The organism is Lentzea sp. NPDC037011, from assembly GCF_055607425.1.
The window spans coordinates 1-55476 of sequence record NZ_JBVJRT010000014.1 but is presented as its reverse complement, the minus strand read 5'-3'; the positions used below and the strand labels follow the sequence as shown (position 1 = coordinate 55476).

Sequence of the window (55476 nt, the reverse complement as noted above, 5' to 3'; positions counted from 1 at the left end):
CAGCAGGGGGAGCCTTCCGCGGTTCGGGAAGGCTCCCCCTGCTCGGTTCTGGTGTCAGCAGCTCGAACAGCAGCCGCAGCCGGGCCCCGTGCACCCGGAACAGCATCCACACGTACCCATCAGGGCCTCCCGTTTTCACGCCGGACCAGCGGGACCTCCGCGCGTTCCACGGTCCGCCCCGCCACCGGCCCTGGGAAGCCCCCTCACCCGAACGCGGCCGCACCACCACCGGTGCGGTCGCAGCCGGTGACCGCGCTACGCGCCCAGGTCCTCCAGCGCCTTCTGCGCTGCCTCCAGTTCGGCGCGCAGCTGCTCCACGCGGGCGAGCTGCTGGGCACGCGCCGCGTTCAGCACGCCCTCGACGATCTCGGCGACCTCGGGCGTGAGCAGCTTCGCGGCCTGCGCGACGGAGGCCGGCGAGACCGCCATCGGCCGCACGGACTTGCGCGCGCCCTGCATGACCTCGACGGTCCACTCGCCCTCACCGGCGCTCACCAGGGTGATGGTGACCTCCGGCGCCGCCTTCGCACCGCCCTGCTTGCGGGCGGGCTTCGGCGGCGGGGACGCCTCGACTGCGGGAGCGGGTTTCGGCTTGGGGGCCGCGGGCTTCACCGGCACCTCCGGGACGTAGGGGTACTCGACCACAGTCTCCCGCGGCGGCTCGGGCTGCGCGGCGGGTGGTGCGGCGGGCTTCTTGCGGGGCGGCGGTTTCTCCAGCGTCAGCTCGGACGGGCCGAACGACATCTCGTCCTTCGACCCCGTTGGCCGCACCTGGATGAAGTCGCCCTCCTCCGGGTCGGTGAAGGCGAGCACCTTCGCCGACCTCCCCGCCTCCATGCCCACCGCGGCCGCCGTGAACCACACCAGCGGCTGAGTGCCCCCGTCGAGCTGTGAGCGCAGGTCGCCGACGTCCTCCGCCGACAGCCCGCTCTTCTTCGCCATCGCGCTGCCTCCCGCCATTCGAACACCTGTGCCCCAGCATGCCCTACACCCCTGACAATTCTGAGCACCGGGTCGACGGCAAGATCAAGTCACGGGAACCGTGCGGTGAAAGCGCTCTCAGGCGAACGGGCCGGTCACGCCTCTTCTGCGCGCAGCCGGTACTCGCACCCGTACTCGACCACGTAGGCGAGGTCGTAGACGTGCACGATCTTGGGGCCGCCGTGCAGGTGCACGTACGTGACCGTCTGCTTCGGCTCCTCCGGCACGGAGGGCAGCGAGTCCACGCGCCCGTCGAGGGGACCGCCGACGTACCGGACGACGTAGGGCTGGGCCATGGCGACCTCCTCTCGTTCCGCCCAGTCTACGAGGTCACCCACCGGATCCAGAGCGGGTACAGCCGGTTGGCCCACCTGCCGGACGACCGGACGGCCAGCGCGTCACCCCTGCTCGCGCGCCCGCGACGGCTGCCTGGGCGGGACTACCGTCCGGGAGGTCAGGCACCCCACTGGAACACGAGGCCCGCTCATGGCCGATGGCCCCACCGACCAGCTCCGCAGCCCCGTCCTCATCGAACTGTGCCTGCTGCTGCGCGACTTCCTCGACGACCTCGACCTGACCGACCTGAACGACGACGACCTTTACCGGCACATCGCCTTCGCGGTATCCCTTCAGCACTCCGGCCGTGACTTCACCGCGCGGCCCGCTCCGGAGCTCGACCAGGTCGCAGCCGCCGTGCTGCGGCGGCTGGCAACCGGGCCCCTGGGCGATCCCTCACTGCGGTCGCCCCAGGCGCGGTACGCGACGGACGCGACACCGCACAAGGTTCAGGTAGCCGATGAACCCGCAGGTGACGACAAACCGGTCGGAGCACTGTGGACCTCGTCCCTCCTGCCGGGCGGCACCAGCACGTGGCAGTGGGGAGAGTGGGCGGAGTTCGGCCGGACGAGACCGCTGTCCACCGTCACCTTCGACCCGGCGAGCGTCCGGTTGTTCACCATCGGCTCGCCCTCCGACTACGGGCGGCTGGTGACCCGCTACCCGCACTCGTCAGCGGGACGCGCTCGGGTCTGCTGGAGTCGCGCCGCCGAAGACCTCGATGCCGTGCACCTGACCGTGACCGGCCTCCTCACAGCGCACCACGTCCCGGTCAGGACGCCGCACGGCATCGCCGTCCTCACCGGCTGGGACGCCGAATCCACCGCCTGGCTGCACCTGCCGCCCGGCTTCCAGCAGCACTGAACCCAAGGCGCAGGAACGAGTTCTCAGCTCTGAGCAGGTCGCCAGCTGTTGTGCCTGTGACGCCCCAAGTCCCCGCCCCTGGCTCTACTGGCGTCTGCAAAGAGGGGGAGGGGGCGGACAAGACCTCTGGCCAGGTGCTCAGTTCTTCTTCCGAGAAGGCTGCACCCGCAGCGGCTCGCCCGGCATCTTCGGGTAGTCCGGCGGGTACGGCATCTCCCCGCGCGGGTCTGCCGCGTACCACTCCAGCAGCGTCTCGATCCCGAACGCCTCCGAGTCCAGCCCCGCGTGCGGGTCCCCGCGCTCGGCCAGGTAGGAGGGCACGGTCAGCACGTCGAAGTCGTCCGGGTCCACAGTGGACAGCTCGTCCCACGTCACCGGCGTCGACACGGTGGCACGCGGGGTGCCGCGCACCGACCAGGCCGACGCGATCGTGCGGTCGCGGGCGGCCTGGTTGAAGTCGATGAACACCCGCTCGCCGCGTTCTTCCTTCCACCACGCCGAAGTCGCCAGGGACGGCGCCCGCTTCTCCACCTCGCGGGCCAGCGCGATCACCGCGTGCCGGACGTCGACGAAGTCCCACTCTGGCCGGATGCGCACCGCCACGTGGATGCCACGACCGCCGGACGTCTTCGGGTGACCGGTGAGGCCCGCGTCGGCCAGCACCTCGCGCAGCACGCCGGCGACCCGTGCGGCGTCGCGGAAGCCGGTGCCGGGCTGCGGGTCCAGGTCGATGCGCAGCTCGTCGGGCAGGTCGACCAGCGGGCGGCGGACGGGCCACGGGTGGAAGTCGAACGTGCCGAGGTTCGCCGCCCACACGACCACGGCCTCCGAGGTCGGGCAGATCTCGTCGGCGGGGCGGCCGGACGGGAACCTCACCGTCACCGTCTCGACGTAGTCGGGGGCGCCCTTGGGCACGCGCTTCTGGTAGAACGCCTCGCCCTCCACGCCGTCGACGTAGCGCTTCAGGACGACCGGGCGATCGCGCAGGACGGACAGCAGCACGGGTGCGACCGTGCGGTAGTACTCGACCACCTGGAGCTTCGTGATGCCCCGCGCGGGAAAGTACGGCTTGTCCGGGTTGGACACCCGCACCAGCCGGTCACCCACCTCGAGCTCGATCGCCTTCGACTTCGCAGCAGCCACGCCGAAACACTAGAGGCCCCGCACGAACGCCGCGAGCGCCAGCTCGAAGCTGTCGCGGTCCAGCTCGCGGGCCACACCGGGCAGCAGGTGGGCGCGGTCGAGGTGCGGGTAGCGGCCGGAGTAGGCGGCGGGGTCGGAGGAGAAGCCGCTGGAGAACGAGCTGAGCGCGGAGCCGAACACGATGTACATGACGCCCGCGGCGATCATCGTGGCCTCGCGGCGGGACCAGCCGGCGTCGACCAGGGCGCCGTGCATCACGTCCAGGCGCTTGAGCGACTCCTCGCGGCCGGCGGGGCCGTAGGCCAGGAACGGCACGATGTTCGGGTGCGACGCCAGCGCCTCGCGGTAAGAGCGCGCGCACTGGACGAGTCCGGCGCGCCAGTCGCCCGAGGCGAAGCCGGACACGTCGATCGTGGCGAGGATCGCCGCGGCCACGTCGTTGAGCAGCGCGTCCTTGGTCTTCACGTGCCCGTAGAGCGACGCGGCCTGCACGCCGAGCTCCGCGGCCAGCCTGCGCATCGACAGGCCGTCGAGGCCGTCGCGGTCGATGATGGCCAGTGCCACCGACCGGATCCGGTCGGGGCTCAACAGAGGGGTGCTCGGCCGCGGCATGTGAGTTAACCTAACACTGTTCGGTTTATCGGGAGGGCCTGTGGACTTGACGCTTTCTGACGAACACCGGCAGCTCAGGGAGCTGGCCCGGCGGTTCACGGACGAGCGCATCGTCCCGCACGCGACCCGGTGGGACCGCGAGGAGGCCATCGACCGCGCGCTCGTGCCGCAGCTCGGCGAGGTCGGCTTCCTCGGGCTGGGGATCGACGAGGCCCACGGCGGCTCCGGCGGTGACAACCTCGCGTACTGCCTGGTCCTGGAGGAGGTCGCCCGGGGTGACAGCGCGGTGCGCGGGATCATCTCCGTGTCACTCGGGCTGGTCGCGAAGTCGATCGCGCGGCACGGCACCGAGGAGCAGAAGCAGCGTTGGCTGCCCGGTCTGACCAGCGGCGAGCTGGTCGGCTGCTTCGCGCTCACCGAACCCGGCACCGGCAGCGACGCGGGCAGCCTCGCCACCAGGGCCACCAGGTCCGGTGACGGCTGGGTGCTCGACGGCAGCAAGGTCTTCATCACCAACGGCACGTGGGCCGACGTCGCCCTGGTGTTCGCCCGCACCGGCGGACCGGGGCCGAAGGGCGTCAGCGCGTTCCTCGTCCCCACCGCGACCGAGGGGTTCACCGCCACCGAGGTCAAGGGCAAGCTCGGCATGCGCGGCCAGGCCACCGCCGAGATCACCCTGCAGGGGGTGCACGTCGGCGCGGACGCCCTGCTCAGCGAGGAGGGCTTCAAGCTCGCGATGGGCGCGCTCGACAAGGGCCGCATGTCCGTCGCGGCGGGCTGCGTCGGTGCCGCCCAGGGTGCGCTCGACGCCGCTCTCCGCTACGCCGGGGAACGCGAGCAGTTCGGCAAGCCCATCGCGGGCTTCCAGCTCGTGCAGGAGCTGCTCGCCGACATGGCCGTGGAGACCGAGGCCGCCCGGCTGCTCACCTGGCGGGCCGCCGACCTCGCCGACCGGGGCCTGCCCCTGAGCACGGCGGCGTCCATGGCCAAGCTCTACGCCAGCGAGGCCGCGGTCAAGGTCGCGAACAACGCGATCCAGGTGTTCGGCGGCTACGGCTACATCGACGAGTACCCGGTGGGCAAGTTCCTGCGCGACGCCCGCGTCACCACCCTCTACGAGGGCACCAGCCAGATCCAGAAACTGCTCATCGGCCGGGCGCTGACCGGCATCAACGCGTTCGTCTAAGGGAGAGAAATGGACTTCACGCTCGACGCCGAGCAGAAGGAGATCCGCGACTGGGTGCGGACCTTCGTGCGCAAGGAGATCGTCCCGCTGGAGCCGGAGGTGCTGCGCCGGGAGCGCGCCGGGCAGCCCGGCCTGCCCAAGGACGAGCTGAAGGCGTTGCAGGACAAGGCGAAGGCGGCGGGCTTCTTCGGCGTGCTGACGCCGCAGGAGTACGGCGGCATGGGCCTGGGCGCGCTGATGACCGCGCTCGTCGAGGCCGAGCTAGGCCGCAGCTTCGTGCCGTTCCGCTTCGGCGGCTACGCGGACAACATCCTGTTCCACGGCAACGAGGAGCAGAAGCAGCGCTACCTGCTGCCGACGATCTCCGGCGAGCGCGTCTCGTGCTTCGCGATCACCGAGCCCGGTGCCGGCAGCGACGCCAAGGCCATCCGCACCTCCGCCGTCCGCGACGGCGACGAGTGGGTCATCAACGGTGAGAAGACCTTCATCACGCAGGGCAACGAGGCCGACTTCGTGATGGTGTTCGCCGTGACGGACAGGGAGAAGGGCGCCGACGGCGGCGTCACCTGCTTCCTCGTCGACCGCGACATGGGCTGGAAGTCAGAGCCCATCCCGACCATGGGCCAGTGGGGCCCGGCCGCGCTGGTGTTCGACAACGTGCGCGTGCCGCACGAGAACATCCTCGGCGAGGAGGGCAAGGGCTTCCACCTCGCCATGCAGTGGATCGGCCAGGGCCGCTACCTGCTGCCCGCCCGCGCGCTGGGCAGCGTCGAGCGGCTGGTCGAGATGGCGGTGGAGCAGGCGAAGAACCGCGTCACGTTCGGCCAGCCGATCGCCGAGTACCAGGCCATCCAGTGGATGATCGCGGACTCCGCGGTCGAGATCGAGGCGCTGCGCTGGCTCGTGCTGCACGCGGCGTGGCTCGTGGACCAGAAGCAGGACTCGCGGCAGGCGCAGTCCATCGCGAAGCTCTACGGCGGCATCAAGGCCAACGAGATCGTCGACCGCGTGCTGCAGATCCACGGCGGCATGGGCTACACCCGCGAGCTGCCGATCGAGCGCTGGTACCGCGAGCTGCGGCTGCTGCGCATCTACGAGGGCACCGACGAGATCCAGCGCCGCACGATCGCCCGCAACCTGCTCAAGGGCCACGCGAACGTCCGCGGCACCCTCGGGTAATGCTCGACCACGGCATTCTCGGTGTCGTCGAACGACAGGTCCGCACCTGGTCGTCCGGCGACGCCGAGGTGTACGCGGCCGCGGTCGGCGGGTTCTCCCCCGCGTTCGCCATCCCGCTGCTGCAGCACGGCGGCCCGCAGCTCGGCCTGACCGGCGCCGACATGACACGCGTGCTGCACGCCGAGCAGTCGCTGTGGCTGCACGGGCCGTTGCCGCGCGAGGGTTCGACGGTCGTCACGAAGACCGTCACGGACATCCTCGACAAGGGCTCCGGCGCGCTCGTGGTGAGCACCTGGGAGTCGGAGTACGCGTCCACCCGCTCGTCGTGCTTCGTCAAGGGTGAGGGCGGCTTCGGCGGTGCGCGGGGCACGACCCGCGAGTTCGCGGTGCCGGCCGCCGAACCGGAGGTGACCGTCGTCCGCACCACCGCCGACCAGGCGCTGCGCTACCGCGAGACCGGTGACGTCAACCCGATGCACCACGACCGGGAGTTCGCGCGGGCGGCCGGGTTCGACCGTCCTGTTCTGCACGGCCTGTGCACGCTCGGGATCACCGTGCGCGGCAGGGAGTTCACCGAGCTGCACGCGCGGTTCACCGCCCCGGTGCTGCCCGGTGACGAGCTGCGGGTCGAGCACTGGCCCACTGGCGAGTTCCGCACGTCGGTGGCCGGGCGGCAGGTGCTGATCGGTTCGGTTTTCCGAAGTGGACGCACACCGGACCGGTGAACCATCGGGGCATGAGTTCCGCCCTCGCCCTCGTGGACGCCGGGATCGAACCGGTCCGCGTCGCCGTCGACTCCCGTGACCTGATCAGCGCCGCAGGGGTGGCGCACCTGCTGAAGAGCTCCCCTCGGGTGCGGGTGGTGTCCGACCGCGCCGACGCGCACGTGCTGCTGGCCGTGGTGAACGAGCTGTGCGCGCAACAGGCCGCACGGCTCAAGGCCATCGCGGCACCCCGTGTCGTCGTCATCGCCGCACGGCTGCACGACCTCACGCCGTCGATCGCCGCGCAGGCCGGGCTCCCGGTGCCGGTGCGCCGCGCCGACGTCACCACCGAACGGCTGGAGAAGCTGCTGCTCGGCGGGCAGCCCGTCACCGGGGCCGGGTCGGTGCTGAGCGACCGCGACGTGCAGCTGCTGCGGCTGCTCGCCGAGGGCGCCACCGTCGCGGAGGTCGCGCAGCGGCTGTTCTGCTCGGAGCGGACCGTGAAGTACGCGCTGCACCAGGTGCTGGAGCGGTTCGGGCTGCGCAACCGGGTGCACGCGGTGGCGTGGGCGATCCGCTCCGGCCTGCTGTGAGGTTCAGTCGCCGAACACCGCGGAGAGCTGCACCCGCCGGCTGATGCCGGTCTTGCGGTAGACGCGGGTGAGGTGCAGCTCGACCGCCCGTTGCGTGACGCCGAACCGGGTGGCGATGGCCCGGTTCGTCTCGCCGTCGAGCGCCAGCCGGACGATGCGCGACTCGTGCGGCGTCAACCGGCCCCACGCCGCCCCGATCCGCCGGACCGGTTCCCGCGCGGTGGCCCTCGCGCCGAGCCGTGCCTTCGCCGCTGCCGCAACCAGCCGCCACGGCGCGATCGCCGGGTTGTCCGCGCGCCACAGCGCGAGCCGCTCGCCGCACTCGGTCGCGTCGGCCAGCGCCGCCCGCGGTGAGCCCAGCTCCAGGTGCATGCGGCCGCGGTGGTGCAGCAGCGTCGTGCACACCCACGCCGGCGGCAGCGTGCCCGCGTAACCCAGGCGCCCCAGCAGTTCCGCAGCCTCGTCCGGCACGCCACCGTCCACAGCGGACGCCACGAACGCCGCCGCTCCCAGCGCCGCGCAGCCCCGCGCGGGTGAGGTCCGCGCCGTCAGCTCCCGCACCAGCCGGGACACCGCGGCGTGGTCGCCGTTCGCCCGGTGCGCCCACGCCTCCAGCGCCACCAGCCAGTCGTCCTCGGCACCGACCAGCCGCGCCCGCAGCCGCGGTACGAGCTCCAGCAGCACGGCCGCGTAGTCGGACGTGCTGTGCAGCAACGCGAGCCCGGCGAACACCAGGTCCGGCACCGCGTCGCCGGCACCGTCCGCGACCGCGCCCAGCACCTGCTCGGCGAGCTCGGCGCAGTCCCCGCGCAGGCTGAGCCAGAACGCCCGCAACGCCGGCCCGCCGCTCCGGTCGGCCGCACCGGCGTGCGCCGCGCTGACGGCGCTCGCGACCGGTCCGAGCTCCAGCCCGAGCAGCTCCTCGTCGCACTGCCAGTCGAGCACCACGGCACCGAGCCGGTCCCCGCCCGCGAGCCGGCCGAGCTCACCGGCGCGGGGCGCGACGCCGCAGCGCAGGTGCAGCTCCGCCAGGCCGTCCGCCACCTCGGCCGCGACCCGGTCGTCCATCGGCTCGCGCACCGCCGCGCGCAGGCACCGCGCCGCGTCCCCGGCCCGTCCCGCCGCCCGGTGCAGCCGGGCCGCCGCCGACAGCACCGGTGCCACCCACGGCTGCGCGACGGGTTCCGCGCACGCCACGACGTGCCCGGCCACAGCGGTCGCGGTGTCACGGCGCCGGTGCAGGACGCGGGCCGCGGTGCGGTGCAGCCGTTCGCGGTCCCGTGGCGCCATCTCGTGCCGGACCGCGTGCCCCAGGGCGGGCGAGCAGACCCGCATCGGCCCGTCGGCGGCGACCCGTGCGTCCACCAGCCGTTCGAACGCCGCCAGGGCCTCCAGCGACGGCGTACCGGCCACCTCGCACAGCACGTCCAGCGACGTCTCCCCGAGCACGGCGAGCGCGCGGCCGACGGCCACCGCCCCGGCGTCGAGGGAGTCCCAGCGCCGCCGCACGGCGCGCAGCAACCGCGGCAGCCGCAGCGACGGCAGCGTGTCGCGCAGGCACGCCGCCGTGAAACCTCCCTCAGCCACCAGGTCCAGCGCGTCGCTCAGCACGCCGGCCGCACCGCCGCTGAAGCGCAGGAACAGCCGGGTCACCTCCGGCGGCACCTCGGCACCTGCCCGGCGGCGCACCAGCTCGGCCACCGCCTCGGCACCGACCGGCCGCACCGCCACCCGTTCCGCGTCCGGCAGCAGGACCGGCACCGCGTCCGGGTCGAGGTCGCCGGCCACCAGCACCGGTCCGCGGAACCGCGCGAGCCGCTGGAGCTGCTCCGCGGGCAGCTGGTCGGCGTCGTCGACCACCAGCACAGCGCGCCGGTCGGCACCGGGCCACGCCCGCACCGGTGTCAGCCCGCTGCGCACCGCGATCGACGACGCGACGGCCAGCAGCGCGCTCTTGCCCGTGCCGACGGCGCCGTGCACCACGCACGACCGCCCGGCACCGAGCGCCTCGGCCAGCGCGGCGACCTCCCGTTCGCGGCCGACGAGCCGGCCGGCCACTTGACCCGGCACCGCACCGGCCGGTCGCGGGCGGCGGGCAGAAGGGGCACTCATGTCACCCGTCCTTTCTGGGACGGATTCCAGGAAATCGCCTCGTCAGCGGAAGGACCATGCAGAACGACCGGCAGAAGTCCCGCCGCCGCGCACCGGCTGGGACGAGGGCCACAGCGCCGCCGTCGCACGTCGGAAAGCCGCTCGGACCGTCCGATCAGGCAAATCTCATCAGATTGGCGCCGCGCGCTCGTTTCAGGGCCGGTGGAAACAGGAAACCAGTCCACGTACTCGTGAACCATTTCAGTGCCGGCCACGTGAACCCAGGTGAACCACCGGCGAACATTCGGGAGCTTCCATGCGGGTCGCGTCACGCACCGTCTTCGACTTCGTCCGTGCCGACGGCGCGACCGCACCCGTGGACACCGAGCTGGTCTACACCGGCGAGGACCCGTTCGCCGTCTCGATGCACTTCCACGCGGGCGACGCGGCGGCGACCTGGATCATGGGCCGCGACCTGCTGCGGGACGGCCTGTCGCGGCCGTCGGGCAAGGGTGACGTGCGGGTGCGCCCGAGTGGCAGAGCGGTGGTGCTGGAGCTCGTCTCCTCCCGGCACACCACGGTGCTGCGGGTGCCCCTGGCGACCCTGCGCGAGTTCCTCGACGCCGCCTACTGCCTGGTCCCGGCGGGCTCGGAGCGGTTCGACGCGGACGCGTTCCTCAGCACGGTCCTCCGCTAAGCCGTCAGCGCGATGCCGAGCGCTTCCGCCACGTCGTGCTGGAGCTTCGTCATGCCAGGCGACTCGTAGCCCTCGCTCTCAGCCAACGCGCGCACGCGGTGCCGTGTGGCAGCGTCGTGGTCTCCCATCCGATCGCACGTCTGCGCGAGCTCGATCAGCACGGACACCCTGGCCTCCGGGTCACCCATGCCCTCGGCCGCGCGGGCGAACTGTTCACGCGCCTCCCCGCACCGGCCGGCGGCGCTGAGCGCACAGCCCCGGCTGTGCCGCACCATCGCGCGCAGACCGCCGAACTCGCCGATCAACGCGTCCGCCTCGGCCACGACCGTCAGCGCCCGCTCCGGGTCCCCCGCGGCGGTGAGGCTGTCGGCGAGCCGCAGCAGCAGCTGCGCCGTGTTCTCCTTCGCCACACCGCGCTGGGTGCCGCGCACGGCCCGTTCCTCCGCGATGGCCGCGAGGTGGGTTTCCACGGCGTCGGCGACGCGCCCGGTGCGTTGCAGCACCACGCCGGTGAACGACAGCGCGAACACCACCGCCATCGGCAGCCCGGCCCGGCGGAACAGCTCGGCGGCGCGCCGGCCGTGCGTGACCGCCGTCGCCTGGTCGCCCCTGCGGGTCTCGATGCCCGCGCGGTAGTAGTGCGCCCACGCCGTCTCCAGCACCGAACCGCACTCCTGCGCCACCCGCAGCGCCGCCTCGTGGGCCTCCAGGGCAGCGGGCAGGCGGACAGCACGGGCGAAGTACACCCACGACACGAAGTTGAGCTGTTTCGCTTCGTCTTCCTTGCGGCCGAGTGCGCGCGCTGCGTCGACACCGGCCGTGTAGACCTCCAGCCACAGATCGCTCTGGCCACGGTGGTCGGAGTACCAGTGCATCGCGTTCGCCAGTGCCAGCACGGCTTTGTGGTCACCCGCGCGCACGGCCTCCCTCAGCGCACCACGCCAGTTCGCCACCTCCGCGAGCAACCAGCGGTCCGCGCACTCCAGGTCCGCCGCGCCCTGCTCGTCCGGGTGGAACAACGCCGCCGTGGCCGTCGCGGTGGTCATCAGCCAGTTCCGCGTCCGCAGGCGGTGCTCGTCGATGCCGGGTTCTTCGCCGTGCAGGCGTTCGCGCGCGTAGTCCCGGATCAGGTCGTGGAACGTGTACCGGCCGGGGAGGTCACCGGGACGCACGAGACTCGCGTCGACCAGCTCCTCCAGCAGCGCCTCCGCGTCGTCGGGCGGGACCCCGGCGGCGACGGCGGCGAGCTCGACCGAGGTGTCGTGGCCGGGCACCAGCGCGAGCCTGCGGAACACCGCGGCGGTCCCCGGTGCGAGCAGCCGGTAGGACAGCTCGAACGCGGTCCGCACCTGGACGTCGCCGGTGGCGAGCACGTCGAGGCGCGCACGTTCGTCGGAGAGCTGCTCGGCGAGCCGGCGCAGCGACCGCGGCCCGGTGAGCCGGTGGCCCGCGATCGCGAGCGCCAGCGGGATGCCGCCGCACAGCCCCGCGACCGCACCCGCGGCCTCCCGGTCGGCCGCCACGCGGTCACCGGCCACCGCTGCGAGCAGCGCGACGGCGTCGTCGCGGCCGAGCGGACCGAGCTCGACGCGGTGCCGGGCGACGAGGCCCGCCAGGACGTTGCGGCTGGTCACGAGCACGAGCGAGCCGGGTGCGGCGGTGAGCAGCGGGCGGACCTGGGCTTCGTCGGCGGCGTTGTCGAGCACCAGCAGCACCGCGCGGTCGCGCATCATCGAGCGGTGGAGCCGGTCGCGGTCGGCCGGGTCGGACGGCATCCGGGCGTCGGGCACGCCGAACGCGGTGAGCAGCCGGGTGACCGCCCGGTCGGCCGGCAGCGGTTCGGCGTCCACGCCGCGCAGGTCCAGGTACAGGCAGCCGTCGGCGAACGACCCGGCGAACCGGTGCGCGGCGTCCACGGCGAGCGCGGTCTTGCCCACGCCGGGCGGCCCGTGCACGACGACGACGTCGAGCACCTGCGCCGTACCGGCCGCCCGCACGCGGTCCGCGAGCTCGCGCCGCGCCGACTCGCGGCCGGTGAGCTCCGTGGCGGGCGGCGGTGCGCAGGCGGTCCGGTCAGCGTGGTCGGGCCGCGGCTGCCCCGCCTCGCCCAAGCGGGCCAGCGTGCCGAACTCCCCCGCCTCGCCCAGGTCCAGCCCCAGGCCGGTGACGAGCAGGTCGACGGTCGTCGCCTGTGGTGTGTGGACGCGACCGCGTTCGAGGTCGCTCAACGCGCGCACGCTCAGCCCTGTGCGAGACGCGAGCTGTTCCTGCGTGAGTCCGGCCCTGCGGCGGTAGAACCGCAGGAACTCACCGAACGTCGTCCCGCGCATTCCCCCGCCTTCGCACACCCACCTCGTCCGACGGCGATTATTCAGGCCTTGAGGCTCGTCAGCATCTGCGCGCACACTCGGGACAGATGGCGGCGCATCACACCCGAAGCGCGCGCCGCGTCACCTTCCTCGACCGCGCGCACGAGCTCGTCATGGTCGTCCAGCGACGCGTGCTGGTGCGGCGGGTCGTCCTCCAGCGCGCTGCGCAGCAGCACCACCCGTTGCTGCACCAGCCACACCTGCTCGGCGATCCGCGGGCTGCGCGCGGCCTCCAGCAACGCCCGGTGGAACGCGAGGTCCAGCCGGTACGGGAACGGCTGCCCCGCCGTGTAGTCGCGCCGCGACTCGGCGCACACCTCGTGCAGCCGCACCAGGTCGACGTCGGTGCGCCGGGACGCCGCCAGCTCCGCCGCCGCGCACTCCAGCGCCGTGCGCAGCTCGAACAACGCCCGCACCTCGTCCTCGTCGGCCGCCGGCACGAACGCGCCCCGGTGCGGCACGAGCGTCAGCAGCCCCTCCGAGGCCAGGTGCCGGATCGCCTCGCGCAGCGGGCCGCGGCTGATGCCGAGCTGGTGGGCCACCTCGACCTCGTTCACCCGCGACCCGGCGGGGATGACCCCGGTCAGCACCTGCTCGCGCAGGACGTCGACCGCCTGGCCGGCCAGGCTCAGGTGCAGCGGAGGTGTCACGTTCGTCTCCTGATCTGGACGGCACCGACCGTCCGGGGGTTACATTAGGTGCGTAGTCAACTGTCGACAGTTGGCAGTTCTGTTCTTCGGTCGTGAGGGAGGGCGTCATGGGGCACGAGGTGGTCGCGGAGGTCTGGCGGGGCGACTTCCTGGAGTCGGTGCACCACGGCACCGTCGTGGCGACGGACGCGACCGGCACCCCGGTGCTCTCGGTCGGCCGGCCCGGCGACGTGGCGTTCCCCCGGTCGTCCAACAAGCCGCTGCAGGCGCTCGCGATGCTGCGCAGCGGCCTCGACCTCGACGGCGAGCTGCTCGCGCTGGCCTGCGCCTCGCACTCCGGCGAGGACTTCCACGTCGAGGGCGCCCTGCGCATCCTCGCCGGTGCCGGGCTCACCGAGGACGCCCTGCGGTGCACGCCCGACCTCCCCCTGGGCGAGGCGGCCCGCGCCCAGCACCTCGCCCGCGGCCTGGACGCGGCCCCGAAGTACATGAACTGCTCCGGCAAGCACGCCGCGATGCTCGCGACCTGCGTCGTCAACGGCTGGTCGACCGAGGACTACCTCGACCCGGCGCACCCGCTGCAGGTGGCCACCCGCGCCACCATCGAGGACGTCGCGGGCGAGCCGGTCGCCCAGGTGGGCGTCGACGGCTGCGGCGCACCGATCTTCGCGATCAGCCTGACCGCTCTCGCCAGGGCGTTCGGGCTGCTCGCCGGTGCCGAGGAGGGCACGCTGGAGCACCGGGTCGCCGCCGCCATGAACGCCTTCCCGCAGTGGGTCGGCGGCACCGGCCGCGACGTCACCGAGCTGATGGACGCGCTGCCCGGCGTGATCGCCAAGGACGGCGCCGAGGGCGTCTACGCGGTGGGCCTGCCGAGCGGTGAGGGCATCGCGCTGAAGATCGCGGACGGCTCGTCGCGCGCCCGCGCGGTGGTCGTCGTCGCCGTGCTCAAGCGCCTCGGCGTCGACGTCGGGAAGGCCGCCGGACTCGCGACCGTGCCGGTGCTCGGCCACGGCAGGGCGGTCGGCGCGGTCCGGCCCTCGCTCGCCGTCGCCAGCTGAACGGCCGCGCGGATCACCGCTTCGCACCGGTGGAACCCGGCCCTCAGCCACTAAGCTGGTGGTCATGGGCGATTCGAAGGACGAGCGCGAGCAGATCCAGGAGGAGCTGATCGGCCTCGACCCGCAGGACCCGGAGACGAAGGCGTTCGCCGCGCACCTCGACCGGATGAAGCGCGAACGCCCCGGCTACACCGTCGAGGGCTACCTGGACGGGGTGCAGGACTTCGCCGACTCCGCGAACCGCACGACCGGCCACCAGCGCCTGGTGGCCGTGTTCGTCGTGGGGCTGATCCTGCTCGGCGTGGTGCTCACGATCTGGTTCGCGCTGAGCGACATCATCGCCATCATCTTCTGAACCAGTCCTTAACGGGGTCTTACGCCTGCGCCCCTCGATGCCCCCGCCGGGAAGCCCAGCGACCGCCGCGGCGTTATAAAGGGTCATGGAACCTGTTGTCGGCACCACTCCCAAGATCGTGCGCTCCGAAGAGGAATGGCGCACCCAGCTCAACCCCGCCGAGTTCGCGGTGCTGCGGCAGGCCGGCACCGAACGGCCCTGGAGCGGCGAGTACGTCGAGACCAAGACCGAGGGCGTCTACGAGTGCCGTGCGTGCGGCGCGGAGCTGTTCCGCAGCGACACCAAGTTCGACTCGCACTGCGGCTGGCCGTCGTTCTTCTCACCGCTGGCGGGCGACTCGGTCATCCTGCGCGAGGACCGGACGCTCGGCATGAAGCGCGTGGAAGTGCTCTGCGCCACGTGCCACAGCCACCTCGGGCACGTTTTCGAAGGTGAGGGGTACCCCACACCGACGGACCAGCGCTACTGCATCAACTCCGTCTCCTTGAAACTCGTTCCGTCCGAATAGGAGACTGGGCCGGGTCCGGCGGAACGGCCGGACAGAACCTGGGAGGCGCGATGATCTTCACCGAGTTCGGCACCGACGGCGAGGGCTCCAGCGGGGTCGACGGCGGCTCCTCCAGCTGAGCCGCGTTCCCCGCCCACGGGCGGAAACCGCGACCGGGAGCGGGCAACCCTAAGGCTTCGTCAACAAGCCTTGTGAGCCTGTGGCGCGGACCACACCATGAACGTCACCCAAGCAAGGTCTTGGGGGCAGTCAGGGGGTGGGTCGCATGAGGCCTTGGGGATTGTCCGGACCGGAGTTCCTCCAGCTCTACTGGATCGGGCTGGCACTGGCCGTGCTGGTCGCGATCGTGTTCCGGGTGCGCGCACGGGCCGGTGGGAGCCAGCCCGTGCGCCTGCTCGACGTGGACGAGATCGCCTACCTGGTGGGCGGTCCGCGGCGCGTGGTCGAGACGGCCATCGCCCGCCTGCTCACCGCGGGTGAGCTCAGGGTCTCCCGCCGTGGCGCCGTTCAAGCCACCAGCTCCGCGCAGTCGCGCAACCCCGTGGACCGCGCCGTGCTCGCCGACAGCCGGCGCTACCAGAACCGCACGGTCTCCCTGCTGGTCCTGACGATGACCGGCGACCCCGCCGTCACCTCGATCGGCCGCCGCCTCGAGGACATGGGTCTCCTCATCCGCCCGGAGGCCGCGAAAAGCGCGCGGCGCAACGGATCGGTGTTGTTCTGGTTGCTGTTCGCGGTCGGCGTGGTGCGCTGGGTCAACGGCATCGCGATCGACGCACCCGTCGGCTGGCTGTCCCTGCAGCTCGTCCTCACCCTCCTGCTGCTCTTCCTCGTCACGCGGCGCGGCAAGCTCGTGCGCACGACCAAGGGGGATCGCGCTTTCGACGACGCCCGCACCGCAAGGGGTGGGGAGACCCGCCCGGACCACGAGACCTTCGTGGGCGCGGCCGCGCTGGTCGCCCTCGGGGGCCTCGCCGTCTACCCGGACCTCGCGGTGCGCAGCTCGTTGCTCGCCGCACCGGCCGGGACGTCGGCGGGCTACACCGGTGGCAGTTCGTGTTCGTCGAGCTCCTCCTCGTGTTCGGGCGGGAGCAGCTGCGGCGGTGGCGGTGGCGGGGGCGGCTGCGGCGGAGGCGGCGGCGGCTGCTGAGCCCACGGTGCCGTTCGGGTAACGAGAGGAACCGAGCAGCGGATTCCACGTCGAAGGTGCGACGGCACCAGTGGAACGGGGAGTGCTGATGGCCAAGTCTTCGACCAGGACCGACTGGTCCGCAGAGGAGATCGGGTACCTGGCAGGGGGACCGGACAGGGCGGCGCAGGCCGCACTGGCCCGGCTGATGGACGGCGGTCTGGTGCGGGTCTCCCGCGAGGGGCTCGTGACCGCCGTCCACCAGAACGGCTACGGCGCCACGACCCGGATCGAGGCCAAGGTCCTGGCCGGGGTCCAGGGTGCCGGTCAGCCGATGCGCTCGGTCGTGGCGTGGGCCGCCCGCAGCCCGGAGATGGCCTCGCTGCAGCAGAGCCTGGTCGACCGGGGTCTGCGGCGGCGCAAGGTCAGCGGGTCCACCGGCCTCCAGGTGGTCTGCATCCTGATGACCGTCCTGTTCTTCGGCATCGGGTTCGCCGAGCACGTGTTCTGGGTGTTCGCCGCGCTGACGGCGTTCCTGGCGTTCCTGGTCCGCAGGAGGGGCCCGCTGACGCCCCTGGGCAGCACCGTGCTGAAGTACGCACGGCACAACATGCTCAGCCGGCCGCACACCGTGGCGACCCGCGGTCTCACGCCGGGCAAGCGCAGCAGGCGGTCCACTTCGGACAACGGTGGCTGGCACTACACCGCCGGGTCCGGCTACGTCTACACCTGCGGCGCGGCGTCGAACTGCGCCGGGAGCGGCTGCGGTTCCGGCAGCGGCTGTTCGAGCAGCGGCTGCGGCGGTTCCAGCAGCAGCTGCGGCAGCTCCAGCAGCAGTTGCAGCAGTTCCAGCAGTAGTTGCAGCAGTTCGAGCAGCAGCTGTGGCAGTTCGAGCAGCTGCGGCTCCAGCAGCTGAGGGGGAAGACCGGATGACCACGACGACGCCCCAGGGCACCCGGCTGTCCGCGGAGGAGATCGGGTACCTGACGGCGGGACCCGGCCGGGCCGCGGAGACCGCGCTGGCCCGGCTGGTCGACACCGGCGCGGTCCGGGTGTCGCGCGACGGGCTCGTGACGGCCGTGCGCCAGGACGGCCAGGCCGCGACCACGTCGCTGGAACGGCAGGTCCTCGACCAGCTGAGCACCGCCGTGCGGTTCGAGCTGGTCGTGGAGTCCGCCGCGTTCAGCCCGGAGGCGCAGGCGCTGCACCGGTACCTGGTGGCGCGGCGGCTGATGCAGCCGTCACGCCGGCGCAGTGACGCCTGGTGGACCTACCTCGTGCTCGCCGCCGCCCTGCTCCTGCTCGGGGTCGTGTCCTCGCCGATGTTCCTCATCGGTGTGCCGGTCGCCGTTCTGCTGGTCGTCTGGGCCCGTGGCCGCGAGCCGCTCACCAAGGCGGGCCGGCAGGCCCTCCTGCACGCCACCGCGCACGACCGGGTGCACGCGGTGGCGGTGCACGGGTTCTGCGGGAAGGTCGACGGGCGCCCGGTCGCCGGGCTCTTCGGCCTGTCGCAGAGCGTGGTGCGGATGTTGCCGCGCAAGGGCCACCTGAAGAAGTCCACTCCGGACCGCGGCGGGTCGTCGTGCGGCAGCTGTGGTGCCGGGTGTGGTAGCAGTGGATGCGCTTCGAGCGGCAGCGGCTGTTCGTCGAGTGGTGGCAGCAGCTGCGGCGGTGGTGGCTGCGGCGGTGGCGGAGGAGGCGACTGATGGCGGTCATCAAGGACCTGGGCGTCGGCATCGGCTGGCGGTCGGAGATCGACCTGACCGTGGAACGGCTGCCCGGCGTGGACTTCGTGGAGGTCGTCGCCGAGAACCTGCACACCGGCCACCTGCCGGAGTCGGTGACGATCCTGCTGGAGCGCGGCATCCCGGTGCTCCCCCACGCCGTGTCGCTGTCGCTGGGCGGCGCGGAGGAGGTCGACCTCCAGCGCGTCGAGCACCTCGCGTCGGTCGCGGAGGCCGTCGGTGCTCCGCTGGTGAGCGACCACGTGTGCTTCGTGCGCGCGGGCGGGCTCGACTCGGGGCACCTGATGCCGGTGCCGCGGACCAGGGACGCGCTCGACGTGCTCGTCGCGAACGTCAAGCGCGCCCAGGAGCACCTGCCGGTGCCGCTCGCGCTGGAGAACGTCGCCGCACTGCTGGAGTGGCCGGACGGCGAGCTGACCGAAGGCCAGTTCCTGGCCGAGCTCGTCGAGCGCACCGACTGCTGGTTGCTCGTCGACGTCGCGAACCTCTACGCCAACGCCCGCAACATCGGCACGGACCCGCAGCGGTTCCTCGACGAGATCCCGCTGGAGCGCCTGGCGTACGTGCACGTGGCCGGCGGCGAGCAGCACGGCGACATCTACCACGACACGCACGCCCACGCGGTGCTGCCCGAGGTGCTCGACGTGCTCGACGAGCTGTGCTCGCGCGTCGCGCCTCCCGGTGTTCTGCTCGAACGCGACGACAACTACCCGTCGGACGCCGAAATCTCGTCCGAGCTGACCGCTATCCGCGCGGTGGTGGACAAACATCGTGACTGAGAAACACGACCACATTGACGCTTCGGCTGCACGCAAAAGGCTTGCCGCGCAGCAGGCGGAACTGTTGAATGCATTGCTCACGGGCACCCCCGCACCTGCGGGGTTCGACGAACGACGCATTGAGGTCGAACGGCGCGCGTTGCTCGCGAAACGCCGGGGCATCGTGCGGATGCTGGGCCCGGAGGTCGCACACGAGCTGGGCGACCGGTTCCGGCCGCTCTTCGACCGGTATGCGCTGGCCAACCCCCGCAAGGCGGGGTCACGGGCCCGCGAGGACGCCGCCGCGTTCGCCGACTGGCTGCGCGCCGCCGGTGAGCTGCAGGCGCCGCCCAGGTCGCGCTGGAAGTTCTGGCGGTCGCGCTGACGGGCGCGGAGAAGCCGCAGGAGAATACCCCGTTCAGCCCTGTGTGATCCGGGCCACCCTCGATACGTTCGAAAGCGTCGGGGGACCTTTTCGCCTTGCCTTCGCTTTTCCGCGGAAGGCCTTCCGGCCTGCGCGGACCACAGCGCGCAGCAATTCGAACCACGAGGGGATTCGAATGCGCGGCAAAACGAAAGTGCTGGGCGCCGCCTTCGCGGCGCTCACCCTGACCGCCCTGCCGGCCACCGCTGCCACCGCGGCACCGACCTGGAACCAGCCCGCCCAGGCCGTTGACGAGGTCACTCTCGTCACCGGTGACAGGGTGCTGCTCGGCGCGGGGCAGCGGGTGCTCGGCATCCAACCCGGCGAGGGCAGGCAGGACATGACGTTCCGGACGCACCGCGGTGCCGACGGGCACACCCTGGTCGTCCCCGGCGACGCGATCGGGCCGCTGGCGGCGGACCGGCTCGACCGCAGGCTCTTCGACGTCACCACGTTGCTGGAGTTCGGCTACCGGGACCGGATGCCGTTGGTCGTGGACGGCCGGGCCAGGCTCGGCGCGCGCACGACCGGCGACTGGGGCGCGCTGCGGTCCGGTGCGGCCAAGGTCTGGCTCGACGGCATCCGCAAGCCGGTCCTGGACCGCAGCGTGCGGCAGATCGGCGCACCCGCGGCCCACCAGCGCGGCATCACCGGCAAGGGCGTGAAGGTCGCCATCGTCGACACCGGTGTCGACGAGAACCACCCCGACCTCCGCGGCCAGCAGGTCGCCGAGCGGAACTTCACCACCGACCCGGACAACACCGACAACGTCGGCCACGGCACGCACGTCGGGGCGACCGTCGCGAGCCACGACGTGAAGTACGGCGGCGTCGCACCCGGCGCGCAGCTGCTCGACGCCAAGGTGTGCGTCGAGTCCGGCTGCCAGGAGTCGTGGATCCTCGACGGCATGCGCTGGGCGGCCGAGCAGGGCGCCCAGGTGGTCAACATGAGCCTCGGTGGCAGCGACACACCGGAGGTCGACCCGCTGGAGCAGGCGGTCAACGACCTGACCGCGCGGTACGGCACGTTGTTCGTCATCGCCGCGGGCAACTCCGGCGGCACGGGCACGGTCGGCTCCCCCAGCACGGCCGAGGCCGCGCTCTCGGTGGGGGCCGTCGACCGCGACGACAAGCTCGCGCCGTTCTCCAGCAGGGGCCCGCGCACCGGGGACAGCGGTCTCAAGCCCGAGGTGACCGCGCCGGGCGTCGACATCGTCGCGGCGGCCGCGGGCACCAACGGCGAGCACGTCGCTGCCAGCGGCACGTCGATGGCGACCCCGCACGTGGCGGGCGCGGCGGCGTTGCTGCGCCAGCAGCATCCGGAGTGGACGCCCGCCCAGGTGAAGTCGGCGCTCGCGACCACGGCCAGGCCGGCCGCCGGCGTCAGCGCGTTCGACCAGGGCGCCGGCCGCATCGACGTGGCGAAGGCCGTCGAGCAGGTGCTGACCGCCGACGTCGTCGCGCTGAACCTCGGCCGGCACGAGTGGCCGCACGCCGACGACGAACCGGAGACCAAGCCGGTCACCTACACCAACCCGACGGACGCGCCGGTCACGCTGGACCTCAGGATCGACACGACCGCTCCGGCGGGCATGTTCACGCTGGGCGCCGCCAGGGTCACCGTTCCCGCGAAGGGCACGGCGGCGGTGCAGGTCACCGGCGACACCCGCGTCGGCGGCAAGGACGGCACGTACACCGGCGTGGTCGTGGCGACCTCCGGCTCGCACACCGTCCGCACTCTCGTCGGCATCGACCGCGAGGTCGAGTCGTACACCCTCACGGTCGACCTGACCGACCGCGAGGGGCAGGACCCGGCGAGCTCGATCACGTTCGTCGACGGCCTCGACTCCACCGGCTTCAAGGTGCTCGTCGGCGCCGGTGACCAGAAGATCCGGCTGCCCAGGGGCACCTACGTGCTCGACTCGTCGATCAGCACCCCGGAGCACCTGGACGTGCTCCTCCACCCGACGGTGGCGGTGACGGGCGACCTGACTGTGCGGCAGGACGCCCGGCTCGCGCAGCGGATCGACGTGCGGGCACCGGAACCGCCCGGCTCGTTCGTCGTCGGTGAGCTGAGCTGGCAGCGCACGTACGGCGACCGCACGGTCGGGGCAGGCATCCTCTCGTTCGGCGGCTTCGAGGGGGTGGCGGCCGCGCAGATCGGCGGTCCGCTCCCGCCGCGCGAGCTTTCGTCGCTCACGGCCCTGCACGCCAACTCGGCGGCCGACCCGGCGACCTACTACCGGCTCGCCTACCCGGTCGGCGGCAGCCTGCCCACCGGCCTCACCCGCACACCGCGCAAGGAGGACCTCGCGCGCGTCGAGACCGCCATCGGTGGCCTGAAGCCGGGCAGCACGGCGACCAAGGGCGAGTTCCCGTTGACGGTGCACGGCCTCAGCGGCTCCTCGGCGCTCTACCCGGTGCCCTCCGGCGCCAAGGCGGTCGACTACCTGACCACCGAAGACCTGCGCTGGCAGTCCGTCGTGAGCACCCAGCACGCCAACGGCGCGCAGGAACGCGTCATCTCCGGCCCGCGCACCTACGCACCCGGCCGCACCCACCAGGAGCACGAGGTCGTGCCGGTGTTCTCGCCGGCGCTGCCGGAGTCGCCGTACCCGTTCGCCGAACGCCTGCGGGACGAGCTCTACTTCGGCGTGCCGATGCTGGGCGACGGCAACCACGGCAGTGGCACGTCCACTGTGGACACCGCCCGCACGGCCCTGTACCGGGAGGGCACCCTGGTCGGTGAGCTGCCGCAGAGCGGTGGCCTGTTCGAGGGCCTGCCCGCGGGTGAGGCGGACTACCGCGCCGAGATGAGCCTCGACCGCGGCTCGCGGTTCGAGCTCAGCACGCGGGTGTCGGGCAGGTGGACGTTCAGGTCCAAGGCGACCGGCGAGCAGCGTTCGGTGCTGCCGCTGTCGGTCGTGCGGTTCGCTCCGAAGCTCGACGCCAACGGCGCCGTGCCCGCCGGGACGTTGCAGCGCCTCGGTCTGCTCACGCAGTCGCAGGGCGACACGGGCGCGGTGCGCGTCACCGGTGTCGAGTACTCGTTCGACGACGGCGCGTCGTGGCGTCGTGCGGGGGTGGTCGGCACCAGTGCGCTCGTTCACCACCCGGCGGACGCGAAGTGGGCCTCGCTGAGGGCCACTGCGGTCGACGCGAAGGGCGGCACCGTCGAGCTGACGGTCATCCGCGCCTACCGGGTGGCCGCGCAGTAGCCGGGTGACGCGAAAGGCCGCCCGGAGGTGCTCCGGGCGGCCTTGTCGTCGTCAGGGCTACGGGAGGTTGAGCACCAGCTCGGCCGCCGGGACGCGGGTGCCCGTGTAGAACGGGATCTCCTCGCGCACGTGCAGCCGCGCCTCGGTGCCGCGCAGGTGGCGCATCAGGTCGACGATGCGGTGCAGCTCGTCGGCCTCGAACGCGAGCAGCCACTCGTAGTCGCCCAGCGCGAACGACGCGACGGTGTTCGCGCGCACGTCCGGGAAGTCGCGGGCCTCCTTGCCGTGGTCCGCCAGCATCTTGCGGCGGTCCTCCTCCGGCAGCAGGTACCACTCGTAGGACCGCACGAACGGGTACACGCAGATGTACTTGCGCGCCTCCTCACCCGCGAGGAACGCGGGGATGTGGCTGCGGTTGAACTCCGCGGGGCGGTGCAGGGCGACCTGCGACCACACCGGCGTGGAGACCTTGCCGAGCGGCGTGCGGCGGAAGCCCGTGTAGGCCTGCTGCACCTGCTCGATCTCCTCGGCGTGCCACCAGATCATGAAGTCCGCGTCGGCGCGCAGACCGGCCACGTCGTAGACGCCGCGAACGATGACGCCCTTGCCCTCCAACGCGTCCAGGTAGTTCTGGGTCTCGCTCGCGGCGGCACTGCGGTCCTCGGGCAGCTTGCCGGGTTCGACCCGGAACACCGACCACATCGTGTAGCGGATGGTGTCGTTGAGCTCGTTGTAGTTCAGGCGTGCCATACGTCCATCTTGGCACGCGCCGCTCAACGCCGGACGCGGCCCAGCAGGTGGGCTGCGACACGGGCGGCGGCCGAGTCTGCGGTGGCGATGCACGCGGGCACGCCCACGCCGTGCAGGGTGGCGCCCGCCACGGCCAGGCCTGGCACGTCGCCGATGCCCTTCTCGATCGCCTCCACCAGGTCGACGTGACCGACGCCGTACTGCGGCAGCCCACCGCCCCAGCGCTGCACCACCGAGTCGACCGGGGTGGCGTTGACGCCGGTGAGCTCGTACAGGTCGTTGCGCACGGCCTTCACCAGGTCGGCGTCGCTGCGCTGCAGCAGCGCCGTCTCGCCGTGGCGGCCGACCGAGCCGCGCAGGAGCACCGGCTCACCGAGGTGGCCCCACTTGCGGCTGGAGAACGTGAACGCCTTGGCGGTGAACGGGGTGATGCGGTCGGAGTACCGCTCCCCCTCCGCGATCAGCACACCGGAGCGGTCCGGCAGCTCGGTGCCCGGCGGCAGTGCGAGCGCCACCACGGCCATGGAGGCGACCTCGACCTTGCCGTACGCGGCGGACACCTGCGGCGCGATCTCGGCGAGCAGCTTGCGCGACGCCGGCGCGGGCACGGCGAGCACGACGCCGTCGCACTCCAGGTACTGCGGGGTCGCGGCCGAGCCGATCTCCAGCCGCCAGCCGTCGCCCAGCCACGACAGCACGCGCACCGGCAGGCCCAGGCGCACCTCGGGCCTGCCGACCTCGGCGAGCCGGTCGACGAGGGAGGAGACACCGCCGTCGAGGCTCGCGAACACCGGCGGCCGCGCGGCACGGGGCTGCGGCGGCGCGGGCATGATCATCGCGGCGGCGGCGAGCAGTGAGCCGACGCCCTTGTCGAGCAGGGTGGCGATCTGCGGCATCGTGGCGCGCAGGCCGAGCTCGTCTGCACGGCCCGCGTAGACGCCGCCGAGCAGCGGTCCGACGAGCCGGTCGGCGATCTCGGGGCCGAACCGGTCCTTCATCAGCGCGCCGACCGCGACGTCCCCGCCGCGCAGGTCGACCGGCGGCAGCGTCGGTTCCATCTCGACCCGCAGCGCGCCCTCGGACGACAGCAGGTGCCGCACGGTCTCGACGCTCGCCGGGACGCCCATGAACGTGTGCGCGGGCAGCCGGTGCGTGCGCCCGGCCGCGTGCACGGTGGCCTTGGCGCCGGTGGGGTGCACCACCCGGCCGGTGAGGCCGACCTCGTCGATCAGCTCCTGCGCCTCGGGCTTGCGGTGCAGGAACGCCTCCGCGCCCACGTCGAACCGCACCCCGGCGAGCTCGACGGTGCGCAGCTTGCCGCCGAGCCGGTCGGACTGCTCGATGACGGTGATCCGCGCGTCGGGCCCGAGCAGCATCCGCAGCCGGTGCGCGGCGGCGAGACCGGAGATGCCACCTCCGACGACGGCGACCCTGGGTGCTCTTGCGTTCATTACAAGCTGTGGATCAGTTCGACGGTGCGGGTGATGATCTCCGGATCGGTGTCGGGCAGGACGCCGTGGCCGAGGTTGAAGATGTGGCCTGCGGCGGCCTTGCCCTCGGCGTGGATGCGGCGCACCTCGCGTTCGACGGCCGCGAAGCCCGCGAAGAACAGCGCCGGGTCCAGGTTGCCCTGCACCACCGGCTTGGGCAGCTCGGGGTGGGCCCGCTCGAGCCGCTCGACCGCGACGTCGAGGGGCAGGCGCCAGTCGACGCCGACGACGTCCGCGCCGGCCTCGCGCATCGCGGGCAGCAGCTCGCCGGTGCCCACGCCGAAGTGGATCCGCGGCACGGTGCTGATCGTCTCCAGCACCCGCTTCGAGTGCGGCAGCACGAACTCGCGGTAGTCGCGCTCGGACAGCGCGCCCGCCCACGAGTCGAACAGCTGGACGGCCTGCACGCCCGCGTCGAGCTGCGCGTGCAGGAACGCCGCGGTGATGTCGGCGATCTTCGCGAGCAGCGCGTGCCACAGCTCGGGGTTGCCGTGCATGAGCGCCTTGGTGCGCTCGTGGTTCTTGCTCGGCCCGCCCTCGACGAGGTAGGAGGCGAGCGTGAACGGCGCGCCGGCGAACCCGATCAGGGCGACCTCGGCGGGCAGTTCCTTCAGCAGCAGCCCGATCGCGTCGGCGACCGGCTGGACCTGCTCGGCGTGCAGCTGCGGGAGCGCGGTCACGTCGTCGAGCGTCCGCACCGGGTTCGCGACGACGGGCCCGGTGCCGGCGACGATGTCGAGGTCGACACCGGCGGCCTTGAGCGGCACCACGATGTCGGAGAACAGGATCGCGCCGTCCACGCCGTGCCGCCGGATCGGCTGCATGGTGATCTCGCAGACCATCTCCGGGTCCATGCAGGCGTCGAGCATCGCGGTGCCCTGGCGGAGCGCTCGGTACTCGGGCAGCGACCGTCCCGCCTGCCGCATGAACCAGACAGGGGTGTGCGACGGGGTGCCGCCCCGCGCGGCCACGAGAAGGGGTTGCGCAAAATCAGACACAGTCAAGCCATCTCTCTCTTTCTTCCATGGTCCCACGTCTCGGCGTGCCGCCGTCACTCGGTCGGTTTGCGAGGCATACAGTCAGTTGCGTGACCGAGCCGGAAATCTTCCGCCGGGCGGTGGGGACGCTCAAGTCGGTTCGCCACAGGCCCGAGATCGAACTCACCGAGGTTCGACCGCCGCAGCGGCTCGCGCCCTGGGCGTACGCGTTGACAGCGGAGGTCACCGGCCCGTCCGACGAGCTGTCGACGGGCAGGCTCGTGCTGCTGCACGACCCGGACGGCGACGAGGCGTGGGGTGGCGTGCTCCGCGTCGTCGCCTACGTGCGCGTGGAGCTCGACCACGAACTGGCGTCGGACCCGCTGCTGCCCGAGGTCGGGTGGTCGTGGCTGACGGAGGCGCTGGAGCAGTCGGGTGCCCGGTTCACCGCGCTGGGCGGCACCGTGACGCAGACGTCCTCGGCCCGCTTCGGCGACATCGCCGGCCCGGCCCGCACGGACGACCTGGAGCTGCGCGCCTCGTGGACCGCCCTCGACGGCGAGCTCGCCGAGCACGGCACCGCGTTCTACGAGCTGATGGCCACGGCCGTGGGCCTGCCCCCGGTCGGCGTGACCATGTTCGGCCAGCGCTCCTGACCCACCCGGTACACCACCCGACGTTCCCACCGATATATCAGCGCGCCCGCAGCTCCCCTTGCAACTGGTCTTTTGCGGTCGTCGTCAAAAGACCAGTTGCAAAACAGCAGGTGAGCTAGCTGCATGCAGGCGCGGCGAGCTCGCCCGTTGCAACGATCAGTTGTCGGCGTCGTGCAACACACGCAGCACGTTCGCGCCGGCGAGCTTCGTGCAGTCGTCCTCGGACCAGCCCTTGTCGAGCAGCGCGCCGAGCAGGTTCGGGTACGTCGAGACGTCCTCGAGCCCCTGCGGGAGCGCCGTCACGCCGTCGTAGTCGCCGCCGAGGCCGAGGTGGTCGATGCCGACGACCTCGCGGGCGTGCTCCAGGTGCGTGACGACGTCGTCGAGCGTCGCGCCCGGCTTCGGGTGCTCCCGGACCCACTCCTCGCTGAACGTCTTGCGCTCGCCCATGTCGGCATGGCTCGCGCCGGCGGCCGTCATCGCGTCACGAAGGGCTGCGTCCCATTCAGCGACACGGGGCGACACGAAGTCCGGAACGAATGTGATCATGGCCACACCGCCGTTGTCCCTGAGCTTCACGAGGACGTCGTCCGGGATGTTGCGCGGGTGGTCCGCGACGTGGCGGCACGACGAGTGGCTGAAGATGACGGGCTTGACGCTCGTGTCGAGCGCCGCGTGCATCGTGCTGGGCGCGACGTGGCTGAGGTCGACGAGCATGCCGATGCGGTTCATCTCGCGCACGACCGCACGGCCGAACTCGGTCAGCCCGCCGTGTTCCGGCTGGTCAGTGGCGCTGTCAGCCCACGGCGTGTTGTCGTTGTGGGTGAGCGTCATGTACCGGACACCCAGGCGGCGCAGTGCGCGCAGGACGCCGAGTGAAGAGTTGATGGAATGTCCGCCCTCAGCCCCGAGGAGTGACGCGACACGCCCGGAGGAGAAAACTTTTTCGGCCTCGGCCGCAGTGGTCGCGATCCCGAGGTGGCCGGCATACCGCTCCGCCAGCTCGTAGACGAGCTCGACCTGCTCCAGCACGGCGGTCACAGCTCCGTCGCCGGCGAGCCTGCCGGGAATCCAAACGGACCAGAACTGCATGCCCAGACCGCCCTCGCGCATTTTCACGAGGTCCGTGTGCAGGTCCGGATGACGTTCGGTCAGATCGATCTTGGCGGCGGTCGTGAAGACGTCCTCGCCGGTTCCCTCGCCGAACTCGCGCAGTGCCCACGGGAGGTCGTTGTGGCCGTCGACGAGGGGCACACGCTGCAGCAATGCCCGCGCTCGTTCACGACCGGCAGAACTCGGCACAACCAACTCCTAGATGTCGTTCCGGAAGGGGTCCGCGTTACACCCCCTATCCAGTTGTCATCCAATCGTGTGACACATGAGGCCATCTGTCACAACTCAATAGGGATAGATACCCGATTGATCGTCCCGTAGACCCGCATGGGCGGCTACGCTGCCCCAGACGACACCACTTTCGGTCGATCAGTGGCGCGGCTGATTGGACGAAAGTCTCCGGTGCCGGTCGGGGGGCACGACCGACTCCAGGGAGGTAGTGACGTGGCTGCCGTCGGCTTAGGTCAGGCCGTTCGTACCACGCCAGCCGGCTCGTTGCCGGCGAACATGGTCCCGCACCCGCGGGAAGAGCTTTTTTCAGTGCTGGTGGTCGACGACCACCCACTGCTGAGGGAGGCGATATCAGCTCGGCTCACCCAAATGGGAGCCGGGACAGTGCATGAGGCCGCATCGGTGGCAGAGGCTCGGGCGCGGGCACTTGCAACCGGACCGTGCGACCTCGCGATCCTCGATCTGGGCCTGCCGGATGGCACCGGCATCGACCTGGTCACGGAGCTCCGTGCCCAGGGCTGGCCCCGCATCGTGGTCCTCGCATCCTCCGACGACCCCTACGCGGTCAGGTCGGCCTTCCAGGCGGGCGCCCAGGCGTACCTCCTGAAGTCCGCCTCTCCGATGGTGGTCACCGACGGGGTGCGCAGGGTTCTCGACGGCGGCGTTTACGCAGATCCGAGCGTGGCACCAGTACTCGCAGCGGGTACTCGGGTGCCGGGCACCGACAACACGCCGCGGGAACTCTCCGCACGTGAGGTCGAGGTGCTCCAGCTGGTCGCCGATGGCCAGAGCAACAAGGAGATCGGCGAGGCTCTGAGCCTGTCCGCGTTGACGGTGAAGTCTCACCTGTCGCGGATCGGCCGGAAGCTGGGCACCGGGGATCGCGCTCAGATGGTCGCGCTGGCCATGCGTGCCGGCGTGATCCGTTAGACACCGGTTTGAAGCACTGAACCGGCCGAGAACACCTGTGAGTGGTGCGATCGTCGTAGGGTCTTCCGCTGTGGATGTACCCGCCGACGAGCCAACCGCACCAGCCGGACCCGGTCCGGTACCGCTGACGGAACCTGCTGATGGGGTTCCGCCGGTGGTCGCCGATCCTTCTGCGCTCCGGCGAGCCGCTGACGCGCTCGCCGGGGCGGAGGGCCCGGTCGCGGTGGACACCGAGCGAGCCTCGGGCTACCGCTACTCACAGCGTGCCTATCTGGTGCAACTGCGCCGGGAAGGCGCCGGCACCTGGTTGGTCGACCCGATCGCCCTCGGCGGACGGCTCGACCCCCTGGTGGAGGCGTTGGAGGGCACCGAGTGGGTGTTGCACGCAGCGTCCCAGGACCTGCCGTGCCTCGCCGAACTCGGGCTCCGACCTGGCGTGCTGTTCGACACCGAGCTGGCGGGCAGGCTGGCTGGGTTCGAACGCGTGGCATTGGGCACGCTGGTCGAGCGGCTGCTCGGCTATCGGCTGGAGAAGGGGCACGGCGCGGCCGACTGGTCGCGCCGCCCCCTTCCTGCCGACTGGCTGACGTACGCCGCTCTGGACGTGGAGCTGCTCGTGCAGCTGCGCGACGTTCTCGAAGCCGAGCTGGAGCGCCAGGGCAAGCTCGCCTGGGCGCTCGAGGAGTTCGAGGCGGTACGGACGGCGCCGTTGCCGCGCCCCCGTACCGACCCCTGGCGGCGCACGTCGGGCATCCACCGCGTGCGCAACCAGCGCCAGCTCGCGCTGGTCCGCGCGTTGTGGGAAGCCCGCGACGCCGTGGCCCGCGAACGCGACATCGCTCCAGGCCGAGTCCTCCCGGACTCCGCCCTCATGGAAGCCGCCGCCCGCAACCCCGCATCGGAAGCCGAACTGCTCGCGCTCCCGGTGTTCCGCGGCCGTGCCCAGCGCCGGATGTCCGGCACCTGGATGAACGCCCTGCGACGCGCCTCGGCGCTGTCCAAGGCGGAGCTCCCCGAACCCGCCGGCCAGCACGACGGCCCTCCCCCGCCCAACCGCTGGGCGGACAAGGACCCGGATGCCGCGGCCCGGCTCGCCGCCGCCCGCGCGGCACTCGCGACCATCGCCGAGGCCAACACCCTGCCGGTGGAGAACCTGCTGCTGCCCGACCTGGTGCGCCGCACCTGCTGGCAACCCCCCGCCGACCTGTCCCCCGAGTCCGTGGCCGCCGTGCTGCGCGAGGGAGGGGCGCGGTCGTGGCAGGTCGAGCTGACCCTCGATGCCCTGGCGAAGGCCCTCACCGCGACAGCACCCCCGCCGGCGTCCTGACCATCCTGTCGCCGGGACGGGCCGGCCGCGCACGAAGTACTTGCCGCGGCCAGCCCGCCCCGGTCTTTGCTCGGCCCCGCCCGCAGTCAGTCAGGCACGCACCTCACCCGATATATCAGTCCCGAGCTGCCACTGACCTGCAACTTTGCAATGAGTCTTTGGACGACGACGGCAAAAGAACCGTTGCAAGGGGTGCGGTCGGGGATGATCGGCGGCGTGACGAAGGACGACAGTTCGCAGGTCGGCGCGGAGATTCGCACGGGTCGGCTGGACCTGGTGCCGTTGCGCGTCGAGCACGCCGCGGAGATGGCCGAGGTGCTGGCGGACCCGGCGCTGCACGCGTTCATCGGCGGAACCCCGTACGCACCGGACGAGCTCGCTGCGCGGTACCGGCGGCTGGTCGCGGGATCGCCCGATCCGGACGTGCGGTGGCTGAACTGGGTGATCCGGCTGCGCGAGACCGGCGAGCTCGCCGGCATCGTCCAGGCGACGGTCACCGCGGCCGACGCGACAGCCGAGATCGCCTGGGTGGTCGGCACGCCGTGGCAGGGCCGTGGCATCGCGAGCGAGGCAGCGCGCGGACTCGTCGAGTGGCTGCGCACGCAGCCGGTGCGGACCGTCGTCGCGCACGTCCACCCCGAGCACCACGCGTCGGCCAAGGTGGCTGCGTCGGCCGGGCTGACCGCCACTGGCGAGTTGCACGACGGCGAGGTCCGCTGGCAGCTACTTCTGCACTCACGCTGACACCCTTGCAATGAGTTTTTGACGACGTCCGCAAAAGACTCATTGCAAGGGTGCAGGTCAGCGGCATCCGAGCTGGACGCGTAGCTGCGCGGGCAACTGATATATCGGCTGCGCGAGCTACCGGAGCTCAACCGTCGAAGCCGTCGCCGATCACCTCGCGGGACACCTGCACGTGCGCGAGCCGGCGCACCGCCTTGATCACGGCGTCGCCGATGAGGGTGCCCACGACCATCGCCTCGATGACCGCGTCGGAGGAGCCGCGTCGCGCGATGTACTCGAGGTCGGCCCGTGCGATGAGCCGCATCCCCTCCAGGTAGGGGTCGAGCAGCTCCTCGAAGTGGTCGTGCCCGACCGACCGGGCCGCTGACAGGGCGGCGGCGAGCATGCGGGTCACGTTGCTCTCCGCAACGTCGGCGCACTCCGTCTCGCCGTGCCGTGCGAAGAACGACTGGACGTCCCGCACCGCGAGTGGGTCCAGCTCGACCGAACCCGGCTGGCTGATGGCCTCCTGCACGGCGCCGAGCTTGTTGTGCAGTGAGTCGTCACGGGTGTCGACCGCGGCGAGCACCTCCCGCACGGCCGCGATGGAGAGGCCGCCGACGTCGACCAGCGCCCGCACCAGCCGGAGCCTGCGGAGGTGCTCCTCGTCGTAGTGCGCCTGGTTCGGGCTGGTCAGCACGCCGGCCGGCAGCAGTCCCTCGCGCAGGTAGTACTTGATCGTCGGCACCGGGACGCCACTTCGCTTCGCAAGCTCGCCAACACGCATATGGATAGTGTAACTTCCGGATAGCAGACAGTACCGCTATCCATTCAGGGGGCAGAGAGATGACTTGCACGTGGCACCGTCCGTTAGTCCTGTTCGGCTGGTCGATGGTGATCCTGGTCCCGGTGGCGCTCCTCGGGCTCCTGCTCGACGACCGCACGGTCGTGAACTCGCCGATCTGGCTCAAGCCGCTCAAGTTCGCCGTGTCGCTGTCGGTCTACGCGTTCACGCTCGCCTGGCTGCTCACCTACCTGAAGCGGTTCCAGCGCGTCGGCTGGTGGGCGGGCACCGTGCTCGCGGTCGCCGGCGCCGCCGAGATGGTCGTGATCGTCGGTCAGGTCGTGCGCGGCAAGCGCAGCCACTTCAACTTCGAGACGCCGCTCGACGCGGCCCTGTTCTCGATCATGGGCTCGACGATCGTCGTGCTCTGGGTGACGCACGCGATCGTCGCGGTCCTGCTGTGGCGCACCGAGATCGAGAACAGGGCGCTCGCGTGGTCGATCCGGCTCGGGCTGGTCATCTCGTTCCTGGGCCTCGGCGTCGGCTTCCTGATGACGCAGCCGAAGCCCGGCCAGGCACTCGACGGCGACACGCTCGGCGCCCACACGGTCGGCGCGCCCGACGGCGGTGCGTACATGGCGCTCACCGGCTGGAGCACCGAGCACGGCGACCTGCGCGTCGGGCACTTCGTCGGCATGCACGCGCTGCAGGTGCTGCCGGCGGTCGTCGCCCTGCTCGGGCGCCGTGCCAACGCCCGGTTCGCCTGGGTCGCGAGCGGGTCGTTCCTGGGGGTCTTCCTGCTCGTGACGTGGCAGGCGCTGCGCGGTCAGTCACTGGTCCAGCCCGACGGCACGACGCTGCTCGCGCTCGCCGGGATCATCGTCGCGACCGCACTGGGTGTGGTGTGGGCGCGTGCACCGAAGAAGGAGCTCGTTCCCGCATGACCGCCACGCTGTTCGACCTGACGTTCCTGGTGGCCGCGCCGTTCTGGGCGCTCATGATCTTCGCGCCGAAGTGGTCGTGGACGCGGCGGATCGCCGAGTCGTACCTGATCGTGCTGCCCGCGGTCCTGATCTACGTGGTGCTGGTCGTCCCGGAGCTGCCCGAGGTCCTGCCGCTGGTCACGCGGCCGGAGATCGGACCGCTGGCGGCGTACCTGGCCACGGACGTCGGCACGGCGGTCGTGTGGGCGCACATGCTCGCGTGGGACCTGTTCGTCGGGCGCTGGATGTACCTCGAAAGCCGCCGTCTGGACATCAACCCGCTGATCATGGCACCCGTTCTGGTGATCACGATCCTGCTGGCCCCGGTCGGGTTGCCGCTCTTCCTCGTCGTCCGCAAGGTGTGTGACACAACGAACAGGGGCGCCACGGTGGTTACCGGCCAGTAACTAGGGCTAGAGTTGGCGTTACCGACCGGTAGGGATGTCGCGCACCCCCGCCGGAGTGGACAGAGTTGTCACCACAAGTGGAGGAGACGCCGTGGCCGCACCAGCAGCGCCGGCACGCGTTCGGAACGTGGTCTTCGTCGACGGCGTCCGCACGCCGTTCGGCAAGGCCGGCCCCAAGGGGATTTTCGCCGAGACCCGTGCCGACGACCTCGTCGTCAAGGTCATCCGTGAGCTGCTGCGCAGGCACCCCGAGCTGCCGCCGGAGCGCGTCGACGAGGTCGCCATCGCCGCGACCACGCAGACCGGTGACCAGGGCCTGACGATCGGCCGGACCGCGGCGCTGCTCGCGGGCCTGCCGAAGTCGGTGCCCGGCTACGCGATCGACCGCATGTGCGCGGGTGCGATGACCGCCGTCACCACGGCGGCGAGCGGCATCGCGTTCGGCGCCTACGACGTCGTCATCGCGGGCGGTGTCGAGCACATGGGCCGCCACCCGATGGGTGAGGGCGTCGACCCGAACCCGCGCTTCCTGTCGGACAAGATCGTCGACCCGAGCGCGCTGGTCATGGGCCAGACCGCGGAGAACCTGCACGACCGGTTCCCGGAGATCACCAAGGACCGCGCGGACGCCTACGCCGCCGCCTCGCAGGCCAAGTACGCGGCCGCGCTGGCCGCGGGCAAGATCGGCCCCGAGCTGGTGCCGGTCGCGACCCGGTCCGCCGAGCACGGCTGGGGCCTCGCGACGGCCGACGAGCCGCCGCGTCCGGGCACCACGGTCGAGGACCTCGGCAAGCTCAAGACGCCGTTCCGCCCGCACGGCCGGGTCACCGCGGGCAACGCGGCCGGCCTGAACGACGGCGCGACCGGCGCGATCCTGGCCGAGGAGGAGACCGCCCGCGAGCTCGGCCTGCCGATCGGCATGCGCCTGGTGGGCTACGCGTTCCAGGGCGTCGACCCGTCGGTCATGGGCGTCGGCCCGGTGCCCGCCACCGAGCGCGCGCTGTCCCGCGCGGGCCTGTCCATCGAGGACATCGGCCTGTTCGAGATCAACGAGGCGTTTGCCGTGCAGGTGCTGGCGTTCCTCGACCACTTCAAGATCGCCGACGACGACCCGCGCGTGAACCAGTGGGGCGGCGCCATCGCGACCGGCCACCCGCTGGCCTCGTCCGGCGTGCGCCTGATGACGCAGCTGTCGCGTCAGTTCGCCGAGCGGCCGGACGTCCGCTACGGCCTCACCACCATGTGCATCGGTATCGGCATGGGTGGAACGGTCATCTGGGAGAACCCGAACTGGAGTGGCAAGTGACCATCACCGCTGAGGAAGCAAAGGCGATCTTCCCCGACGAGGTCGTCACCCACGCCAAGACGCGTCTGATCACCGTGCCCGGCCTCGACAAGCCGGTCGCGTTCATCACGATCGACAACGGCTTGGACCACACCCGTCCGTCGACGTTCGGCCCGCAGTCGCTCGTCTCCCTGGGCGCGGCGTTCGACGAGGCCTACGCGGCCTCCCCCGCCGCCATCGCGGTGACCGGCAAGCCGTTCATCTTCGCCGTCGGCGCGGACCTGTCCGCCGTCGAGCAGGCGTCGGACCGCTCGCAGGGCGTGGCCATCGGCAAGCTGGGCCACGACGTCTTCAAGAAGTTCACCGACTCGGACATCCCGACCTTCGCCTTCGTCAACGGCGCGGTCATGGGCGGTGGCCTCGAGCTCGCGCTGTCGTGCCACTACCGCACGCTCGCGTCGAACGCGGCGGCGATCGCGCTGCCCGAGGTGTTCCTGGGCCTGTTCCCCGGCTGGGGCGGCACGCAGCTGCTGCCGAACCTGATCGGCGCCAACGACGCCGTGACGGTGATCTTCGAGAACGCGTTGAACCAGAACAAGATGCTCAGGCCGGCCGACGCGCTGAAGCTGGGCATCGCGGACGTGCTGTTCGACTCCGCGGACTACCTGGAGCAGTCGCTGCTGTGGCTGTCCGGTGTCGTGCGCGGTGAGATCACGGTGCCGCGCAAGGAGATCGACCGCGGCGAGGCGTGGGACGCCGCCGTCGCGCGGGCCAAGGCCATCGTCCACGGCAAGACCAAGGGCGCGGCCCCCGGTGCGGAGAAGGCGCTGGAGCTGCTGGAGCTGGCGCGCGAGAACGACCTGGAGAAGGGCTACGCCGCCGAGACCGAGGGCCTCGCGGACCTCGTCATGAGCGACGAGCTGCGCGCGGGCCTGTACTCGTTCAACCTGGTGCAGAAGCGGGCCAAGCGCCCGGCCGGCGCACCGGACAAGTCGCTGGCGCGCAAGGTCACCAAGGTCGGTGTCGTCGGCGCGGGCCTGATGGCCTCGCAGATGGCGCTGCTGTTCATCCGCCGCCTGCACGTGCCGGTCGTGCTGACCGACATCGACCAGGCGCGCGTGGACAAGGGCGTCGGCTACGTGCACGCCGAGATCGACAAGCTCGCGGGCAAGGGCCGGATCTCGCCGGACGAGGCGAACCGCCTCAAGGCGCTGGTGTCCGGCTCGCTCGACAAGGCCGCGTTCGCCGACGCCGACTTCGTCATCGAGGCCGTCTTCGAGGACCTCGCCGTGAAGCAGCAGGTGTTCGCCGAGGTCGAGGAGCACGTCTCCGCCGAGGCGATCCTGGCCACGAACACGTCGTCGCTGTCGATCACGGACATGGCGTCGAAGCTCAAGCACCCCGAGCGGGTCGTGGGCTTCCACTTCTTCAACCCGGTCGCGGTCATGCCGCTGCTGGAGATCGTGCGCGCCGAGCAGACCGACGACGCCACGCTGGCCACGGCGTTCGCGGTCGGCAAGCAGCTCAAGAAGTCCTCGGTGCTCGTGAAGGACGCGCCCGCGTTCGTCGTGAACCGCCTGCTGACCCGCTTCATGGGCGAGGTCATCAAGTCGGTCGACGAGGGCACGTCGTTCGAGGTCGCCGACAAGGCCACCGAACCGCTGGGCCTGCCGATGTCGCCGATGATCCTGCTGCAGCTGGTCGGTTCCGCCGTCGCGCTGCACGTGTCGGAGACGATGCACGGCGCGTTCCCCGACCGCTTCTCGGTGTCGGAGAACATGAAGAAGTTCGTCGCCGCGGGCAAGGGCGCCGTCTGGCAGTGGGACTCCTCCGGCAACCAGACCGTCGACCCCGAGGTCCTGGCGCTGTGGGAGTTCGGCTCCTCCCCGCTCACGGGCGAAGAGGTCAAGACGCGCGCGCTGGAGGCGCTGGCCGAGGAGATCCGGATCATGCTCGACGAGGGCGTGGTCGCGGAGGCGCAGGACATCGACCTGTGCATGATCCTCGGCGCCGGGTGGCCGTTCTGGCTGGGCGGCATCACGCCGTACCTGGACCGCACCGGCATCTCGGAGAAGGTGACCGGCAAGCGGTTCCTGGCTCCGGGCGTGGCCTCCGTCCCCGCCTAGTCGCTGCACGGTGAAGCCCGGCTCCCCTTCCGCGGGGGCCGGGCTTCACTCCGTTTCGGGCCGGTAATGCTCCACGCTGCCGTCCGGCCGGATGAAATAGGCGTCGATGTTCGTGGCCCGCAACGTCACCTCGGACCCCGCCACCAGGTCCCGGTACCGCAGCAGGTCCGGCAGGCCGAGCGCGACGACGTCGAACGGGTGCTTCTGCCGCAGCATCAACGCCCTGCGCAACGCCTCGCTGAACGCCCTGCGCGGCGAGCCGTCCTCCTCGGGAACCTCCACCAGCGCGCCGTCGAGCTGCCGTTCGAGCGCGGCCCGCACGTGGGCCGCCGTCCCCGATGTCACGATCTCCGCGAGAGTCATGTGACCCGTATCGGGATGATTCGCGGGATCATTAGCGTTCGGGATGTTTCGATCACGTCATGTTCCCGCGACCCGCAATCCTGGTCGACGTCGACGGGCCGCTGAACCCGTACGCGGCGAAACCGACCCGCCGTCCCGCCGGCTACCACACCCATCGCCTGCGCCCCGCGGGTTTCCGCCGCCCGCTGCGGGTGTGGCTCGACCCGTCGCACGGGCCGTGGCTGCTCTCACTGGCCGCCGCGACCGGCGCGGACCTGGTGTGGGCGACGACGTGGGAACACGAGGCGAACGAGTTCATCGGGCCCCGGCTGGGCCTGCCCGAGCTGGAGTGGATCGACTTCGGCGGCCGCGGGTCGGAGCACCACGACGGTCGGCACGGCAAGGTCCCGGCGATCACGGCGTGGGCCGGTGAACGGCGGATCGCGTGGCTGGACGACGAGTTCCAGCGGCGGGACGCCGAATGGGCGGCGGCACGACCCGGCACGCTGCTGGTGCCCGTCTCCGCGCGGACCGGCATCGGGATCGACCACCTGGAGCAGGTGCTGGCGTTCCTGACCGGCAGCACCGAAACCACCGGTGTCACCGGTGCAGGGCGAACTCCGCGAACTCCTGGACGCGCGCGACGGTGATGCCCTCGCGCTGCTCCACCGCGAGCGGGTGGTCGGTGGGTTCCAGCTCGATGATCGGCCGGATGCCGCGCTCCTGCGTGTGCAGGTTGGTCTTGAGGTTGAGCGTCGTCGGCTCGTAACCGGGCAGGGCCACCGACAACCAGCCGAAGTACGGCGGCTCGTGCACACGGCCGGGGTCGTCGAACACCTCGCCCATGCGCGCGAAGTTGTCCTTCGACAACGACACCCAGGCGCCCCACTCGAAGTTCTCGTCGGCGTCACGCACCGGCAGCACGATGCGGCCGCGCACGAAGAAGTGCTCGTTGTCGATCACGCACATCTCGTCGCCCAGGACGTTGCCGGGTTTTCCCGCGAGCTCATCGGACCAGTAGGCCGGCGCGGCCAGCAGCTGAGCGAACGGCAGACCGCCGTGTTCCTGACCGCAGCAGGTGCAGGTGAAGCCCTTCGTGACCGACATGCGGGCAGCCTAGAGGGGAACGTTGCGTCTCAAACGGCTTTTGGCGATGTTCAGGCCTGGCGCACCGGCACGACCTCGACGAGGCGGTCCAGGTCCGCGAAGTCCTTGACGTTCATGGTCAGCACCGGCATCCCCGCGGCGGCCGCGGTCGCGGCGATCTGCAGGTCCATGCGCCGCGGCCGGGGTGAGCGCCCCGCCCTGCGCACCAGCGACGCCATCTGCCCGTAGAGCTTGGCCTCCTCCAGGCCGAACGGCAGCACCTCGAACTGCTGCTGCGCGGCGTAGAACCGCTCGGTGCGCGCGAACCGCTCCACCGGGTCGTCGGTGTCGAGCCCGAACGCCAACTCCGCGATCGTGACGGCGCTCAGGAACGGCTGCGCCTGCACGTACGGCCCCAGATCGACGTGCTCAAGGCGGATCACCACACCCGTGTCGAGCAGGGCCCGGCTCACCTCTGCCACGGGTCGTCCGCCGGGTCGTCCTCACCGAAGACCTCGTCGGCCGCACGCCGGTCGGCCTCCCAGCGCTCCGCGTCCACCGGCGGCAGCTGCCGGAACGCGTCCTGCACGGCACCGAGCCGCACCCGCGGCTGCTCGTGCCACCTCACGTCGACCCGGTACGGCGACAGCTGGGCGACCGGTTTGTTGTTGCGGGTGACGACGAAGCTCTCCCCCGCCTCGACCCGCCGCATGATCTCCGCGTTGTCGTTGCGGAGCTGCCGTTGTCCGATAGCAGTGGGCGACATAGCACCAACGTAGCACTTCTCCCCGAAAAGCGCTACGGAGTAGCTACAGCCCGCTGCGGTTACCCCGCTTCCGTGATCAGAATCGGCACGTCGGGCTGGCGCTACCCCGAGTGGCGCGACGGCTTTTACCGCGGCATCCCCCAACGCCTGTGGCTGGGCCACCTGGCCTCCCACGTCGCCACGATCGAGGTCAACAGCTCCTTCTACCGCCTTCAGCCACCCGCCTACTACCGCAAGTGGGCCACCGAGACCCCGGCCGGCTTCACGTTCGCCGTGAAGGGCCCGAAGCTGATCACGCACGACAAACGCCTGCGCCACACCGAGGACGCGCTCAAGGCGTTCACCGACACCCTCGCCCTCGGCGACAAGCAGGGCCCGATCATCTGGCAGCTGCCACCGTCCCTGCGCTTCGACCGCGGCCTGCTCCAGGACTTCCTCGCCGCGCTGCCACCGGGCCGGCACGCCCTCGAACCGCGCCACGAGTCGTTCCGCACCGACGCCTACTTCGACCTCCTGCACGCGCACAACATCGCCCACGTGGTGTCGGACGCGCCGACGTTCCCGTGCATCGAGGCCGTGACCGCGGACTTCGCCTACGTGCGGCTGCACGGGCACGACGAGCTGTACATCAGCTCCTACAGCGAGGAGCAGCTCGACGAGTGGGCGCGCAAGGTCGAGGAGTGGGACCGCGACACCTACGTGTACTTCGACAACACGATGCACGGCGCCGCGCCCAGCAACGCACTCGCTCTCATGGCCAGGTGCACATCCGAAGCGCGGCGTTGAGGAACATTCCGGCCCTGATGTTCGATGCTCTTCCCGAAGGCCCGCCGTCGTGAGGAGCATTCGTGCCCGGCTTGGACCACCTGACCACAGCTCTGGAGACCCATCCCAAGCCGGAGATGGACGACGAGCTGGAACTGGCCGAGCGCGAACGTGAGCAGGTGCTCGCCGACCACCCGCTGAACGTGTGGACACAGCTGCCACTGGAACGCTTCGCGATCGGCACGGGTGAACCGTCGTTCTGCGCGGCGATGGAGGACGGCACCCCGCACCTGGGCAACATCAAGGGCGGGAGCTTCGCCAAGTACGTCATCTTCCGGCGCGAACGCAGCCAGGAGTGGTACACCGCAGGCTCTCGCGGCTTCTCCGCGCCGGAGAGGTCGTGGACGGTGTTGAGGGACCAGCTCGTGGAGGCGCTGCTCGACGGTGATTTCGCAGAGGCACCGCTCCTGCGCCACGGGCAGTCACTTGTCACCAAGGCGCTTCACACCTACGCGCCGGAGTCCTACCTGCCGATCTACTCGGCGGCGGACCTGCGTGCTCTCATCCAGCTCCTCGGTCACACCCCGACCGCCAACGGCCTGGTGTGGGAGCTCAACCTCCAGCTGAGGGAGGCGGTTGACGCACATCCGGTGCTCCGGCACTGGAAGTACGCCGAGGTCGTCCGCTACCTGCACGAGCACTTCCTCGCACCCGTCTCCGCCAAGACGATCATCAAGATCGCGCCTGGACGTGGCGGCCGGTACTGGGACGAGTGCCTGCGGGACGAGGTGATCCGCGTCGGCTGGGACCGGGTCGGTGACCTCCGGCAGTACACGACCGGCGGAGAACTCGCCCTCGCGCTCGCCGAGGAGTACCCCGACAAGTCCGCGCAGTCCCACCGCGCGAGCGCGACCCGGCTGTTCCAGTACTTCCGCGATCTCCCGGCGGGCGCGAAGGTCATCGCGAACCAGGGCAAGTCGAAGGTGCTCGCCGTCGGCACCGTCACCGACCGCGGCTACCGCTACGACCCGGGGATCGAGCACTACCGCCACACCGTCTCGGTCGACTGGGACCCCTCGTACGAACAGGATCTCGACGCGCCGGTCGGAGCCTGGCTCCGCACGTTCGCGCCGGTGCGACCGGCACTGTGGAACACCATCAGCGCGAAAGCCGTCCCCGGCGCGGCCGCCCAACCCGTTCCGGTGCCGAAGGACGTCGAGGACGTCATCCGCGGCCTGGAACGCAAGAACCAGGTCGTCCTCTTCGGCCCGCCGGGTACCGGCAAGACCCGGCTGGCCTTCGCCGCGGCGGCGGAGTTCGCCGGCGACCGGGTCACGCACACGACGTTCCACCCGTCCTACGGCTACGAGGACTTCATCCTCGGCTACCGGCCGACCGAGACGGAGGGTGGCGGTCTGTCGCTGACACTCGCCAAGGGCGTGTTCTACCGGGTCTGCGAGCGGGCGCGGAACGAGCCGAACCACGTCCTGGTCATCGACGAGATCAACCGCGCGGACCTGCCGCGGGTGCTCGGCGAGCTGGTCACCTACCTGGAGAAGGACAAGCGCGGCAAGGAGTTCCAACTCTCGACGGGGAACGAACCGTTCAGCGTTCCGGCGAACGTCTACATCATCGCCACCATGAACACCGCCGACCGCAGCGTCTCCCACCTGGACGCCGCGATCCGCAGGCGGTTCGAGTTCCAGCCCGTGCGCACCGACTACGAGGTCATCGCGGGCGCGGTGGGCCCTCTTGAGCTCGGGGTCTTCCTGACCGAGCTCAACGGCCGGATCGCCGAACACCTCAGCCCCGACCACGAGATCGGGCACGCGTTCTTCCTGCGCGACGACAAACCGCTCGACAACGAGCGCGACGTCCACTCGGTGTACTTCCACGACGTGCTGCCGTTGCTGGAGGACTGCACGAGCAACGACCAGGTCCTCCTCGAAGCGGTCCTCGGCAAGGCCAAGGTCGGCCCGGAGACCACTCCCGGTGACCTGCTGGAGGTGCTGGCGAAGGAGTTCAGCGCGGACGCGGACACGAATGAATAAGTTCCGTGAGCAGCACACGACCCTGCTGGACTTCGAGCTCACCGAAGCGGATCTGCGCAAGTTGGACGGCCCGGAGCTGAGGAAGTACTTCACGCCACGCCCGACCGCCAAGGGCACGACCCTGACCGTCCGCAAGGTCGTCGGCCTCCTCAAGCTGGACAACGCCGACCTGGTCATCGAGCCGAAGGTTCCGGTGAGCGGCGAGATGTTGCTGCACTGGCTGCACTACGCGGCGAACCGGGACCACCCGGTCTCGTCGCAACGGCGCGGGTGGGACGCCGACGGGGACTACTTCCCGGACATGGCGGTCGAAGCGTTGCTCGACGAGTGCCGGACGTTGCTGCGCGACCAGCTGCGCAAGGACTACCAGCCGCGACAGACCGTCGAGGCGGCTGTCCGGGGCAGGCTCGACCTCACCCGCCAAGCCACCCACCGCTTCGGGATGCTCGACCGGCTGCACGTCCGCACGTTCGACCGCACCGTGCAGATCTGGGAGAACGAGGTGTGCGGCGCCGCTCTGCGGCACGCCGCGAAGACCGCCACCACCGCGAAGCTCCGCCAGCAGGCCAGGCAGCTCTCCGCCGAGTTCCCGCTCTGCACTGCCGAGGTCGCCCGCTCGACGCTCGCCAGGTCGCGGCACAACCGGCTGAACCTCCGGTACCGGGCCGCGCACGCGTGGGCCGAGGTGGTGCTCAGGGCCGGCGGCGTCTCGGAGCTGTTCCTGCCGCGCACGCTGGTCGGTGAGTCGCACCTGCTGGTGATCGAGAAGGTGTGGGAACGAGTGGTGCACCGGATGGTCGGCAGCCCGGCGACGATCGAAGGGGTCATGGTGCACCGGTACGGCGACCGGGCGAGGCCTTACCGCCCGGACGCCCTGTTCGAACGGCTGCCGGTCGACGCGAAGTGGAAGGACTACGACCGGCGTGCCGTCACCCGTGAGGACGTCCACCAGCTGCTGACCTACGCCCACGCCTACCAGCCCCACGACCCGCGCGCGGTCATCGTGCACCCGTCGACGGCCCCGACCGCGAAGCGCACGATCGACGTCAAGCACCTGGGCCGCCGGATCGCGGCCATCGACGTGATCGGCGTGGACGTCTCAACACGGCCCGAAGAGAATTCCGCGACCCTGCAGGGCCTGCTTCACCGCTAACCTGTTCAGACATGAAACCAATTCGCGTCTTGGCTCCCCTGCTCCTGGCCGCGAGTCTCGTGGCGCCCGTTCAGGCACGAGCGGACGAGGCGACCTGGACCGGTCCCCTCAGCACCCGGGGCCGGTGGATCGTCGACGCCCACGGCGACCGCTTCAAGCTCAGGTCCGGCAACTGGCACGGGGCCAGCGGCACCTGGAACGGCTCCGGCGACATCAACGACCCCGCCACCCACCACGCGGGCGAGAAGGCCGACCAGGTCCCGCTCGGCCTCGACCGCGCGACGATGGCCACGATCGTCAGCGGTTTCAAGGAGATCGGCGTCAACAGCGTCCGGTTGCCGTTCTCCAACCAGATGATCAAGGACACCCGTCCCGTCAACGGACTGAAGGACGCGCAGCTCAACGGCAGGACGCCGCTGCAGGTCTACGACGCCGTGGTCGCCGAGCTGACGCGCAACGACCTCGCCGTCATCCTCAACAACCACACCACCACGTCGCGGTGGTGCTGCGGGGTCGACGGCAACGAGCGGTGGAACACCAGCCAGAGCACGGACCAGTGGATCACCGACTGGGCGTTCATGGCCAACCGCTACAAGGACGACAAACGGGTCGTGGGCGCCGATCTGTACAACGAGGTGCGCCGCAACGTCTGGGACGACCCGAACTGGGGCTGGGGCAACGACCACGACTGGCACAAGGCCGCGCAGCAGGCCGCGGACCGCATCCAGCAGACCGCCCCGGACCTGCTGGTGATCGTCGAGGGCATCAACTGGACCGGCATCCCGGTCGACGGCTTCGCGCACGGTCGGCCGACGCTGGAGCCCGCCCGGTTCCTCAGCCACACGCTCGCGAACCCCGAGAAGCTCGTGTACTCCGCCCACTTCTACGGCTACACCGGACCGAACCACAGCGGTGCCACCGGGATCGGCGAGACGACCGACCCGCGGTACCAGGACCTCTCACCGCAGGAGCACGTCAACGTCCTGCAACGGCAGGCCTTCTTCATCACCGAGGCGCAGAAGCACTTCACCGCGCCGTTGTGGGTCAGCGAGTTCGGCGTCGGTGGCCGGGAGGAGTCGAACCCCAGGGCACGCGACTGGTTCGAGCGGTTCGTGGACCACCTCGTGGCCACCGACACGGACTTCGCCTACTGGCCGCTGGTCGGGTTCCACGACAACCGGCGCGGCAACGGATGGGCGTTGCTGCACTGGGACGCCAACGGCAACCGCATGGGCGTCAACGACGGTGACGACTGGCGCGCGTCCGCGTGGAACCGGCTCGTCACCGCGCCGAGCCGCAGCGGGCAGGTCCCGCGCGAGACCCGCTGGAACCAGCTCGTCAAGGAGTCCTGCCCGCAGAGCCAGAAGCTCGTCGGCATCAGCCACACCGGCAACCGCGGCCTGTGCGTGAGCGGTCCACAGTGGAGCGCGACCACGCGCGTCACCGACGAGCGGCACGTCACGAACGACTGGGCCGCCGGCTACACGAAGCTCCAGTGCCCGCAGGGCGGCGCCGCCGTCGGGTACGCGAACTTCACGCTGGTCTGCGCGCCCGTGGCGCAGGGCACGAGCACGCGCGTGCTGTGGTTCGACCGCGGTGACAACCGGCCGGACCAGGGCGGTGACTGGGCGAACGGGCACTACAAGGGGCAGTGCGCCCAGGACGAGCACATCGCCGGTGTCGCCTACGACTGGCGCAGGACGCCGGACGCGCTGCTCTGCCGGAAGTGAAGCCCGAAGTTCTCCAGGAACGCGGCTGCGGGGTCGTCCACCGGCGAGTCGACCCGGCAGCCGCGGGTGGTCACCACGAGCTTCTGGTCCGTCTGCGTCTTGCGCCCGTGCGGTGTCAGGATCGTCGCCCGCGGCGCGACCCGGAAGTGCGACTCCGGCGCGGTCTGCTGCCACCAGCAGGCCGGCACGAACTCGGCCAGCTCGCGCGGCCGGCGTTCGACCCGGTAGCGCAGCCGGTCCTCCTCGTACACGTCCACGTCGTCACCGTGGTCGACCAGGCGGTAGAGCCCGTGCGGGTCCTGCTGCTCCTCGCGCGAGTCCCACCGCAACGGGTGCAGCGTGAACGCGCCGAAGCCGACGTCGCACAGCCACTCGTGGTCCACCAGCAGCGTCAGGTGGCCGAACGGCGGCCCGAGCTCCTCACCGCCGAAGACCCGCACGGCCAGCAGGTCGACGTGATGTCCCAGGTGCCGCAACAGCTCCGCGAACAACCCGTTGAGCTCGTAGCAGAACCCGCCCCGCCGCTGCACCACGACCTTGTCGTACAGCCACGGGATCTCCAGCACGATCCGGATGTCCATGTGCGTGTAGAGGTTCTCGAACGGAACGCTGCGCAGGTGCGACTCCTGCAGCTGCGCCAGCGACGAGTCCCGCGAGGCACCGATGCGCTGTAGGTAGGCGTCCACCGTGTCACGATAGCCGCATGGGTGAGGTGAGGATCGGTACTTCGGGATGGGTCTACCCGCCCTGGCGCGGCAAGTTCTACCCCAAGGGCGTCACGCAGAAGCGCGAGCTGGCCTACCTGAGCGAGAGGCTCGGCTCGGTGGAGGTCAACGGCTCCTTCTACTCGCTGCAACGCCCGTCCAGCTACCAGCGGTGGGCCGCGGAGACGCCGGACGACTTCGTGTTCGCCGTCAAGGGCAGCCGGTTCATCACGCACATGAAGCGGCTCAAGGACGGCAACGACCTGCTCGCCAACTACCTGGCGTCCGGAGTCCTCGCGCTCGGGCCCAAGCTCGGCCCGGTCCTCTGGCAGCTGCCGCCCACGCTGCGCTACGACGCCGAGCTGCTGACGCACTTCTTCGCGGCCCTGCCCCGCACCACCGCCGAGGCAGCGGAGGTCGCGCAGCGGCACGACCACCGCGTCGACCCGGCGCACACCACCACCGACGCCGACCGGCCGATGCGGTACGCGCTGGAGATCCGCCACGACAGCTACGCCACGCCGGAGTTCCTCGACCTGCTGCGCCGCCACGACATCGCGCTCGTGATCGCCGACGCGGCCGGCAGGTACCCGTTGATCGAGGAGGTCACCGCCGGCTTCACCTACGTCCGGCTGCACGGCCACGACGAGCTCTACGTCAGCGGCTACACCGACGAGGGCCTCGACGAGTGGGCGGAGAAGATCAGGAAGTGGCGGGAGCACGGCGACGTGTTCGTCTACTTCGACAACGACGCGAAGGCGTACGCGCCGCGGGACGCGATGGCGCTTCAAGATCGGCTGGCCGACTGAGCCGAATGGCCGCACACTCTTTCCCGACGGAGGTGCGCCCATGTCGACGAAGAGCCTCATCGCCGCCCTGGCGGTCACTGCGGGCGCGGTTGCCTCCAGTGGGATCGCTGTAGCGCAGAGTGACAAGTCCTGTGACAAGGGCGAGTTCTGCGTGTGGGCGGGGCCGGACTACACGGGGACGGTCCAGCGCCTCGACCTGGAGACCGCGAACCCCGGCGAGTGCATCACGCTGAACGTGGTCGGCCGGTCCTTCGCCAACCGCCTGAGCAGGGACGCGAGCGTCTACCAGCGGGAGAACTGCTCGACCGAGGCCGAGTTCACCACGTACCCGAAGCACGGCACCTACGTGCCGGACGCGTACTTCGTCATCCGGGCGGTCGAGGTGTGGGGGCCTTGATCAGCCCGAGGTACTTTAGTCACCCTGGGTAACACCACTCGATCGTGTGAGTACCCGCCAGTAGGCCTTATTTGGTGCCTAAGTTGCCGCCCTATCGAGTGGTGGCAGCTGGAGGAAACGTGACCGTGGCGGGTGAAGCCGGGTTGCTCGAACCGATGGCGGCCGACTGGCCCGAGACGACCTCACCTCACGTGCTGGAGCCCACCCCGACCCCGTCCGGCATGATCGACCTCCCCTGAAGGCATCCGGTGAAACTGCTGCTGTTCGCGGACCTGCACCTGGACACGCGCTTCGCGAGCGCCGGTCCGGCGCGGCGCCAGGCGTTGCGCGACACGTTGGGCCACATCGTCGAGCTCGCGGAGACCGAGTCGGTCGACGCGGTGCTGTGCGCGGGCGACCTGTACGAGCACGACCGCTGCTCCCCCGGCACCGCGGCGTTCCTGCGCGGTGCGTTCGACTGCTCGGTGCCGGTCTACCTGGCACCGGGCAACGACGACTGGTACGGCGCGGAGTCGGTCTACCAGCAGGTGGACTGGACGCCCAACGTGCACGTGTTCACCTCCGGCCGCTTCACCCCGGTGGCGCTGGCCGACGGCGTGACGCTGTGGGGCGCCGCGCACGTCGGTCCCGGTCCGACGCGCGACCTCCTGGAGGGGTTCACGGTCAACCGGTCCGGCGTGAACCTGGCGCTGTGCCACGGTTCCACGCCCGGTGACGTCGCGATCACCGGGCTGGACCACGCGTTCCTCGGGCACGTGCACACACCCGAGCACGCCACCCGCCACACCTTCCCTGGCAACCCGGACCCGTTGACGCCGGGCGAGACCGGTGAACGCGGCGCGGTGATGTGCACCGTGCACGACGACGGCACGGTGTCGCGCGAGGTGTTCGACGTGTCGGCGTCGCGGTCGCTCGGGCTGCCGGCGGAGGCGTCCGAGGCGTTCCCGTCGCTGGACTTCGACTCCGTTGCCGCCGAACGGACCGTGCGCGGCCAGTTCGTGCGCGACGTGCTGGCGGACCCCGCTCTGGACGTGGCGTTGCGCAGCCGTGTGCTGATGACCGGCTTGCGCGCCCTGGAGGAACGATGAGGATCGAGTCGGTCACCGCGCACGCCTTCGGGCCGCTGCACGACCGCACGCTGCCGCTCGCACCGGGCATGACCGTGGTGTCGGGCGTGAACGAGTCGGCGAAGTCGTCGTGGCACGCGGCGATCCGCGCGGCCCTGTGCGGGTCGCCGGCCGCACGCCACCGCCCCTGGGAGGGCGAGTCGTGGCGGGTCGCGGCGACCGTGGCGCTGGAGTCCGGTGAGACGCTGACCGTGGACCGCGACCTGAACGACGACAGCGCGCTCGACGTCGCACGCCGGGTGGGCATGGACCGCAGCTCGTTCGCCGCGACCGCGTGCGTCGACCAGGCGCAGCTGCTGTCCGTGCTGGACTCGGCCGACGGCCTGCAGGAGCACCTGCGCCGGGCCGCCGCCACCGCGGGCACGGACGGGACCGTCGAGCAGGCGCTGGAACGGCTCGTCGTGCCCGCCGAGGCCTTGCAGAAGGCCCGCAACCGCTTGCGGGAGGCCCAGACCGACCTCGCCGTGGCCCGCCGCGAGCACACCCGGTACGTGGAGCTGAGCGCTCGGGCCCGGCAGGCTTGCGCGGCGCGCGCCCGCGTGACCGTGCAGGAGCACGCCACCGAGCTGGAGGCGCTGGCCGCGCGGATCGCCCGTGTCCGCGAGCTGCAGGACCGCTTCGGCGACTCGCCGCCCTCCGGTCTGGCCGCCCAGGAGGAGCTCGCCGCCGCGGTGAACCGGGCGATGGCCGCGTGGCGCGCCGCACCGGCACCGCGGGCGCTGACCGGTCCGTCCGCCGCCACGCTGGAGGACGAGCTGGAGGCGTTGCCGACGCGCCCGGACGGCGAGACGGCCGTCGACGACGAGCTGCGCGTGGTCGCCGGTGCGTACGAGGTGGCCGCCGCGGTCGCCGCCGCGCACCAGGAACGCCACCCGGCCGTCACCACCACCGCCACCCCCGATCAGCTGCGCGGGCTGGCCACGCGCATCGACCCCGCGAGCGGCGCCCGGCTCACGACGGCATCACTCGCGGTGGACACGGCCCGGCAGGTGCAGGAGGGGGCGTCGGCCGGCGCGGCGCGTGCCCAGGTCGAGGCGGATGTGGCGGCCGCGCACGTGCAGGAGATCGCGATGCCGAACCCGTTCCTGCGCAACGCTCTTGTCGCGTTGAGCTGCCTGACGCTGCTGGTCGCCCTGCTGCTCGTCGTCATCGGTCAGCCCCTGGCGGCGGCGGGCGTCCTGGTGGCGGCTGTCGTGGCCGGTGTCGGCGGTTTCCTGTCCCGTGGCGACGCACCGGCCCGTGAGGCGGCGGTCGCCTTCGCCGCCGAGCGCGCGTCCGCGGTTTCCGAGGCCCGTGCCGCGTTGTTCACCGCCGACCGCGCCCTCGCCGAGGCCGAGGGTCAGCGCGCCGTCGCGTTGGAGGCCGTGCGCCTGCACGACGACGCGGCGGCCGAGTGCGCCGCACTGGGTGTCCCCGCGGACCGCGAGACGTTGTGGCGCTTGGCGAACCGTGCCGTGTGGGAGGCCGAGCACGCCGACCTGCTCACCGAGGTGGCCCGCACCGAGGAGGCCGTCCGCGCGGAGCTGGGTGCCCGCGGCAAGGTCGAGCCGGCGATGTCCGTGCCCGACCTGCTGGTGGACTACGAGACCGACTGCAAGGTCCGTTCCCGCCAGGCGCTGCTGGCAGCCCAACGCCCCCTGCTGGCTGCGGCGCTGGAGGACCGCCGCGTCGCGGAGGCCACCGTCGCCGAGGCCGTGGCGGCCCGCGCGAACGCCCTGGACCTGCTCCGCGCCGCCGTGCAGGCGATCGGCGGCTCCGGCGAGCGCCCGGAGGACCTGCTGCGCGCCATCGCCGACTGGCAACGCGGCTGGGACCGCCTGCTGCGCGAGGCCGAGGACGAGCGCAACGCCTGGGCCGAGCTCACCACCCTGCTCGCCGCCGAGAGCCTGGACGACATGGAGACCTCCCTGTCGGCGGCCCAGTCCCTGCACGCGACCCTGCTCGAAGCCGCCCGCCGCTACGCCGCCTGCGGCCCGGTCGACCCGGCACTGGCCGCCTCGGCGGACTCCCTCGCCGCCACCGTGGCAGAGCTGGCGCGCACCCTGCCCAGCGTCCCGGACGCCGAGGAGGCCGTGCAGGCGGCGAGCGCCACCGTCGCCGAGATCACCGCCGAGGTCGAGGCCGTCACCCTCGCGTTGCAGTACCTGACCGCGGCCCGCGACAAGGTCCACAGCACCATCGCACCGGCCCTGGAGGACACGCTCCGCACCTGGCTGCCGACCGTGACCGGAGGCCGCTACGTCGACGCCGCCGTGGACTCCGCCTCGCTGACCGTGCGGGTGCGCGCGGCCTCGGAGTCGTGGCACCAGGCCTCCCGCCTGTCCCTGGGCACGGCGGAGCAGGTCTACCTGCTGCTGCGGGTCGCACTGGCCCAGCACCTGGCCACCGAACCGTGCCCGCTGCTGCTCGACGACGTGACCGTGCAGGCTGACGACACCCGCACGCGTGCGGTGCTGGACCTGCTGCTGCGGTTGTCGGTAGACCGGCAGATCGTGGTGTTCGCCCAGGAGACGGCGGTGGTGGAGTGGGCCCGGGAACGGCTGGGTGACCGCGACGTGCTGCACCAGCTGACGCCGGTGGTCGCCTGACCCGCCCGGTGCGCCCTGGGCGGTCATGCGTTCCGTCGTGCGGCGACAAGAGCGGCGACGCGGTCCGCCGCCTCTTCCGGGTCCTCGTGCTCTCACACGCGGACGACGAGCCAGCCGGCGGAGGCGAGCTGCGCGTCGGTGTCGCGGTCCCGCACGACCACGCCGTGCAGCTTGACCTGCCACCACTCGCGGTTGGCCTTGGGCACCTGGCCGTGTTCCGGGCACGAGTGCCAGAAGCACCCGTCGACGAGCAACGCGATCCTGGCGCCCCGCAGCAGCACGTCGACGCGTCGGCGCCGGCTGGTGCCCGGAGCGGCGACGTCGACGAGGTACCTCAGCCCGCGCCGGTGCAGCGCCCGCCGGACGGCGAGCTCCGGAGCGGTGCCCGTCCGGCGGGTCCGGCGCATGGTGCGCGACGTCGCCTCCGAGGTGGCGGACGGGGCCGGACCAGCGTCGACGTAGCGGTACACGACGTGCGGTGTCCCGAAATTGTCAGACCCCGGCGCTACCGTCGTCCCATGACCAACGCCGCCTTCCGCAAGCTCACCCCCACCGCCGACGAGCGGCTGGCCGAGCTGGGCCTGCGCCTCGCGGTCCTGGACCGCGCCATCACCGCCGGCATCGACGCGCGCGCCGCGTCGCCCCCGTTCGGGCCGACGAACGCGCCGGGGCTGCTCGACTGGATCCACCGGGTCGGCACGCTGCGGCAGCTGCTGGCGGCGGAGGGCTGGGAGCGGCTCGACCAGTGGAACGCGGGCCTGGTCAGGCACCCGTCGCGGCCGATCCTGCTCGGCGCGATGCAGGGCAACCGCGGCACGGGGTCGCCGGACGCGCCGTTGCGCAGCGACTACGCGAAGGGGCCCGCGATCGCGGCGATGATGCGCGACAACGACCACGACCAGTTCGCGTTGTTCGAGAGCGCGCGCAACGAGGGTCTGAAGCTGTGGTTCCTGGTCACCTACCCGCTGCAGCTGGAGGACCGGCTCGTGGTGCTGCGCGAGGTGTCGCAGCCCGAGCCGACGCCGCAGAACCAGGTGATCGACCGGTGGGCGCACCGCATCCCGCTGCCGCCGATGGAGTTCCCACAGCTCAAGGCTCCCAACGTCGACGGACCCGAGGAGGTGGACTTCTCCGTCGCGTTCCGCCGATAGCCGCCCCGCGTGGCACCACGCTGAGCGAGCGGTGAGAATGACCGGATCATGTTCACGCCGTCGCGACTCACGCTCGCCCGTACCCGGCGCGGTCTCACCGCGGCCGAGCTGGCGCGCAAGGCGGGGCTGACGACGAGCGCGGTCATCGAGTACGAGCGCGGGCAGCGCAGGCCGGCGCCGGCCACGCGGGAGGTGCTCGCGACGGCGCTCGGGTTCCCGGCGACGTTCCTGAGCGCGCCCGAGCCGGCGTTGCCGCAGTCGATCAGCACGACGCGGCCGGAAGCGGTGTGCGTGGCGCAGCTGGCGATCGAGTTCAGCGGGTGGCTGGAGCGCATGTTCGTGCTGCCGCAGCCGAACCTGCCGCGGCCGCGGACCGGTCCGGGTGAGGTGCGCCGGCAGTGGCGGATGAGCACCGGGCCTGCGCCGAACATGGTGCAGCTGCTGGAGTTCCACGGTGTGCGGGTGTTCTCGGTGGACTGCCCGGACGTCGGCGCGTTCTCGTGCTGGCACAACGGGACGCCGTACGTGTTCCTCAGCCCGGCGACGACGGCGGAGCGGGCGCGGTTCGACGCGGCGGCGGAGCTGGGGACGTTGCTCGGGCACGAGGACGCGCGGGAGTTCGCCGCGGAGTTCCTGCTGCCCGCCGGTCAGCTGCGGGGAACGCACCACCGGCACTGGCACGTGGACAAGAAGACGTTCGACGAGCGTGCGCGTGGCGTCGCCACCGTGCCGGCCGAGACGGAGGGCATGCCGCGGCGGGAGACGTCGAAGCTGCTCACCAAGGTGTTCCGGGCGTTGCGGGAGAACGGCACGACGCCGCACCAGGTGGCGCGCGAGCTGACGCTGGGGTTGGAGGACCTCAACGGGCTCGTGGTCGGGTTGGTGCTGACCGCGTTGCCGGGTGGCGGAGAACCGGGACCGGTGCGCCGGGCACGCCTTACCCTGGTGCACTGACACGCCTGGGGGAAGCAATGCTGACGTTCCTGCGGTACCTGGTGGCCGCACCGCTGCTCGTCGCCAGTGCCGCGGGAGTGCCGATCGCCTGTCAGCTGCTGTCCGCGTACACGTTGCGGCGGTGGCGGGACACCCCGTTCGACGTCGGCGCGGAGCTGACCGAGCGGCTCACCGAGTACGACGGGTTCTGGCCGATCCCGCTGGCGTTGGTGCTGTTCGTGGTGTTGTGGCGGACGACGACGGTGTGGCCGCGGATCGCGTTGCTGCCGTCGGGGTGCATCGCGGTCGGCGGGCTGATCACCGCGGGGTTCACCGAGCTGCTGAGCACGGTCGCGGCGCTGGCGGCACCGTTGGTGGCATGGACGCTGGCGTGGCTGGCGGCGCGGGTCGTGTCGCGGCCGGTCACCGGTGACGTGCGGCGGTCACCGGCCGAGGTCGGCGTGCGGCTGCGCGGTGGTGGGCGGCTGCGGGTGCAGTCGCGGCGGCTGCTGCTCGACAAGCTGCCGGCGCCGGTGCACGCGGCGGCCACGGTCAACCGGGTCGCGCTGCGGTTCGACCGGATCACCCACGTCGAGGTGGGGGACGTGCTGACGCCTGCGGTGTGGCGGTTCGCCAACTCCAGCGAGCTCGCGGTCACACCCGGCCCGGTGCTGCGGATCATCGGGGGCGGCCAGGAGTGGTTGCTGCCGTGCGACAACGCGGAGGAGCTGCATCGCCTGGTCACCGAGCGCACGGCGGTGCGCGCGCAGGCCGACCCGCGGCCGCCGCTGGAGAGCAGCCGGTGGGACCTGGCGAAACCGCTGTGGAGCTTGAACGGCGACCCGGCCCAGCGCAACACGCAGAAGGTGCAGAACGGCCAGCACTGGTTGCTGGTGATGAGTGCCCTCACGACGGCGATGGCGTTGTTCTCGGTGTACCGCGTCTTCACCACGAGCTGGGGTTATCTGATCGGCGTGGCCTTGTTCGGCGGCATCGGCTACGGGACCGCCCGCGCCTGGTGGAGCTTCATCACGAGCCAGCGGCTCGCCGAGGAGAACCCGCGCTCGCCCCTCGCCGACGACCCCGATCCCCGTCACCTTCCGGTCACCGGCTGGAGTTCTTTGCCGGTTGCGTTAGGCCAAACGAGCGATCTGTGAAACGCATCTCCCAGCTTTCCCGACACTCAGAGTGACGAGCGCACTGAGTTGGGAGGATGCCCGTGACGATGCAGCAACGCACAGAACCGTCGCCCGCCGCAGTCTTGATCGCCGTCGCGGTGCTCGCGCTGGTTCTGACCGTTGCCTTCGGCCCGCTGGGCTTCGTCATCGGTCTCGCACTGTTCGCGCTGATGTTCGTCGGCACGAAGAAGGGCTCGGTCGAGCCGATCGTGCCGACGCGCACCCGTTCCCGCATCCGCCGCCTGTCCACGGCGGGCCGGGTCGCGATCGTCGGGGAGGCGCACCACCAGGACGCCATCACCGAGGTGGCGCGGAACAACTCCGCGTTCGCCCCCGATCCGGCCGTGCCCGGCCTGGGCAGCCTCGACGTCGGCATCCCCGCGACCGCGGTGCTCGTGCCGGAGTCGGCCGGCCGCCACGACGAGCACGCCGTGCGGGTCGACCTGCTGCGCGGTGACGGTTCGGCGGTGACCGCCGGCTACCTGCGCACCGACCACGCGTACACCTACTACCCGCTGCTGCTCCAGCTCGCCGAACGCGGCGAGGTCGGCTCCTGCCCGGCCCGGATCATGGGCCAGCGGTACCTCGGCGTGCACCTGCACTTGGGCGACGCGCGGCTGTTGCTGCTCGACCACGAGGCGCTCGGCACCGCGCCGACATTGCCGGCCGAGAAGCAGATCGGCATCACGGACGAAGAAGCCCACCAGTACGTGCTGCACCGGGTGGTCAACGGCCGCACGCCCGTCCACGTCATCGCCGAGCTCCGCGACTGCCGCATCGCCAAGGGAACGCACACGGGCGAGCACACGCTCGAAGTGCTCCTCGAAGGTGAACGCATCGGCCAGCTCTCCCACACCACCGGTCTGCGCTACTACGAGATGGTGCAGAGGTGGCGAGCCCGGACCGGGCGCGCGCTCTGCGAAGCGATCATCGTCAACGAGGGCACGCGCGGCCTTCACGCGAAGCTGCTGCTGCCCAGGTAGTCCGCAAACGTTCGCGGTTCCCGGCCGAGCACCCTTCGCACACCATCCGACAGATGCGCTTCCACACCGGGGTCCTGCACGGCAGCTTCGAACGGGTCTCCGCCAGCTGAGCCGGGTTGTCCGGCGGCACGACGTGCACCGCGGTCGTGCCTTCGAGCGCCGGCTCCCAGGTGTCCGGAGTGGACCAGTCGAACCGCGTCGCCGACGACCGCGACGCGGGCTTGGCGACCCGGTCTTGCCGGTAGCTCCGACCACGAGAACGGATGTATTGATCGTCGATGTTGACATGACTCAGAGCTGATCAACGTTGATCTGGACACTCCATGCTCCGTCAACCTGTGTACTTGCTCGTCAGTCCACGTGGTAGTCAATGGTCATGAGTCAGCGTGATCTCGTGGACCTGAGGGACGCCTTGCGCGCGTTCGCCGCCGCCCGTGACTGGGACAGCTACCACACGCCGAAGAACCTGGTCATGGCGTTGTCCGCAGAGGTCGGCGAGCTGACCGACCTCTTCCAGTGGCTGACGCCGGAGGAGGCGAAGGACGCGATGAGCGATCCGCAGCTCGCCTGGAACGTGCGCGACGAGCTCGCGGACGTCATGCACTACTTGACGCGGCTGGCGGACAAGCTCGGCGTCGACCTCGTCGAGGCCGCGTTCGCGAAGATCGAGCGCAACGAGCGGCGGTTCCCCACCGGAAGCCTGGTTCCTGTTCCCGTGGACGACGACGTCGAGCAGGGTGAGCGTTGAGCCGGTAGGTCCTGCGGTTGGTCTGTTGATGGGCGAAGCGCCGTTCTCCGTGCGGTACCTCTGCGGCGTCGCGCGGAAGAACGGCGCCCCCGTGTTCAGCGCCGACAGGAGGACCTGGGCTCCGCGGCCACCACGTGGCGCGGTTCCCAGGGTTCTGACGCCGACCGCCGGCCCGCATGGTGAGGCCGATGCGCTCGACGCGCTGCAGTCCCGCTAGAGGTACGTCAGCAGGAGGAGGATCAGGCACACCAGCAGCACGACGCCGAGCACTGCGGGCAGGAGTGACTGCGAGGACGGCGCGGGTTCGCGGGCGTGCCTGCCCCGCCTCCTGCGCGCTCGCCACCGCAAAGGTGCCTCCCCTGCCCACTGACCGTTCATGGCGATCACGGTAGGGACGGACGACCTGGGCCTGACGGCCGTCACCCGCTCGCCTGGAGCACATCACCCGGTCGGCCGCGCACTGCGCCGGCATTCCGCGGGGACACGAAAAAGCCCTGCGGGGAGCGCTTGTGGCGCTCAACCCGCAGGGCAAATTAAGTTCGGCGGCGACCTACTCTCCCACACCGTAACCAGTGCAGTAC

The 55476-nt window shown here is 71.2% G+C and carries 56 protein-coding genes; 37 read left to right on the top strand and 19 right to left on the bottom strand.

Features of this window, described 5'->3' with window-relative positions; all coding sequences use genetic code 11:
• Window positions 1–255 precede the first annotated feature (255 nt).
• On the bottom strand, window positions 256–960 hold the full coding sequence (locus tag ACZ7CH_RS34625) for a DUF6319 family protein (protein ID WP_470375837.1): 705 nt from the start codon (window positions 958–960) through the stop codon (window positions 256–258).
• A gap of 116 nt (window positions 961–1076) precedes the next feature.
• Window positions 1077–1319: a hypothetical protein gene (locus ACZ7CH_RS34620; RefSeq protein ID WP_360399081.1), complete on the bottom strand. Its 243-nt coding sequence runs from the start codon at window positions 1317–1319 to the stop codon at window positions 1077–1079.
• Window positions 1320–1467: 148 nt separating this feature from the next.
• Here ACZ7CH_RS34620 and ACZ7CH_RS34615 point away from each other — a divergent pair, with 148 nt between their 5' ends.
• A complete protein-coding gene (locus tag ACZ7CH_RS34615; RefSeq protein ID WP_470375836.1) occupies window positions 1468–2181 on the top strand; it encodes a hypothetical protein in 714 nt (237 codons plus the stop codon).
• Window positions 2182–2319: 138 nt separating this feature from the next.
• On the opposite strand, the gene ligD is transcribed toward ACZ7CH_RS34615, so the two are convergent.
• Both ligD and ACZ7CH_RS34605 read right to left on the bottom strand, forming a co-directional pair.
• The gene (ligD, locus tag ACZ7CH_RS34610) at window positions 2320–3324 is read right to left on the bottom strand and encodes a non-homologous end-joining DNA ligase (RefSeq protein ID WP_360399087.1); all 1005 of its coding nucleotides are present in this window, start codon (window positions 3322–3324) and stop codon (window positions 2320–2322) included.
• A 9-nt stretch (window positions 3325–3333) separates the two neighbouring features.
• Complete coding sequence (locus ACZ7CH_RS34605; RefSeq protein ID WP_360399090.1) at window positions 3334–3936, bottom strand: TetR family transcriptional regulator; 603 nt, start codon at window positions 3934–3936, stop codon at window positions 3334–3336.
• Between the two features lie 40 nt (window positions 3937–3976).
• Between ACZ7CH_RS34605 and ACZ7CH_RS34600 the strand changes: the two genes are divergently transcribed.
• From ACZ7CH_RS34600 to ACZ7CH_RS34585, 4 genes are read left to right on the top strand one after another with little or no spacing between them, the layout of a single operon-like run.
• Window positions 3977–5122, top strand: a complete 1146-nt coding sequence (locus tag ACZ7CH_RS34600; protein WP_360399093.1) for an acyl-CoA dehydrogenase family protein — start codon at window positions 3977–3979, stop codon at window positions 5120–5122.
• A gap of 9 nt (window positions 5123–5131) precedes the next feature.
• Window positions 5132–6301 carry an acyl-CoA dehydrogenase family protein gene (locus ACZ7CH_RS34595; protein WP_360399096.1) on the top strand — a complete coding sequence of 390 codons (1170 nt, stop codon included), beginning with the start codon at window positions 5132–5134 and terminating at the stop codon, window positions 6299–6301.
• Window positions 6301–7026 carry a MaoC/PaaZ C-terminal domain-containing protein gene (locus tag ACZ7CH_RS34590; protein WP_360399099.1) on the top strand — a complete coding sequence of 242 codons (726 nt, stop codon included), beginning with the start codon at window positions 6301–6303 and terminating at the stop codon, window positions 7024–7026. Before ACZ7CH_RS34595 ends, ACZ7CH_RS34590 begins: the two co-directional genes overlap by 1 nt.
• An 11-nt stretch (window positions 7027–7037) precedes the next feature.
• On the top strand, window positions 7038–7598 hold the full coding sequence (locus tag ACZ7CH_RS34585; protein WP_360399102.1) for a response regulator transcription factor: 561 nt from the start codon (window positions 7038–7040) through the stop codon (window positions 7596–7598).
• Window positions 7599–7601: 3 nt separating this feature from the next.
• Here the strand turns inward: ACZ7CH_RS34585 and ACZ7CH_RS34580 are convergent, their stop codons facing one another.
• On the bottom strand, window positions 7602–9710 hold the full coding sequence (locus ACZ7CH_RS34580; protein WP_470375835.1) for a helix-turn-helix transcriptional regulator: 2109 nt from the start codon (window positions 9708–9710) through the stop codon (window positions 7602–7604).
• A gap of 295 nt (window positions 9711–10005) precedes the next feature.
• Between ACZ7CH_RS34580 and ACZ7CH_RS34575 the strand changes: the two genes are divergently transcribed.
• Window positions 10006–10386: an SsgA family sporulation/cell division regulator gene (locus ACZ7CH_RS34575; RefSeq protein WP_360399108.1), complete on the top strand. Its 381-nt coding sequence runs from the start codon at window positions 10006–10008 to the stop codon at window positions 10384–10386.
• On the opposite strand, the gene ACZ7CH_RS34570 is transcribed toward ACZ7CH_RS34575, so the two are convergent.
• Both ACZ7CH_RS34570 and ACZ7CH_RS34565 read right to left on the bottom strand, forming a co-directional pair.
• On the bottom strand, window positions 10383–12716 hold the full coding sequence (locus ACZ7CH_RS34570; RefSeq protein ID WP_470375834.1) for an ATP-binding protein: 2334 nt from the start codon (window positions 12714–12716) through the stop codon (window positions 10383–10385). The two genes, ACZ7CH_RS34575 and ACZ7CH_RS34570, sit on opposite strands and share 4 nt — an antisense overlap.
• A 41-nt stretch (window positions 12717–12757) precedes the next feature.
• Window positions 12758–13405 carry a GntR family transcriptional regulator gene (locus ACZ7CH_RS34565; protein ID WP_360399114.1) on the bottom strand — a complete coding sequence of 216 codons (648 nt, stop codon included), beginning with the start codon at window positions 13403–13405 and terminating at the stop codon, window positions 12758–12760.
• Between the two features lie 107 nt (window positions 13406–13512).
• Between ACZ7CH_RS34565 and ACZ7CH_RS34560 the strand changes: the two genes are divergently transcribed.
• The 9 genes from ACZ7CH_RS34560 (at window position 13513) to ACZ7CH_RS34520 (ending at window position 22602) form a co-directional block, all read left to right on the top strand.
• Window positions 13513–14466: an asparaginase gene (locus ACZ7CH_RS34560; protein WP_470368854.1), complete on the top strand. Its 954-nt coding sequence runs from the start codon at window positions 13513–13515 to the stop codon at window positions 14464–14466.
• A 64-nt stretch (window positions 14467–14530) separates the two neighbouring features.
• Window positions 14531–14821, top strand: a complete 291-nt coding sequence (locus ACZ7CH_RS34555; protein ID WP_360399120.1) for a hypothetical protein — start codon at window positions 14531–14533, stop codon at window positions 14819–14821.
• Between the two features lie 85 nt (window positions 14822–14906).
• A complete protein-coding gene (gene msrB / locus ACZ7CH_RS34550) occupies window positions 14907–15329 on the top strand; it encodes a peptide-methionine (R)-S-oxide reductase MsrB (protein WP_360399123.1) in 423 nt (140 codons plus the stop codon).
• A 265-nt stretch (window positions 15330–15594) separates the two neighbouring features.
• The gene (locus tag ACZ7CH_RS34545; protein WP_458433639.1) at window positions 15595–16479 is read left to right on the top strand and encodes a TIGR04222 domain-containing membrane protein; all 885 of its coding nucleotides are present in this window, start codon (window positions 15595–15597) and stop codon (window positions 16477–16479) included.
• Between the two features lie 88 nt (window positions 16480–16567).
• Entirely contained in the window at window positions 16568–17374 is an 807-nt protein-coding gene (locus tag ACZ7CH_RS34540; RefSeq protein ID WP_458433640.1) for a TIGR04222 domain-containing membrane protein, read from the top strand.
• Entirely contained in the window at window positions 17340–18164 is an 825-nt protein-coding gene (locus tag ACZ7CH_RS34535) for a TIGR04222 domain-containing membrane protein (RefSeq protein ID WP_470375833.1), read from the top strand. Before ACZ7CH_RS34540 ends, ACZ7CH_RS34535 begins: the two co-directional genes overlap by 35 nt.
• Complete coding sequence (locus ACZ7CH_RS34530; protein WP_470375832.1) at window positions 18164–18982, top strand: MbnB/TglH/ChrH family RiPP precursor modification enzyme; 819 nt, start codon at window positions 18164–18166, stop codon at window positions 18980–18982. The genes ACZ7CH_RS34535 and ACZ7CH_RS34530 overlap by 1 nt, the downstream gene beginning before the upstream one ends.
• Window positions 18975–19346 (top strand): SCO6045 C-terminal-like domain-containing protein, encoded by a 372-nt coding sequence (locus ACZ7CH_RS34525; RefSeq protein WP_470375831.1) that lies wholly within the window; start codon window positions 18975–18977, stop codon window positions 19344–19346. The genes ACZ7CH_RS34530 and ACZ7CH_RS34525 overlap by 8 nt, the downstream gene beginning before the upstream one ends.
• A 175-nt stretch (window positions 19347–19521) precedes the next feature.
• On the top strand, window positions 19522–22602 hold the full coding sequence (locus tag ACZ7CH_RS34520) for a S8 family peptidase (protein WP_470375830.1): 3081 nt from the start codon (window positions 19522–19524) through the stop codon (window positions 22600–22602).
• Window positions 22603–22659: 57 nt separating this feature from the next.
• Here ACZ7CH_RS34520 and hemQ read toward each other — a convergent pair whose 3' ends face one another.
• From hemQ to hemE, 3 genes are read right to left on the bottom strand one after another with little or no spacing between them, the layout of a single operon-like run.
• Window positions 22660–23352, bottom strand: a complete 693-nt coding sequence (gene hemQ / locus ACZ7CH_RS34515) for a hydrogen peroxide-dependent heme synthase (protein WP_458433643.1) — start codon at window positions 23350–23352, stop codon at window positions 22660–22662.
• Window positions 23353–23375: 23 nt separating this feature from the next.
• The gene (gene hemG / locus ACZ7CH_RS34510) at window positions 23376–24803 is read right to left on the bottom strand and encodes a protoporphyrinogen oxidase (RefSeq protein WP_470375829.1); all 1428 of its coding nucleotides are present in this window, start codon (window positions 24801–24803) and stop codon (window positions 23376–23378) included.
• Window positions 24803–25846, bottom strand: coding sequence for a uroporphyrinogen decarboxylase (gene hemE, locus ACZ7CH_RS34505; protein WP_470375828.1), 1044 nt, complete (start codon window positions 25844–25846; stop codon window positions 24803–24805). The genes hemG and hemE overlap by 1 nt, the downstream gene beginning before the upstream one ends.
• Before the next feature lie 83 nt (window positions 25847–25929).
• Here hemE and ACZ7CH_RS34500 point away from each other — a divergent pair, with 83 nt between their 5' ends.
• On the top strand, window positions 25930–26475 hold the full coding sequence (locus ACZ7CH_RS34500) for a DUF3000 domain-containing protein (protein ID WP_229813237.1): 546 nt from the start codon (window positions 25930–25932) through the stop codon (window positions 26473–26475).
• A gap of 156 nt (window positions 26476–26631) precedes the next feature.
• Here the strand turns inward: ACZ7CH_RS34500 and ACZ7CH_RS34495 are convergent, their stop codons facing one another.
• Complete coding sequence (locus tag ACZ7CH_RS34495; protein WP_458434458.1) at window positions 26632–27738, bottom strand: dipeptidase; 1107 nt, start codon at window positions 27736–27738, stop codon at window positions 26632–26634.
• A 294-nt stretch (window positions 27739–28032) separates the two neighbouring features.
• On the opposite strand from ACZ7CH_RS34495, the gene ACZ7CH_RS34490 reads away from it, so the two are divergent.
• The 3 genes from ACZ7CH_RS34490 to ACZ7CH_RS34480 all read left to right on the top strand — a co-directional run bounded on the left by ACZ7CH_RS34490 (window position 28033) and on the right by ACZ7CH_RS34480 (window position 30820).
• Window positions 28033–28749: a response regulator gene (locus ACZ7CH_RS34490; RefSeq protein ID WP_015099292.1), complete on the top strand. Its 717-nt coding sequence runs from the start codon at window positions 28033–28035 to the stop codon at window positions 28747–28749.
• A 70-nt stretch (window positions 28750–28819) separates the two neighbouring features.
• Window positions 28820–30076 carry a ribonuclease D gene (locus ACZ7CH_RS34485; RefSeq protein ID WP_360399153.1) on the top strand — a complete coding sequence of 419 codons (1257 nt, stop codon included), beginning with the start codon at window positions 28820–28822 and terminating at the stop codon, window positions 30074–30076.
• A gap of 216 nt (window positions 30077–30292) precedes the next feature.
• Window positions 30293–30820, top strand: coding sequence for a GNAT family N-acetyltransferase (locus ACZ7CH_RS34480; protein ID WP_470375827.1), 528 nt, complete (start codon window positions 30293–30295; stop codon window positions 30818–30820).
• A gap of 127 nt (window positions 30821–30947) precedes the next feature.
• On the opposite strand, the gene ACZ7CH_RS34475 is transcribed toward ACZ7CH_RS34480, so the two are convergent.
• Window positions 30948–31586: a MerR family transcriptional regulator gene (locus tag ACZ7CH_RS34475; RefSeq protein ID WP_458433646.1), complete on the bottom strand. Its 639-nt coding sequence runs from the start codon at window positions 31584–31586 to the stop codon at window positions 30948–30950.
• Window positions 31587–31690: 104 nt separating this feature from the next.
• Between ACZ7CH_RS34475 and ACZ7CH_RS34470 the strand changes: the two genes are divergently transcribed.
• Genes ACZ7CH_RS34470 through ACZ7CH_RS34455 form a run of 4 tightly spaced genes read left to right on the top strand, consistent with a single transcriptional unit; the run spans window position 31691 to window position 36384 of the window.
• Window positions 31691–32527, top strand: a complete 837-nt coding sequence (locus ACZ7CH_RS34470) for a hypothetical protein (protein WP_470375826.1) — start codon at window positions 31691–31693, stop codon at window positions 32525–32527.
• On the top strand, window positions 32524–32973 hold the full coding sequence (locus tag ACZ7CH_RS34465) for an ABA4-like family protein (RefSeq protein WP_470375825.1): 450 nt from the start codon (window positions 32524–32526) through the stop codon (window positions 32971–32973). Before ACZ7CH_RS34470 ends, ACZ7CH_RS34465 begins: the two co-directional genes overlap by 4 nt.
• A gap of 34 nt (window positions 32974–33007) precedes the next feature.
• A complete protein-coding gene (locus ACZ7CH_RS34460) occupies window positions 33008–34279 on the top strand; it encodes a thiolase family protein (RefSeq protein ID WP_458433648.1) in 1272 nt (423 codons plus the stop codon).
• Window positions 34276–36384, top strand: a complete 2109-nt coding sequence (locus tag ACZ7CH_RS34455) for a 3-hydroxyacyl-CoA dehydrogenase NAD-binding domain-containing protein (RefSeq protein WP_360399171.1) — start codon at window positions 34276–34278, stop codon at window positions 36382–36384. The genes ACZ7CH_RS34460 and ACZ7CH_RS34455 overlap by 4 nt, the downstream gene beginning before the upstream one ends.
• A gap of 45 nt (window positions 36385–36429) precedes the next feature.
• Here the strand turns inward: ACZ7CH_RS34455 and ACZ7CH_RS34450 are convergent, their stop codons facing one another.
• Window positions 36430–36747, bottom strand: coding sequence for a hypothetical protein (locus ACZ7CH_RS34450; protein ID WP_360399174.1), 318 nt, complete (start codon window positions 36745–36747; stop codon window positions 36430–36432).
• A 59-nt stretch (window positions 36748–36806) separates the two neighbouring features.
• Here ACZ7CH_RS34450 and ACZ7CH_RS34445 point away from each other — a divergent pair, with 59 nt between their 5' ends.
• Window positions 36807–37376: an HAD domain-containing protein gene (locus ACZ7CH_RS34445; RefSeq protein ID WP_470375824.1), complete on the top strand. Its 570-nt coding sequence runs from the start codon at window positions 36807–36809 to the stop codon at window positions 37374–37376.
• Here ACZ7CH_RS34445 and ACZ7CH_RS34440 read toward each other — a convergent pair.
• The 3 genes from ACZ7CH_RS34440 to ACZ7CH_RS34430 are packed head-to-tail and all read right to left on the bottom strand — an operon-like array spanning window position 37327 to window position 38578.
• Entirely contained in the window at window positions 37327–37833 is a 507-nt protein-coding gene (locus ACZ7CH_RS34440; RefSeq protein ID WP_470375823.1) for a DUF2199 domain-containing protein, read from the bottom strand. The genes ACZ7CH_RS34445 and ACZ7CH_RS34440 overlap by 50 nt on opposite strands.
• 50 nt (window positions 37834–37883) lie before the next feature.
• Complete coding sequence (locus ACZ7CH_RS34435; RefSeq protein WP_470375822.1) at window positions 37884–38294, bottom strand: PIN domain-containing protein; 411 nt, start codon at window positions 38292–38294, stop codon at window positions 37884–37886.
• Window positions 38282–38578: a type II toxin-antitoxin system Phd/YefM family antitoxin gene (locus ACZ7CH_RS34430; RefSeq protein ID WP_458433653.1), complete on the bottom strand. Its 297-nt coding sequence runs from the start codon at window positions 38576–38578 to the stop codon at window positions 38282–38284. The genes ACZ7CH_RS34435 and ACZ7CH_RS34430 overlap by 13 nt, the downstream gene beginning before the upstream one ends.
• Before the next feature lie 72 nt (window positions 38579–38650).
• Between ACZ7CH_RS34430 and ACZ7CH_RS34425 the strand changes: the two genes are divergently transcribed.
• The 4 genes from ACZ7CH_RS34425 (at window position 38651) to ACZ7CH_RS34410 (ending at window position 44277) form a co-directional block, all read left to right on the top strand.
• The gene (locus tag ACZ7CH_RS34425) at window positions 38651–39364 is read left to right on the top strand and encodes a DUF72 domain-containing protein (protein ID WP_470375821.1); all 714 of its coding nucleotides are present in this window, start codon (window positions 38651–38653) and stop codon (window positions 39362–39364) included.
• A gap of 62 nt (window positions 39365–39426) precedes the next feature.
• Window positions 39427–41394 (top strand): McrB family protein, encoded by a 1968-nt coding sequence (locus ACZ7CH_RS34420; protein WP_470375820.1) that lies wholly within the window; start codon window positions 39427–39429, stop codon window positions 41392–41394.
• A complete protein-coding gene (locus tag ACZ7CH_RS34415) occupies window positions 41387–42547 on the top strand; it encodes an McrC family protein (RefSeq protein ID WP_470375819.1) in 1161 nt (386 codons plus the stop codon). Before ACZ7CH_RS34420 ends, ACZ7CH_RS34415 begins: the two co-directional genes overlap by 8 nt.
• A gap of 11 nt (window positions 42548–42558) precedes the next feature.
• The gene (locus ACZ7CH_RS34410) at window positions 42559–44277 is read left to right on the top strand and encodes a glycoside hydrolase family 5 protein (protein ID WP_470375818.1); all 1719 of its coding nucleotides are present in this window, start codon (window positions 42559–42561) and stop codon (window positions 44275–44277) included.
• Here the strand turns inward: ACZ7CH_RS34410 and ACZ7CH_RS34405 are convergent.
• Window positions 44232–44963, bottom strand: a complete 732-nt coding sequence (locus ACZ7CH_RS34405; protein WP_360399201.1) for an arylamine N-acetyltransferase family protein — start codon at window positions 44961–44963, stop codon at window positions 44232–44234. The two genes, ACZ7CH_RS34410 and ACZ7CH_RS34405, sit on opposite strands and share 46 nt — an antisense overlap.
• Before the next feature lie 17 nt (window positions 44964–44980).
• Here ACZ7CH_RS34405 and ACZ7CH_RS34400 point away from each other — a divergent pair, with 17 nt between their 5' ends.
• From ACZ7CH_RS34400 to ACZ7CH_RS34385, 4 genes are all read left to right on the top strand, one after another.
• Window positions 44981–45790, top strand: coding sequence for a DUF72 domain-containing protein (locus ACZ7CH_RS34400; protein WP_360399204.1), 810 nt, complete (start codon window positions 44981–44983; stop codon window positions 45788–45790).
• A 40-nt stretch (window positions 45791–45830) separates the two neighbouring features.
• Window positions 45831–46187: a peptidase inhibitor family I36 protein gene (locus ACZ7CH_RS34395; protein WP_360399207.1), complete on the top strand. Its 357-nt coding sequence runs from the start codon at window positions 45831–45833 to the stop codon at window positions 46185–46187.
• A 248-nt stretch (window positions 46188–46435) separates the two neighbouring features.
• Complete coding sequence (locus tag ACZ7CH_RS34390; RefSeq protein WP_360399210.1) at window positions 46436–47275, top strand: metallophosphoesterase family protein; 840 nt, start codon at window positions 46436–46438, stop codon at window positions 47273–47275.
• Window positions 47272–49902, top strand: coding sequence for an AAA family ATPase (locus ACZ7CH_RS34385; protein ID WP_470375817.1), 2631 nt, complete (start codon window positions 47272–47274; stop codon window positions 49900–49902). The genes ACZ7CH_RS34390 and ACZ7CH_RS34385 overlap by 4 nt, the downstream gene beginning before the upstream one ends.
• A 92-nt stretch (window positions 49903–49994) precedes the next feature.
• Here ACZ7CH_RS34385 and ACZ7CH_RS34380 read toward each other — a convergent pair whose 3' ends face one another.
• Window positions 49995–50372, bottom strand: a complete 378-nt coding sequence (locus ACZ7CH_RS34380) for a very short patch repair endonuclease (RefSeq protein ID WP_470375816.1) — start codon at window positions 50370–50372, stop codon at window positions 49995–49997.
• A gap of 48 nt (window positions 50373–50420) precedes the next feature.
• Here ACZ7CH_RS34380 and ACZ7CH_RS34375 point away from each other — a divergent pair, with 48 nt between their 5' ends.
• The 5 genes from ACZ7CH_RS34375 (at window position 50421) to ACZ7CH_RS34355 (ending at window position 54895) form a co-directional block, all read left to right on the top strand.
• Window positions 50421–51053 (top strand): hypothetical protein, encoded by a 633-nt coding sequence (locus ACZ7CH_RS34375; RefSeq protein WP_458433662.1) that lies wholly within the window; start codon window positions 50421–50423, stop codon window positions 51051–51053.
• Window positions 51054–51101: 48 nt separating this feature from the next.
• Window positions 51102–52007 (top strand): helix-turn-helix domain-containing protein, encoded by a 906-nt coding sequence (locus tag ACZ7CH_RS34370; RefSeq protein WP_470375815.1) that lies wholly within the window; start codon window positions 51102–51104, stop codon window positions 52005–52007.
• A gap of 17 nt (window positions 52008–52024) precedes the next feature.
• Window positions 52025–53143, top strand: a complete 1119-nt coding sequence (locus ACZ7CH_RS34365; RefSeq protein WP_470375814.1) for a hypothetical protein — start codon at window positions 52025–52027, stop codon at window positions 53141–53143.
• Window positions 53144–53211: 68 nt separating this feature from the next.
• Window positions 53212–54147, top strand: a complete 936-nt coding sequence (locus tag ACZ7CH_RS34360; protein ID WP_470375813.1) for a hypothetical protein — start codon at window positions 53212–53214, stop codon at window positions 54145–54147.
• 376 nt (window positions 54148–54523) lie between these two features.
• Window positions 54524–54895, top strand: coding sequence for a nucleotide pyrophosphohydrolase (locus ACZ7CH_RS34355; RefSeq protein WP_470375812.1), 372 nt, complete (start codon window positions 54524–54526; stop codon window positions 54893–54895).
• Window positions 54896–55108: 213 nt separating this feature from the next.
• Here ACZ7CH_RS34355 and ACZ7CH_RS34350 read toward each other — a convergent pair whose 3' ends face one another.
• Window positions 55109–55273, bottom strand: coding sequence for a hypothetical protein (locus ACZ7CH_RS34350; RefSeq protein WP_360399267.1), 165 nt, complete (start codon window positions 55271–55273; stop codon window positions 55109–55111).
• Window positions 55274–55476: the final 203 nt, after the last annotated feature.

Excerpts from the sequence above, each read along its gene's own strand:
- ACZ7CH_RS34625 (WP_470375837.1), bottom strand. The coding sequence starts at position 960 with ATGGCGGGAGGCAGCGCGATGGCGAAGAAGAGCGGGCTGTCGGCGGAG.
- ACZ7CH_RS34615 (WP_470375836.1), top strand. The coding sequence starts at position 1,468 with ATGGCCGATGGCCCCACCGACCAGCTCCGCAGCCCCGTCCTCATCGAA.
- ACZ7CH_RS34605 (WP_360399090.1), bottom strand. The coding sequence starts at position 3,936 with ATGCCGCGGCCGAGCACCCCTCTGTTGAGCCCCGACCGGATCCGGTCG.
- ACZ7CH_RS34595 (WP_360399096.1), top strand. The coding sequence starts at position 5,132 with ATGGACTTCACGCTCGACGCCGAGCAGAAGGAGATCCGCGACTGGGTG.
- ACZ7CH_RS34590 (WP_360399099.1), top strand. The coding sequence starts at position 6,301 with ATGCTCGACCACGGCATTCTCGGTGTCGTCGAACGACAGGTCCGCACC.
- ACZ7CH_RS34585 (WP_360399102.1), top strand. The coding sequence starts at position 7,038 with ATGAGTTCCGCCCTCGCCCTCGTGGACGCCGGGATCGAACCGGTCCGC.
- ACZ7CH_RS34580 (WP_470375835.1), bottom strand. The coding sequence starts at position 9,710 with ATGAGTGCCCCTTCTGCCCGCCGCCCGCGACCGGCCGGTGCGGTGCCG.
- ACZ7CH_RS34575 (WP_360399108.1), top strand. The coding sequence starts at position 10,006 with ATGCGGGTCGCGTCACGCACCGTCTTCGACTTCGTCCGTGCCGACGGC.
- ACZ7CH_RS34570 (WP_470375834.1), bottom strand. The coding sequence starts at position 12,716 with ATGCGCGGGACGACGTTCGGTGAGTTCCTGCGGTTCTACCGCCGCAGG.
- ACZ7CH_RS34560 (WP_470368854.1), top strand. The coding sequence starts at position 13,513 with ATGGGGCACGAGGTGGTCGCGGAGGTCTGGCGGGGCGACTTCCTGGAG.
- ACZ7CH_RS34555 (WP_360399120.1), top strand. The coding sequence starts at position 14,531 with ATGGGCGATTCGAAGGACGAGCGCGAGCAGATCCAGGAGGAGCTGATC.
- msrB (WP_360399123.1), top strand. The coding sequence starts at position 14,907 with ATGGAACCTGTTGTCGGCACCACTCCCAAGATCGTGCGCTCCGAAGAG.
- ACZ7CH_RS34545 (WP_458433639.1), top strand. The coding sequence starts at position 15,595 with ATGAGGCCTTGGGGATTGTCCGGACCGGAGTTCCTCCAGCTCTACTGG.
- ACZ7CH_RS34540 (WP_458433640.1), top strand. The coding sequence starts at position 16,568 with ATGGCCAAGTCTTCGACCAGGACCGACTGGTCCGCAGAGGAGATCGGG.
- ACZ7CH_RS34530 (WP_470375832.1), top strand. The coding sequence starts at position 18,164 with ATGGCGGTCATCAAGGACCTGGGCGTCGGCATCGGCTGGCGGTCGGAG.
- ACZ7CH_RS34520 (WP_470375830.1), top strand. The coding sequence starts at position 19,522 with ATGCGCGGCAAAACGAAAGTGCTGGGCGCCGCCTTCGCGGCGCTCACC.
- hemQ (WP_458433643.1), bottom strand. The coding sequence starts at position 23,352 with ATGGCACGCCTGAACTACAACGAGCTCAACGACACCATCCGCTACACG.
- hemG (WP_470375829.1), bottom strand. The coding sequence starts at position 24,803 with ATGAACGCAAGAGCACCCAGGGTCGCCGTCGTCGGAGGTGGCATCTCC.
- ACZ7CH_RS34475 (WP_458433646.1), bottom strand. The coding sequence starts at position 31,586 with ATGCGTGTTGGCGAGCTTGCGAAGCGAAGTGGCGTCCCGGTGCCGACG.
- ACZ7CH_RS34470 (WP_470375826.1), top strand. The coding sequence starts at position 31,691 with ATGGTGATCCTGGTCCCGGTGGCGCTCCTCGGGCTCCTGCTCGACGAC.
- ACZ7CH_RS34465 (WP_470375825.1), top strand. The coding sequence starts at position 32,524 with ATGACCGCCACGCTGTTCGACCTGACGTTCCTGGTGGCCGCGCCGTTC.
- ACZ7CH_RS34460 (WP_458433648.1), top strand. The coding sequence starts at position 33,008 with ATGTCGCGCACCCCCGCCGGAGTGGACAGAGTTGTCACCACAAGTGGA.
- ACZ7CH_RS34450 (WP_360399174.1), bottom strand. The coding sequence starts at position 36,747 with ATGACTCTCGCGGAGATCGTGACATCGGGGACGGCGGCCCACGTGCGG.
- ACZ7CH_RS34445 (WP_470375824.1), top strand. The coding sequence starts at position 36,807 with ATGTTCCCGCGACCCGCAATCCTGGTCGACGTCGACGGGCCGCTGAAC.
- ACZ7CH_RS34440 (WP_470375823.1), bottom strand. The coding sequence starts at position 37,833 with ATGTCGGTCACGAAGGGCTTCACCTGCACCTGCTGCGGTCAGGAACAC.
- ACZ7CH_RS34430 (WP_458433653.1), bottom strand. The coding sequence starts at position 38,578 with ATGTCGCCCACTGCTATCGGACAACGGCAGCTCCGCAACGACAACGCG.
- ACZ7CH_RS34415 (WP_470375819.1), top strand. The coding sequence starts at position 41,387 with ATGAATAAGTTCCGTGAGCAGCACACGACCCTGCTGGACTTCGAGCTC.
- ACZ7CH_RS34410 (WP_470375818.1), top strand. The coding sequence starts at position 42,559 with ATGAAACCAATTCGCGTCTTGGCTCCCCTGCTCCTGGCCGCGAGTCTC.
- ACZ7CH_RS34400 (WP_360399204.1), top strand. The coding sequence starts at position 44,981 with ATGGGTGAGGTGAGGATCGGTACTTCGGGATGGGTCTACCCGCCCTGG.
- ACZ7CH_RS34395 (WP_360399207.1), top strand. The coding sequence starts at position 45,831 with ATGTCGACGAAGAGCCTCATCGCCGCCCTGGCGGTCACTGCGGGCGCG.
- ACZ7CH_RS34385 (WP_470375817.1), top strand. The coding sequence starts at position 47,272 with ATGAGGATCGAGTCGGTCACCGCGCACGCCTTCGGGCCGCTGCACGAC.
- ACZ7CH_RS34375 (WP_458433662.1), top strand. The coding sequence starts at position 50,421 with ATGACCAACGCCGCCTTCCGCAAGCTCACCCCCACCGCCGACGAGCGG.
- ACZ7CH_RS34370 (WP_470375815.1), top strand. The coding sequence starts at position 51,102 with ATGTTCACGCCGTCGCGACTCACGCTCGCCCGTACCCGGCGCGGTCTC.
- ACZ7CH_RS34365 (WP_470375814.1), top strand. The coding sequence starts at position 52,025 with ATGCTGACGTTCCTGCGGTACCTGGTGGCCGCACCGCTGCTCGTCGCC.
- ACZ7CH_RS34360 (WP_470375813.1), top strand. The coding sequence starts at position 53,212 with ATGCAGCAACGCACAGAACCGTCGCCCGCCGCAGTCTTGATCGCCGTC.
- ACZ7CH_RS34355 (WP_470375812.1), top strand. The coding sequence starts at position 54,524 with ATGAGTCAGCGTGATCTCGTGGACCTGAGGGACGCCTTGCGCGCGTTC.
- ACZ7CH_RS34350 (WP_360399267.1), bottom strand. The coding sequence starts at position 55,273 with ATGAACGGTCAGTGGGCAGGGGAGGCACCTTTGCGGTGGCGAGCGCGC.